Source organism: Enterococcus sp. CWB-B31, assembly GCF_020567645.1.
Lineage (GTDB): Bacteria > Bacillota > Bacilli > Lactobacillales > Enterococcaceae > Enterococcus_L.
On record NZ_JAJDJW010000010.1, the window covers coordinates 57672 to 115342 of the forward strand.

At 37.5% G+C, this 57671-nt stretch carries 54 protein-coding genes, 2 pseudogenes and 2 other annotated features (2 of these 58 cut by a window edge); of the genes and pseudogenes, 10 read left to right on the forward strand and 46 right to left on the reverse strand.

All coding sequences use genetic code 11. The annotated features are described in order from the left end of the window. Nucleotides 1-1156 carry the 3' portion of a glycoside hydrolase family 1 protein gene (locus tag LI954_RS10280; RefSeq protein WP_229444421.1) on the forward strand. The gene continues 251 nt to the left of window position 1, outside the view, so the window shows 1156 of its 1407 coding nt (coding positions 252-1407); its start codon lies off the left edge, out of view; its stop codon occupies nucleotides 1154-1156. A 513-nt stretch (nucleotides 1157-1669) separates the two neighbouring features. On the opposite strand, the gene iolB is transcribed toward LI954_RS10280, so the two are convergent. The 14 genes from iolB to LI954_RS10350 form a co-directional block, all read right to left on the reverse strand. Then, nucleotides 1670-2491 (reverse strand): 5-deoxy-glucuronate isomerase, encoded by an 822-nt coding sequence (iolB, locus tag LI954_RS10285; RefSeq protein WP_229444422.1) that lies wholly within the window; start codon nucleotides 2489-2491, stop codon nucleotides 1670-1672. 111 nt (nucleotides 2492-2602) lie between these two features. Next, entirely contained in the window at nucleotides 2603-3568 is a 966-nt protein-coding gene (locus tag LI954_RS10290; RefSeq protein WP_229444423.1) for a transketolase family protein, read from the reverse strand. Continuing rightward, complete coding sequence (locus tag LI954_RS10295; RefSeq protein WP_229444424.1) at nucleotides 3568-4416, reverse strand: transketolase; 849 nt, start codon at nucleotides 4414-4416, stop codon at nucleotides 3568-3570. The genes LI954_RS10290 and LI954_RS10295 overlap by 1 nt, the downstream gene beginning before the upstream one ends. A 23-nt stretch (nucleotides 4417-4439) precedes the next feature. Continuing rightward, nucleotides 4440-5543 carry an iron-containing alcohol dehydrogenase gene (locus LI954_RS10300; protein ID WP_229444425.1) on the reverse strand — a complete coding sequence of 368 codons (1104 nt, stop codon included), beginning with the start codon at nucleotides 5541-5543 and terminating at the stop codon, nucleotides 4440-4442. Between the two features lie 276 nt (nucleotides 5544-5819). Then, on the reverse strand, nucleotides 5820-6281 hold the full coding sequence (locus LI954_RS10305) for a PTS sugar transporter subunit IIA (protein ID WP_229442046.1): 462 nt from the start codon (nucleotides 6279-6281) through the stop codon (nucleotides 5820-5822). A gap of 15 nt (nucleotides 6282-6296) precedes the next feature. Beyond that, nucleotides 6297-8222 (reverse strand): BglG family transcription antiterminator, encoded by a 1926-nt coding sequence (locus tag LI954_RS10310; protein WP_202067944.1) that lies wholly within the window; start codon nucleotides 8220-8222, stop codon nucleotides 6297-6299. A gap of 37 nt (nucleotides 8223-8259) precedes the next feature. Then, entirely contained in the window at nucleotides 8260-9144 is an 885-nt protein-coding gene (locus LI954_RS10315) for a class II fructose-bisphosphate aldolase (protein ID WP_229444426.1), read from the reverse strand. A gap of 15 nt (nucleotides 9145-9159) precedes the next feature. Continuing rightward, complete coding sequence (locus LI954_RS10320) at nucleotides 9160-10272, reverse strand: PTS fructose transporter subunit IIC (protein WP_229444427.1); 1113 nt, start codon at nucleotides 10270-10272, stop codon at nucleotides 9160-9162. An 11-nt stretch (nucleotides 10273-10283) separates the two neighbouring features. Beyond that, the gene (locus LI954_RS10325) at nucleotides 10284-10595 is read right to left on the reverse strand and encodes a PTS fructose transporter subunit IIB (protein WP_229444428.1); all 312 of its coding nucleotides are present in this window, start codon (nucleotides 10593-10595) and stop codon (nucleotides 10284-10286) included. Between the two features lie 376 nt (nucleotides 10596-10971). Then, entirely contained in the window at nucleotides 10972-12045 is a 1074-nt protein-coding gene (locus tag LI954_RS10330) for an ABC transporter substrate-binding protein (protein ID WP_229444429.1), read from the reverse strand. After that, the gene (locus LI954_RS10335; protein ID WP_202067939.1) at nucleotides 12042-12878 is read right to left on the reverse strand and encodes an ABC transporter permease; all 837 of its coding nucleotides are present in this window, start codon (nucleotides 12876-12878) and stop codon (nucleotides 12042-12044) included. Before LI954_RS10335 ends, LI954_RS10330 begins: the two co-directional genes overlap by 4 nt. After that, entirely contained in the window at nucleotides 12875-13684 is an 810-nt protein-coding gene (locus LI954_RS10340) for an ABC transporter permease (RefSeq protein WP_229442048.1), read from the reverse strand. Before LI954_RS10340 ends, LI954_RS10335 begins: the two co-directional genes overlap by 4 nt. 12 nt (nucleotides 13685-13696) lie before the next feature. Next, nucleotides 13697-14782: an ABC transporter ATP-binding protein gene (locus LI954_RS10345; protein ID WP_229442049.1), complete on the reverse strand. Its 1086-nt coding sequence runs from the start codon at nucleotides 14780-14782 to the stop codon at nucleotides 13697-13699. Between the two features lie 17 nt (nucleotides 14783-14799). Then, nucleotides 14800-15342, reverse strand: a complete 543-nt coding sequence (locus LI954_RS10350; protein WP_202067936.1) for a helix-turn-helix domain-containing protein — start codon at nucleotides 15340-15342, stop codon at nucleotides 14800-14802. A 318-nt stretch (nucleotides 15343-15660) separates the two neighbouring features. Between LI954_RS10350 and LI954_RS10355 the strand changes: the two genes are divergently transcribed. The 4 genes from LI954_RS10355 to LI954_RS10370 all read left to right on the forward strand — a co-directional run bounded on the left by LI954_RS10355 (nucleotide 15661) and on the right by LI954_RS10370 (nucleotide 19083). Continuing rightward, nucleotides 15661-16653 carry a YhdH/YhfP family quinone oxidoreductase gene (locus LI954_RS10355; RefSeq protein WP_229444430.1) on the forward strand — a complete coding sequence of 331 codons (993 nt, stop codon included), beginning with the start codon at nucleotides 15661-15663 and terminating at the stop codon, nucleotides 16651-16653. Between the two features lie 11 nt (nucleotides 16654-16664). Then, complete coding sequence (gene coaB / locus LI954_RS10360; protein ID WP_229444431.1) at nucleotides 16665-17429, forward strand: phosphopantothenate--cysteine ligase; 765 nt, start codon at nucleotides 16665-16667, stop codon at nucleotides 17427-17429. Nucleotides 17430-17633: 204 nt separating this feature from the next. Then, nucleotides 17634-18182: a phosphopantothenoylcysteine decarboxylase gene (gene coaC / locus LI954_RS10365; protein ID WP_202067933.1), complete on the forward strand. Its 549-nt coding sequence runs from the start codon at nucleotides 17634-17636 to the stop codon at nucleotides 18180-18182. Nucleotides 18183-18438: 256 nt separating this feature from the next. Continuing rightward, a complete protein-coding gene (locus LI954_RS10370) occupies nucleotides 18439-19083 on the forward strand; it encodes an ECF transporter S component (protein WP_202067932.1) in 645 nt (214 codons plus the stop codon). A gap of 96 nt (nucleotides 19084-19179) precedes the next feature. Here LI954_RS10370 and LI954_RS10375 read toward each other — a convergent pair whose 3' ends face one another. The 11 genes and pseudogenes from LI954_RS10375 to LI954_RS10425 all read right to left on the reverse strand — a co-directional run bounded on the left by LI954_RS10375 (nucleotide 19180) and on the right by LI954_RS10425 (nucleotide 30809). Next, complete coding sequence (locus LI954_RS10375; RefSeq protein ID WP_229444432.1) at nucleotides 19180-20385, reverse strand: aminoacyltransferase; 1206 nt, start codon at nucleotides 20383-20385, stop codon at nucleotides 19180-19182. Between the two features lie 844 nt (nucleotides 20386-21229). Beyond that, nucleotides 21230-21802: a DUF6434 domain-containing protein gene (locus tag LI954_RS10380; RefSeq protein WP_229444433.1), complete on the reverse strand. Its 573-nt coding sequence runs from the start codon at nucleotides 21800-21802 to the stop codon at nucleotides 21230-21232. Between the two features lie 20 nt (nucleotides 21803-21822). Next, nucleotides 21823-22485 (reverse strand): annotated as a pseudogene (locus LI954_RS10385) (IS30 family transposase); the annotation flags it as partial. 451 nt (nucleotides 22486-22936) lie between these two features. Beyond that, on the reverse strand, nucleotides 22937-24016 hold the full coding sequence (locus LI954_RS10390) for a hypothetical protein (RefSeq protein WP_229442056.1): 1080 nt from the start codon (nucleotides 24014-24016) through the stop codon (nucleotides 22937-22939). Next, on the reverse strand, nucleotides 24009-24527 hold the full coding sequence (locus LI954_RS10395) for an RNA polymerase sigma factor (RefSeq protein ID WP_229442057.1): 519 nt from the start codon (nucleotides 24525-24527) through the stop codon (nucleotides 24009-24011). The genes LI954_RS10390 and LI954_RS10395 overlap by 8 nt, the downstream gene beginning before the upstream one ends. A 154-nt stretch (nucleotides 24528-24681) precedes the next feature. Beyond that, the gene (locus LI954_RS10400; RefSeq protein WP_229444434.1) at nucleotides 24682-25326 is read right to left on the reverse strand and encodes a hypothetical protein; all 645 of its coding nucleotides are present in this window, start codon (nucleotides 25324-25326) and stop codon (nucleotides 24682-24684) included. Nucleotides 25327-25926: 600 nt separating this feature from the next. Then, nucleotides 25927-26442, reverse strand: coding sequence for a QueT transporter family protein (locus tag LI954_RS10405; RefSeq protein ID WP_202067734.1), 516 nt, complete (start codon nucleotides 26440-26442; stop codon nucleotides 25927-25929). A gap of 604 nt (nucleotides 26443-27046) precedes the next feature. Next, nucleotides 27047-27988, reverse strand: coding sequence for a metal ABC transporter substrate-binding protein (locus tag LI954_RS10410; RefSeq protein WP_202067733.1), 942 nt, complete (start codon nucleotides 27986-27988; stop codon nucleotides 27047-27049). After that, a complete protein-coding gene (locus LI954_RS10415) occupies nucleotides 27978-28832 on the reverse strand; it encodes a metal ABC transporter permease (protein WP_202067732.1) in 855 nt (284 codons plus the stop codon). The genes LI954_RS10410 and LI954_RS10415 overlap by 11 nt, the downstream gene beginning before the upstream one ends. Further along, complete coding sequence (locus tag LI954_RS10420; protein ID WP_229442060.1) at nucleotides 28833-29573, reverse strand: metal ABC transporter ATP-binding protein; 741 nt, start codon at nucleotides 29571-29573, stop codon at nucleotides 28833-28835. 714 nt (nucleotides 29574-30287) lie between these two features. Continuing rightward, a complete protein-coding gene (locus LI954_RS10425; RefSeq protein WP_202067730.1) occupies nucleotides 30288-30809 on the reverse strand; it encodes a GNAT family N-acetyltransferase in 522 nt (173 codons plus the stop codon). A 268-nt stretch (nucleotides 30810-31077) separates the two neighbouring features. Here LI954_RS10425 and LI954_RS10430 point away from each other — a divergent pair, with 268 nt between their 5' ends. After that, a complete protein-coding gene (locus LI954_RS10430) occupies nucleotides 31078-31515 on the forward strand; it encodes a universal stress protein (RefSeq protein ID WP_202067729.1) in 438 nt (145 codons plus the stop codon). Nucleotides 31516-32157: 642 nt separating this feature from the next. Here the strand turns inward: LI954_RS10430 and LI954_RS10435 are convergent. The 7 genes from LI954_RS10435 to LI954_RS10465 all read right to left on the reverse strand — a co-directional run bounded on the left by LI954_RS10435 (nucleotide 32158) and on the right by LI954_RS10465 (nucleotide 41083). Further along, complete coding sequence (locus tag LI954_RS10435; protein WP_229444435.1) at nucleotides 32158-33351, reverse strand: amidohydrolase; 1194 nt, start codon at nucleotides 33349-33351, stop codon at nucleotides 32158-32160. Nucleotides 33352-33383: 32 nt separating this feature from the next. Then, entirely contained in the window at nucleotides 33384-34217 is an 834-nt protein-coding gene (locus LI954_RS10440) for a MetQ/NlpA family ABC transporter substrate-binding protein (protein WP_202067727.1), read from the reverse strand. 16 nt (nucleotides 34218-34233) lie between these two features. Further along, entirely contained in the window at nucleotides 34234-34914 is a 681-nt protein-coding gene (locus tag LI954_RS10445) for a methionine ABC transporter permease (RefSeq protein ID WP_202067726.1), read from the reverse strand. 11 nt (nucleotides 34915-34925) lie between these two features. Further along, nucleotides 34926-35996, reverse strand: coding sequence for a methionine ABC transporter ATP-binding protein (locus LI954_RS10450; RefSeq protein WP_229444436.1), 1071 nt, complete (start codon nucleotides 35994-35996; stop codon nucleotides 34926-34928). A gap of 127 nt (nucleotides 35997-36123) precedes the next feature. Beyond that, nucleotides 36124-36379, reverse strand: a binding site (T-box leader). Nucleotides 36380-36465: 86 nt separating this feature from the next. Next, nucleotides 36466-36712, reverse strand: a binding site (T-box leader). A 330-nt stretch (nucleotides 36713-37042) separates the two neighbouring features. Further along, a complete protein-coding gene (locus tag LI954_RS10455) occupies nucleotides 37043-37723 on the reverse strand; it encodes a fructose-6-phosphate aldolase (RefSeq protein ID WP_229444437.1) in 681 nt (226 codons plus the stop codon). A gap of 208 nt (nucleotides 37724-37931) precedes the next feature. Further along, entirely contained in the window at nucleotides 37932-38720 is a 789-nt protein-coding gene (locus LI954_RS10460; protein WP_202067723.1) for a glycyl-radical enzyme activating protein, read from the reverse strand. A 14-nt stretch (nucleotides 38721-38734) separates the two neighbouring features. After that, nucleotides 38735-41083: a formate C-acetyltransferase gene (locus LI954_RS10465; RefSeq protein ID WP_267491469.1), complete on the reverse strand. Its 2349-nt coding sequence runs from the start codon at nucleotides 41081-41083 to the stop codon at nucleotides 38735-38737. A gap of 191 nt (nucleotides 41084-41274) precedes the next feature. Between LI954_RS10465 and LI954_RS10470 the strand changes: the two genes are divergently transcribed. Beyond that, nucleotides 41275-42039, forward strand: coding sequence for a DeoR/GlpR family DNA-binding transcription regulator (locus LI954_RS10470; protein ID WP_229444438.1), 765 nt, complete (start codon nucleotides 41275-41277; stop codon nucleotides 42037-42039). A gap of 472 nt (nucleotides 42040-42511) precedes the next feature. Here the strand turns inward: LI954_RS10470 and LI954_RS10475 are convergent, their stop codons facing one another. The 9 genes from LI954_RS10475 to LI954_RS10515 form a co-directional block, all read right to left on the reverse strand. Beyond that, complete coding sequence (locus LI954_RS10475; protein WP_202067720.1) at nucleotides 42512-43615, reverse strand: PTS fructose transporter subunit EIIC; 1104 nt, start codon at nucleotides 43613-43615, stop codon at nucleotides 42512-42514. Nucleotides 43616-43633: 18 nt separating this feature from the next. Beyond that, nucleotides 43634-43942, reverse strand: a complete 309-nt coding sequence (locus LI954_RS10480; protein ID WP_202067719.1) for a PTS fructose-like transporter subunit IIB — start codon at nucleotides 43940-43942, stop codon at nucleotides 43634-43636. Between the two features lie 26 nt (nucleotides 43943-43968). Then, entirely contained in the window at nucleotides 43969-44433 is a 465-nt protein-coding gene (locus tag LI954_RS10485; protein WP_202067718.1) for a PTS sugar transporter subunit IIA, read from the reverse strand. A gap of 14 nt (nucleotides 44434-44447) precedes the next feature. Further along, nucleotides 44448-46379, reverse strand: coding sequence for a BglG family transcription antiterminator (locus LI954_RS10490; RefSeq protein WP_229442064.1), 1932 nt, complete (start codon nucleotides 46377-46379; stop codon nucleotides 44448-44450). Nucleotides 46380-46947: 568 nt separating this feature from the next. Continuing rightward, nucleotides 46948-47955: a sugar-binding transcriptional regulator gene (locus LI954_RS10495; RefSeq protein ID WP_324254753.1), complete on the reverse strand. Its 1008-nt coding sequence runs from the start codon at nucleotides 47953-47955 to the stop codon at nucleotides 46948-46950. A gap of 140 nt (nucleotides 47956-48095) precedes the next feature. Then, a complete protein-coding gene (locus LI954_RS10500; RefSeq protein ID WP_229444439.1) occupies nucleotides 48096-48683 on the reverse strand; it encodes a helix-turn-helix transcriptional regulator in 588 nt (195 codons plus the stop codon). 200 nt (nucleotides 48684-48883) lie between these two features. Beyond that, nucleotides 48884-49660 carry an ABC transporter permease gene (locus LI954_RS10505; RefSeq protein WP_229444440.1) on the reverse strand — a complete coding sequence of 259 codons (777 nt, stop codon included), beginning with the start codon at nucleotides 49658-49660 and terminating at the stop codon, nucleotides 48884-48886. Beyond that, nucleotides 49657-50565 (reverse strand): ABC transporter ATP-binding protein, encoded by a 909-nt coding sequence (locus LI954_RS10510; protein WP_229444441.1) that lies wholly within the window; start codon nucleotides 50563-50565, stop codon nucleotides 49657-49659. Before LI954_RS10510 ends, LI954_RS10505 begins: the two co-directional genes overlap by 4 nt. Beyond that, nucleotides 50565-50765, reverse strand: coding sequence for a PLDc N-terminal domain-containing protein (locus tag LI954_RS10515; protein ID WP_202067713.1), 201 nt, complete (start codon nucleotides 50763-50765; stop codon nucleotides 50565-50567). Before LI954_RS10515 ends, LI954_RS10510 begins: the two co-directional genes overlap by 1 nt. Nucleotides 50766-50953: 188 nt before the next feature. On the opposite strand from LI954_RS10515, the gene LI954_RS10520 reads away from it, so the two are divergent. Beyond that, entirely contained in the window at nucleotides 50954-51508 is a 555-nt protein-coding gene (locus LI954_RS10520; protein ID WP_324254755.1) for an AAA family ATPase, read from the forward strand. A 131-nt stretch (nucleotides 51509-51639) separates the two neighbouring features. On the opposite strand, the gene LI954_RS10525 is transcribed toward LI954_RS10520, so the two are convergent. Further along, nucleotides 51640-52128: a GNAT family N-acetyltransferase gene (locus LI954_RS10525; RefSeq protein WP_229444442.1), complete on the reverse strand. Its 489-nt coding sequence runs from the start codon at nucleotides 52126-52128 to the stop codon at nucleotides 51640-51642. A 102-nt stretch (nucleotides 52129-52230) separates the two neighbouring features. Here LI954_RS10525 and LI954_RS10530 point away from each other — a divergent pair, with 102 nt between their 5' ends. Further along, the gene (locus LI954_RS10530; RefSeq protein WP_229442478.1) at nucleotides 52231-53208 is read left to right on the forward strand and encodes a diacylglycerol/lipid kinase family protein; all 978 of its coding nucleotides are present in this window, start codon (nucleotides 52231-52233) and stop codon (nucleotides 53206-53208) included. Between the two features lie 101 nt (nucleotides 53209-53309). Here the strand turns inward: LI954_RS10530 and LI954_RS10535 are convergent, their stop codons facing one another. Beyond that, a complete protein-coding gene (locus LI954_RS10535) occupies nucleotides 53310-55919 on the reverse strand; it encodes an ATP-dependent RecD-like DNA helicase (RefSeq protein WP_229444443.1) in 2610 nt (869 codons plus the stop codon). A gap of 29 nt (nucleotides 55920-55948) precedes the next feature. Continuing rightward, complete coding sequence (locus LI954_RS10540; RefSeq protein WP_202067708.1) at nucleotides 55949-56575, reverse strand: histidine phosphatase family protein; 627 nt, start codon at nucleotides 56573-56575, stop codon at nucleotides 55949-55951. 204 nt (nucleotides 56576-56779) lie between these two features. Between LI954_RS10540 and LI954_RS10545 the strand changes: the two genes are divergently transcribed. After that, nucleotides 56780-57196, forward strand: a complete 417-nt coding sequence (locus tag LI954_RS10545) for a GNAT family N-acetyltransferase (protein ID WP_229444444.1) — start codon at nucleotides 56780-56782, stop codon at nucleotides 57194-57196. Nucleotides 57197-57318: 122 nt separating this feature from the next. Here the strand turns inward: LI954_RS10545 and LI954_RS10550 are convergent, their stop codons facing one another. Together LI954_RS10550 and LI954_RS10555 are read right to left on the reverse strand one after the other, a co-directional pair. Then, entirely contained in the window at nucleotides 57319-57510 is a 192-nt protein-coding gene (locus tag LI954_RS10550; RefSeq protein WP_229444445.1) for a hypothetical protein, read from the reverse strand. Further along, nucleotides 57503-57671 (reverse strand): annotated as a pseudogene (locus LI954_RS10555) (dihydrolipoyl dehydrogenase family protein); it runs 1019 nt beyond the window's last position. Before LI954_RS10555 ends, LI954_RS10550 begins: the two are co-directional and overlap by 8 nt.

Sequence of the window (57671 nt, forward strand, 5' to 3'; positions counted from 1 at the left end):
CAATACAAAAGGTCTAGCTTTCTATGACACTATCGTCAACGAATTGATTGAAAAGGGAATTACACCGGTTTGTACACTCTATGCTTATGATCTGCCTGTAAATCTTTTAGAAGAATACGGTGGATGGCTGGATCGGCAATGTATTCAAGACTATAACCACTATGCATCTACCATCTTTAAACATTTTAAGGGGCGAATTAAGTACTATGTTCCATTTAATGAACCTAATTTGTTTCACTTAGATAGCGAATACATTGCTGGAAATAAAGATTTAACAAAAAAACAACTATGGCAGGCTGAGCATCACCTCACAGTTGCCTATGCTGAAGCTTGTATTGCTTGTCACCGCATTGATCCTCAAGCAAAAATTGGACCAAATAGCGCATTTCAGATGCTATATCCTGCCACCTGCGCCCCAGCTGACTGTTTAGCAGCTGCCAAAAGCTATTATGAGACAAATATTGCCTATCTGGATATTTATTGTCGTGGCGAATATCCAAAGTATTTGCTTAATAAGCTAGATAAAATGGATGCTCTTCCAGTCATTACAAAGGATGATGAAAAAAAAATGAAAGAAGCGAAACCAGATTATATTTCATCTACTTATTATTTCTCAAGTTTAGTTCGGGCTGCTCCGCTTCCCAAAGAAGATATTGAGGCAAATTATCCTGAACCTAAACAATTTCAAGGGGCGCTGGTTCAATATCGCTCCGGTGAAGAACTAAATCCTTATACAGATCGTACCGAATGGAATTGGACGATTGATCCAGCTGGTTTATACATTCAATTAATGGAAATCTACCAAAGATATCAGCTTCCGATATTGATTTTAGAAAATGGTATTGCGCATACGGAGGAGTTAGATAGTGATAATAAAATTCACGATGATTATCGAATCAAGTATTTAGCAGATCATATCAAAAAAGTTAAAGAAGCGATTTATGATGGTGTTGAAATCATCGGCTATCTCACATGGTCAGCAATTGATCTTCACAGCACAAGAGAAGGCTTTGTAAAACGCTACGGCTTCATCTATATTGATCGAGAGGAGCATGATCTAAGAAGCTTAAATCGTTATCCAAAAAAATCATTTTATTGGTACAAACGAGTGATTGCTTCAAATGGTGATGACCTTAGCTTAGAAATCGACTATTAACCTCTGAACTTTCTCAGTTCTTTACATTATTATGGGAAGAAGCTGTAACACCCAAGGAAGAAAGAATCCAATCCTTCTTCTTATTAAAAATACAGAAAAACCGAGGGAAACGAAGAGAAATTATCGCAACAGTCCACTTAATAATTCGAATTATCTATAGGAGGTTAAAGGAAAAATATTACTATTTTAAAACGCGGAGAAGAGTATTTAAAAAGAAGTATTTCAATAAGTAATATCACTATGGTACAAGCCAAAAAAGAGCTTTTCTTTAAAGCACAAGAGAAGGTCTTTTTTGTTTTTTTAGGAGAATTTTTTTATAAAAAGCGTTCAGCCTTGAGAACCAAGCGGATGTCATACACGAACTGCTTCCGCGACTACTCGGACCACGAAAAGACTTAGTTTTTCTTTATACATGTGCAGCATTCCCTGATAATCATGTGCGAACAATTTTCTTTTTATTTTGGTATTTAGTTATGCTTTGTGTATAGATAGCTAAAAATGAGCCGCAACTTTTTATTCACGTTCATCAATCCAAGAATGGGCTGGATCTTTATAAAATGACCATGATTTGACGGGACCAGCCATAACATTCAAATAATAAGATTCGTAGCCATCTGGTACAGCTACTGGATGATAGCCTTCCGGACATAAAATGACATCGCCATTTTCCGCTCCAAATGCTGTATCAATTGTTCTATCGTCATTGTAAACACGCTGTAATACAAAGCCTTGCTGAGGATTGATTTCATGGTAATAGCTTTCTTCTAAGTATGTTTCTTCTGGATAATTATTAAATGAATGTCTATGCGGCGGATAGCTTGACGTATTCCCTGCTGCTGTATAAACCTCGGTCATCAGTAGACTGTCAGCAATTGATGATTCATCATCCAGCATCGTGTTTACAAGTCGCTTATTCAAATATTTCCCACGTTCAACAACACTGTTTTCTTCAGCTTTGATTAATTTAGTTGGTAACTGCTTAGAAGAAGGAGCATAGCCAATTGCAATAGCTGCCGGAGTCTCAGCAATAATTTTGTAAGTATGATCATTAGAAATGTAGACGCTGTCTGTAGGATTTTTATCAAAGACACAATTTCTTTTTCCAATGTGTGCAAAAACATTGTCTCCTTCTATAACTGTTACCTTTCCGGTCAGTATAAGCACACACGCTTCTTTATCCATTGTATCTTCTTCAAATTCTGCTCCTTTATCCATGTCGAGCTTTTTAAATCCTACATAAGCAAACGGTGAATTTTCAACAGTAATTTCATGCTGTAAAATTACACCATCAGAAATTTTTTTGTTCTTAGGTTTTCTTTGTAAATATGAATTCATTTTAAAGGCTCCTTTATGATTTTTCCTGCTTAAAAAGAAAATTTTTCATTTAGTACCTCATTAATTTGTTGATAGTCCGTTATTCCTTATATTCTCTCGTTTGCCGTTCATTTACTTTCGTTTAATTGTTTTTAATGCTTTTTCAACGATATTGTCAGCAGTAAGTCCATAAATCTCTTTTAAGTATTCAACACTTCCAACTTGTCCAAATTGATCTTCTACCCCAATACGTGCCATTGGTACTGGTCTATTTTCAGCTAAAACTTCTGCTACCGCACTCCCCAATCCGTTGATATAATTATGATTTTCAGCTGTAACAATTGCTCCAGTCTCGTTTGCTGCTGTGATAATAATCTCTTTGTCAATTGGTTTAATCGTATAAATATTGATGACTCGAGTTGATATCCCTAATTGTTCTAGTTTTTCAGCTGCCTTCATTGTCTCACTGACCATAATTCCACTGGCGATCAACGTCACATCCATCCCATCTTTCAACAGGGCACCTTTCCCAATTTCAAAAGTAGAGCCGTCTTCATAAATTCCTATAACATTTTTACGTGAGAGGCGTATATAATATACTCCAATCAATTTTTCAAGTTGGCGTATGACATCTGCCAGCATTACAGTATCTGTAGGTTCTATAATGGTTACGGTCGGGAATCCACGCATAATCCCTACATCTTCAAACGGCATATGTGTTGCTCCATTGAATGCTGCAGTAACTCCAGGATCACTCCCGATGATACGAATATTAGCTTGCGCGAAAGCTGCAGACACAAAAACCTGATCTGCAGTGCGACGTGCAGCAAAACAAGCAAAGGTGTGCACAAAAGGAATCAAGCCTACAGCGGAACTCCCTGAGGCCATACCAATCATATTAGCTTCTTGAATTCCACAATTGATCATACGTTCAGGAAATGTCTCGCCAAACTTCACCATTCCGACAGAATTCATCAAATCCGCATCAAAGCCTATGACTTTGTCATTCTTAGTTGCTAATTCGATTAGCGTATCACAATATACATCCCGCATGGCTCTTTTTTCAATCGTTAAATCTCTCAGCACTCCATATGACATTATTCGTTTTCACCTCCTGTTCGTTCATCCAGCTTCACTTGCAGCTCTTCAATTACTTGATCACACTGCTCTGATGTAAAGGTCATGTGATGATTATATTTTTGTCCTTCAGCAAAATAGACTCCTTTTCCTTTTAAAGTATTTAAAACAATCATTTTTGGTTTTCTTTTTTCTCTTTTCCCCAATTCAATTGCCGATTTTATTGCTATTGCATCATGGCCGTCTACTTCGATTGCATACCAACCAAAATCTTGAAATTTTTGTCGTAAATCACCCAAATTCAAGATGTCATCTGTATAGCCATCGAGTTGTTGTTTATTGTAATCGATAAATGCAATCAAATTCCCTAATTTGTGATGAGGTGCGAATAATGCTCCCTCCCAAATCTGACCTTCATCTGATTCTCCATCACCAATCAGCAAATAGGTATAATTCTGTTTGTTAAGAATCTTGTTACCTAAGGCAATTCCAATAGCTGTAGACATTCCTTGTCCCAAAGAGCCCGTACTATAGTCTATTCCAGGTGTCTTATTGCGATCACAATGACTAGGTAAGCGGGTCCCATTAGTATTGATTGTCATTAGTTCTTCTATCTTGAAAAAACCTTTTAGTGCAAGTGCAGCATATAACCCCGGTCCAGCATGCCCTTTAGACATAACAAAATAGTCTCGCTCGTTCCAATCTGGATTTTTCGGATCAACCTTCATTACCCCACCATACAAAACACCCAATAAATCAGCTGCCGACATAACACCGCCAATATGGCCAAAGCCTAATTTTCCGAAAGCTTTCATTGCTTCAATCCTAATTTTTGTCGCATAAAATTGATATTTTTTTTCATCATTCATTCTGTTCACTCTCTTCTTATTGCTTAAAGGCATTTTTGATACACATCGTAAATATCAGATTCTGTGAAAGGCACGGGATTGTTCACTAATAATCTTTGTTGATTTTTGAAAACCGATTCTGCCATTTTTTTTGCCTCTACCCTAGTAATTCCTAAAGAATGTAAAGGTTCTTTTGGAATAATTTGATCAATCAATTTTCTTAAATTTTCCCAAACAGCTTCCGGAGAACAGATAAGAATTTCACTAAGCAACTTTTCAAGCTCAATCAAATCTGCGTTCATCTCTCTATATTTTTCAAATACGGCATGGAAAACTAAGTAGTTAGATTTCCCGTGAGGAACATGATAATTTGCACCAATAGGATATGACAGCGCATGAACACTCGCACAACCGGCATTGCCAAAGGAGATGCCAGCTAACGTACTTGCTTCGAGAAAGACTTGGAGATTGTCCGGAAGCTCTAATTTATCCTTGCTAACAATATCTTGATACCCTTTAAGAATAATACGCATAGCTTTTTCACCTAGCGCTTTGGTAAACAAGCTGGCTTTTGGAGAAACATAGGATTCAATAGCATGTATAAACGCATCTACTGAACTTGTTGCAAAAACTTGGAAAGGAATCGTTTCTAACAATGACCCAATCAATATCGCCTCATCAGCATATAATTGATCTGCAGCTAAGCCAATTTTGGTTTTCTTTTCTCTGAACTCTGCAATTGAAATGTTGGTCACTTCACTTCCTGTGCCGCAAGTCGTTGGTATAATGACCAATTTTTTCTTTTTTGGAAGTGTTGCACCCTTTTCAAAAATTTCTTTGAGCGTATACTCTGTTCCAAAAACAAAAAGTTTGGAGATATCAATTACTGTCCCCCCGCCAATTGCAATAATTCGTTCATACTTCTTCCCTTTCATTTCTTGAAACATTGCACGAATCATTTCATCATTCGGTTCTCCTGTTCCAAACTGTTCTTGAAATAGAATATGACCTTTTAATTCTTGGCTATCCATTTGAGGCATGAAAATGAACTTATTAGTGATAATTAAATCTTTCTCATTAGCAGTTTCATTAAAAAAATCCCTTAAATTATTCTTAGAGCAAATAACTGGGTAGAGCTTGAATTCCATATTATTTCATCTCTCTTTCAAAAAGATCACAGTAGCTACATTTACAAACAGTATTCGATAATTTCCATAATTTTCTACTATTTTTTTATTTTACATACTTTTGGACAACACAAAAAGGAATCTCCCACATGTTATAATTCGATTATCTACTAGCCTCTATATGTAGAAGACTCCTACGGCATACATGTCAACGTTAAGAACGCCTATCTTCAATCAGCCTCTACTATTCTTTTAAACTTTCAAAAAATATCCCCATTTTCAAATTCAGAAATTTTTTTATGAACTTAGTAAAATATTTATGAAGGTATCTTCATTTCTTATTTCTTTCAATCTAGTTAAAATATCATCATCAGCCAATTTAGCTGCTACTTGGGATAGTAATCTTAGATGATCTTCTGCGCCTTCATTACCATCAGGTACGGCAAATAGAAAAAATAAGCGTACTGGTTTATCATCGTATGATTCCCAATCAATATAATTTTCTGTCCGGCCAATTGCTACACTGGGAATTCGTACACCTTCTGATTTCCCATGGGGAATTGCAACATTATTTCCTAGTCCGGTAATCCCTTCGCCTTCGCGCAAATAAACATCTTTTATGAATGTCTCTAAATCTGAAATTGTTCCCTTTTCAGACAGCATTTTCGCTAACGCTTCAATTACTTCATTTTTGTTAGTTGCTTTTAGTTCTAAATTAATGAGCTTTCTATCTAAAATATCTTTAATATCTACAGTCACAAGCCATCCTCCCAACTAATGAAACAAGAAGCCATAAGCCTTTATTCCATCTTCACATTTTTTAAACCTGTTCATTGAGTTTTTGTCTTCAGTTAGTGTGATTAGATCTGTATAGAACTGCTTGGTTTTATTGATATTAACCTTTGTATTCATCTTTGCAGCTAACAAAAATACGAACTGAATCTCTTCCTCCCCAAACCACAGAATGGGCTGTTCCAAGGTTGCGACTGCTATCTTAGGTTCATTTACTTCATTCATCGATCCATGAGGAATTGCAGTTTGAAATCCTACACAGGTAGAAGTTTCTTTTTCCCTTCCCCATACAGTCTCAAAAAAATCTGAGGTAACATAGCCCATTTTTTCTAAGTAATGACACATCATTTTTAATAGTTCCTCTTTGTTAGAAACCTTCATATTGCTAAAGAATAATTGAGGATCAAACAATGTTTGAATAGAATTTGAGAATTGAATTTTTTGGTGTTCAATTCCATTAAAATGATGGATAGTATTCTTTATTCTGCTAATTTCTTGATCAGTCGGTATTTTGGAAATTGATATTGTCCCTCTATCTTCAGGGAGACAATCAGAAATAGCTATTTCCTGATCGTAAACTCTATTTGAAGTCTCACTGTTTCTCACAATTTTTATACTCTCCACTTCAGGAATGTGGTGTTTTATCGTTTCAACTATAAAGCTGCTATGAGATCTTGTTTGATCGGTTATATAAAGTAAGTCAACTATATTTTTGATCCTCATTAAAGCAGCTTCAATGTACATCACAATATAGCAGATTTCATTTTCCGTAACCTGGATATCATAATATTCCTCAAATAATTGGCTGGTTGACCAAACACTGAGATAAACTTTACCGTACTCTTCTTTAAGTTGTTTGCTCAAGCTGGAAGTATTTGCTTTGCTGTACTTCATTCTGAAAATAGCAGATCTTAAATGTTCAGTTAAGTCTTTTTTTAAAATCAAATCGCCCCTTAAATCCACTTGTAAAATATCTGAAACAACTTCAATTAAATCATTCACGAAGTTTTCCAAATTGGTTGGTCGATTGTTCTGCATTCTATTCTCATTTTCAGTCGTCCAAACTAATTTACTTGAAATCAGAATCTCATGTGCCATGATCTTTTTATCAATTTCCGACAAGCTTCTTCCCAAATTGTATTGTTTCAAGTTTTTCTCTAACGTCTCAACGAAATTGTATTCACTATATTTCTCTACCCAATCTAAATTATTGAATCGCTTAAGATTGCTTGGTGTTTGTCTGTATAATGAAAGAGAAAGCATTACCCAAATTCTACTGAAAGAGTCACGGCTAAATTGGATTTGCCAGCTCTTTTCAGATGATCTTATTACCTTACTTACCAGTTCTATATCCAGACCTCTAACAAAAAATGCTAAGTTTTCTCTAATACTGTAAAGTCCGCTCTTCAATATCAAATTTCCTATTGCCCTCCAAATAGAAAGTTCTTCTCCTTTTATGCGCATTCCTTTTTTTTGTACAATTTCAAGCTCTAAATCTCTTTCTATTAACCAAGCTTTTATGTCCTCCAGCTGCTTTCTAAACGTAGGCAAACTAACATATATTTCATCTGAAAGTTCTGATTGTGTAACATATTCTTTATTTTTTAGGGACAAAAGCCGTCTAAGAATATGGAAAAATGCTTTTTCAGTAGAGACTTCCACTACTTTACTTTCTTTTAAATCATTTTTGTCTATACCAGAATTCAGAACTAGTTTAATCCCTTTACTAGGGATCTTATCAATATGCCCAATTTTTTCATTTTCAAGATAATCTTCTAAATAGTTAATTTGAATTCTAACTGTTTTTTCAGATATACCAATTTTTTTTGAGATTCTTTTCACAGAAATCAAAGGGGCATCAAGAAGTATTTTTAATATCTTTTTCTGATATATTTGATTCTTATCCATACTGCCGCCTCCTTGTCTATCTGATTCGAATCAATTTTTACTCATGAATAGTAATATTTTCTGTATTGAAGACATATCGGTTTGAAGAACCAATGATCTGAACATAATCTTTCACGAATTTTTTGACACTTTCTTCAGCAATTACACACAGCTCTAAATAATCGATGCTTGGATCTTGATCTAAAGCTTTAACCATCCCGTTTTTTGCTGCCGAGAAAGCATCAGTGGCAACATTGATTTTATTAATTCCATAAGCAACTGCTTTTCGTAAGTTTTCCTCGCCAGATCCTGACCCGCCATGCAGTACTAAAGGAATTTGAAGAATCTCTTTTAGTTCTTTCAGGCGATCAAAATCTAATTTGGGTGTTTTTCCTTTCGGATAATTTCCGTGAGCTGTTCCAATAGCTACGGCAAGTGCATCAACACCTGTATATTTAACAAAATCCTGTGCTATCTTAGGGTCTGTATATAAATTCTCATCGCTGTCATCCTCCTGGGCAGCTTGACCAACATGACCCAATTCAGCTTCAACTGAGCACCCTTTACTATGAGCAAGACTACAGATAATCTCGGTCTTCTTCATATTTTCATCATAAGGCAAACTGGATCCGTCAAACATGACATTTGTAAACCCCATATTGATACAGTCAGTGATTACATGAAAGTCCATTCCATGGTCCAAATTCAATGCAACTGGTACATGAACTCTCTCAGCCAATTCTTTTATTACAGGAAACATTTCTTCTTTATGTGCATGCTTTTTCATCTGTCCCGGACCAAATTGAATAATGATCGGAGAATTTTCTTCAGCTGCTGCTAAAATTCCGCCCCGTACCATTTCTATATTTATACTGTTCATCGCCATAACGCCATAATTATGTTTATTTGCATCATCAAGAATTGATTTCATTGTCACTAACATTTTTCCACCTCATTTTTATTCTACAGTTATATCAAAATCAATATCATCCAGATCTGCTTCATTTTCTTCTGATTCAGATTGCTGCTCATTTGATTTTTTAATTAATCCATACACAATACCAGTTGTAAATGAGCCGACAAATAAAGCAATTAGGAACCATATTGGTTTTTCCATCATCGGAACAACAAAAATACCTCCATGGCCAGCAACAGATTCAACCCCCATTCCAGTAGCGATTGCTCCTGCAATAGAAGAACCTAACATTGAACTAAAAATGAATCTAAACGGATCTGCCGCTGCAAATGGTAAACATCCTTCAGTAATAAAACATAAACCCAGCGGTAAAGCCGCTTTCCCAGTCTCTTTTTGCGCTTGAGAGAACTTATTTTTTGCAACCAAGGTTGCTATAAATGCTCCGATTGCTGGTGTCATACCACCAACTATCTTTGCTGCCATCGGTCCATAGATACCGTCAGCCCCCAATGCATTTGCTGCTAAAGAAGCAGTCTTATTGATTGGACCACCTAAATCAAAGCCCATACCTGCACCAATAACAGCACCAATAACTGATTTCGCTCCACCATTTAGAGAAATAATCCATAATTGGAATTTATCCATTATGTACGCTAAAGGAGGAGATAGTACAATTAAGAAGAGCATTCCACAAACAAATGAAGTTAATGTTGGTATAAGCAATACAGGCATCAATCCTTTCAACCATTCAGGAACTTTCCATTTCTTCATCCAATTAACAAACCAGCCAATAACAAATGCACTCAAAATTCCGCCGATGAAGCCAGCTTTCGTTTCTGTAGCAACAAACCCCAATACAAGCCCTGGAACTATTGCTGGTCTTCCTGCAATAGAATAGGAAGTCCCAGCCGTCATTACTGCTACGGCAAAGCTCATTGCATAAGAACTGATTTTATTCACTCCCCACCAGAAACCAACCCAAGTAAACGGATTCATATTTGTAAAGGGTGTTGCCCCGGGCTCAATTAGATCACCGATATCAAACCCACCAAATCCTTTAGCTAAAGCGCCTAAAATACCGCCAGCTACAATAATAGGGATCATATAGGAAATCCCTGTCATTACATGCTTCTTAATAGCAAATTTTCCCTTCATGGTTTTCACTCCTATCCTTTAACCAATTTTTCATGGATTTTTTTTATAACTCCCTCGGGTGACTTCATCACTAAACTAATAGGTATTTCAATTACTTTTTTCCCTTTAAACCGATCCCTGCTGACTGAAATGTCTGTGGCAATAACAACTACATCTGCTTGCTTTATTTCTTCCGAAGATAATTCATTTTCAACACCTATTGACCCTTGCGTTTCAATTTTCACATCGTCCCCTGCTCTGGTTGCTGCCTTTTCAAGTTTTTCTTTTGCGATATACGTATGAGCAATTCCAGCAGTACACGCGGTTACACCTACAATTTTCATAAGCTTCTCCTCCCTTTCTTTATAAATCTAGTATAGTTCTTTCAAATAGAGAATATTTTAAAGAAAGCGGTTACATATTTATGGTATTTTTTTCTTTTTTATATTTCAAAATTATTTTGATACTATAATTATACCAAATACATATTTTTCATAGTATTACAAAAAAATTTATAACTAGGTGGGGGCAGTGCTCTGAAGCTGGTTTGCAGATTAGCCCTTGTTGACTTTTGGCTATTGAATACTTTCCACTCATTAAGGTTTATAAAAAAAACGACTAAATAGTCGCTTTTTTTAAACTGTGAATCTGTCAATAAAAATAATAGGTAAAACTGTTTCAAAAATTTTGATGATGTTCATTTTTACCGAAGATTCCACCCTATTTACGATACATCTTAAATTCCAGAAACAGATCATTATAAATACCTAAATATTCCTGTCCCAAATCTTCATAAACTTCCAAACGAGAGATTGTTTCATCGCTTGGATAGAACTGTTCGTCTTCTGAGATTTCTTCGGGCAGAAGCGCTTTAGCTTTTTTATTCGGTGTTGAGTAGCCGATGTATTCAGCATTCTGTGCTGCATTTTCCGGCTTCAGCATGAAATTGATAAAATCATAGGCTCCCTGAACATTTTTAGCTGTTTTTGGAATAACGATATTATCAAACCACAAATTCGAGCCCTGTGAAGGAATAACATAATGAAGGTGCTCATTGCCATCCAGCATTTCAGCAGCTTCACCGGAAAATGAAACAGCCGCAGCACTTTCTTCATTAATCATGTACATCTTGATTTCATCTGCCACAATCGCTTTAACATTTGTTGTCAATGAATTTAATTTCTTCGAAGCCTCGAACAGTTCGCGATCATCTTTACTGTTTAGCGAGCAGCCCAGACTGTTCAACGATAGGCCGATCACTTCACGCGCCCCGTCAATCAGCATCAGATTGTCTTTCAATTCCGGACGCCACAGATCATCCCACTCCTGCATCTCTTCTTCATTGATAAACTTGTCATTATAAATAATCCCCAATGTTCCCCAGAAATAAGGAATAGAATACTGGTTACTCGGATCAAAATCCAGATTCAGAAAACGTTCATCAATATTTTCCAGCCCTTTAAGTTTGGAATGATCAATAGGCAGAAGCATCTCTTCCTTTATCATTTTCTGGATCATATACTCAGATGGTATGGTGATATCATATGCAGTTCCCCCCTGCTGTATCTTAGTGAACATTGCTTCATTTGAATCAAATGTCTCGTAGTTCACTTTGTAGCCAGTTTCTTTTTCAAACGCCTTAATCAGAGCCGGATCAATATAATCTCCCCAGTTGTAGATAGTCAGAGTATCCGCACCAGCCATCCCGCTTGCACGTTCCAACTGTCCAACACCGATAAACAACAGTAAAATAATCACAAGAATGCCGGCAAATAAAGAATTCAGCTTTTTCATGACAGTTTAGCCACCTCGCTTTGTTCGCGTCGAATTTTTTTTAATCGTTTAGAGGTATTGTCCTGACTGATAAAATAGTAGCCAATGACAAGAATCATTGAGAATAGAAAGACTAGAGCACTCAGCGCATTGATTTCCAGGCTAATCCCTTGTCTTGCCCGAGAATAAATTTCAACAGAAAGAGTCGTAAAACCATTCCCTGTCACAAAAAACGTTACAGCAAAATCATCCAAAGAATACGTGAACGCCATGAAATAACCGGCAATGATCCCAGGAGACAGATAAGGTAATACGATATTTTTTAATACTTGAAAATTACTTGCGCCCAAATCTCTGGCAGCATCCACCATGGAATCGTTCATTTCCTGGAGCTTTGGCAGAACCATTAGAACGACAATAGGGATACTGAAAGCAATGTGAGACAACAGAACACTGGTAAACCCTAAACTTATAAAGCCCACAGCAGTAAAGAAAATCAGAAAGCTGGCACCGATAATAACATCTGGTGATACCAACAGAATATTGTTAAAGCTCATCAAGGCTGTTCGGTTTCTGCGACTTCTCGTATAGTAAATAGCCATCGCTCCAAAAGTTCCAATAACAGTCGCAATCAACGCAGATAAAAAAGCAAGCAAAAATGTATTCAACACAATAATCAGGAGGCGTGTATCTTCAAACACAGCCCTGTAATTGTCAAAGGTGAAGCCGGTAAAATTATTCATTGTATCTCCATCATTAAATGAGTACAAGATCAGATAAAAAATTGGTGCGTACAGTAAAAGAAAAACCAGAACCAAATAGATATTTGACCACTTAAAACGCTTTTTAGTCATTTGATCCGCCCTCCTTTTCTCTTTTCACCTGTCAAGAGCATCACCGCTACCATTGCAACAATCAAAACGACACCAATGGTCGAGCCCATTCCCCAGTTTTGCGTAACCAGAAAATGCTGCTCAATCGCTGTTCCCAACGTAATGACACGATTTCCGCCAATCAAGCGAGTCAGCATGAATAACGAAAGTGACGGGATGAATACGGCCTGAACCCCGCTCTTTACACCATTTAATGACAATGGAAAAATTACCCTGCGAAACGTTTCAGTATTGTTCGCACCCAAATCCCGGCTGGCACTAATCAGCGAAGGATTCATTTCTTCCAATGCATTAAAAATCGGCATAATCATAAATGGCAGTTCAATATAGGCAGCCACAAACAGAAAGCTAAAGTCTGTAAAGAGAATCTGCTGCGACCCGATGCCAATGAAGCCTAAAAACTGATTGACTGTTCCATGTACACTGAAAATTCCGATAAACGCATAAGCCTTCAACAGCAAGTTTACCCATGTCGGCAAAATAACCAGCATCAGCCATAATTGCTTATGCTTCAGTTTTGTCAGAAAATAAGCTGTCGGATAGCTGATCAGCAACGTCACTGCAGTAATCAAAAAGGCATACCAGACAGAATTAAACGTCATTGCCAGATAAGTTCCAGAAGTAAAGTAAATCTGGTAGTTTTCCAGTGTAAACTGCCCGTTCATATCGAAAAAAGATTGATAGATAATTAATAAAACCGGTGCTATTACAAACAACAGCAGCCATAATGTATAAGGAATCGAATAAATTCGACGAACTGCTTTCATTTCCTGCCTCCTCTACTCTTCATAGCTTTCAAGACGTGCATCAAAGTCTTCTTCAGATTCATTAAATCGCATAACATGGATATCTTCCGGCTCAAAAAACAGCCCTACCTGAGAGCCTTCTTTTGCTTTCCTTGTGGAATGAACCATCCACTCATTTTTCTGTTCATCAAAACAAATAATTTCATAGTGAACTCCTCTAAACAGCTGGGTGTCAACAGTAACAACCAGTTTTCCTTTATCAGGAGTTGTAATGGACAGATCTTCCGGTCGGATAACGACTTCAACCGGTTCATTGGACCGCATACCGCCATCCACACATTCAAATTGTCTTCCAACAAACTCCACCAGATTATCTTCAATCATTGTCCCATCAACAATGTTGCTTTCTCCAACAAAATCAGCAACAAAGTGATTAATCGGCTCATCATAAATATCTACCGGCGTTCCGCTTTGAATAATTCTTCCTTTATTCATCACAAATATTTCATCACTCATCGCAAGTGCTTCCTCCTGATCATGAGTAACAAAAATAAACGTAATTCCCAACCGCTGCTGCAGCTCCCGCAGCTCATACTGCATAGCTGTCCGCAGCTTCAGATCAAGCGCAGACAACGGCTCGTCCAGCAAAAGAACTTTCGGCTCATTTACGATTGCACGGGCAATCGCAACACGCTGACGCTGTCCCCCGGACATTTCACTAATTTCCCGACCTTCATAGCCAGGCAGCTGAACCATTCTCAAGGCATCCTTGACCTTTTTTTCAATTTCCTGTTTAGGCATTTTTTTTATTTTAAGACCGAATGCCACATTATCAAAAACATTCATATGAGGGAATAAGGCATAATCCTGAAAAACAGTGTTGACCGGGCGTTTGTTTGCAGGAACAGCATTGATCTTTTTCCCTTCAAAGTAGACATCGCCCTCGCTGACATCTGTGAAGCCTGCTAGAATCCTCAATATCGTTGTTTTCCCACAACCTGAAGGACCAAGTAACGTATAAAACTTTCCTTCTTCAATCTCAAAGCTGACTTTCTTTAATACTGTTTCATCATCGTATTGTTTTGCTACAGAATCAAAAGAAATAATTGTTTTTCCCACTCGTTCATTCCCCCATTTTAAAGATAAGATTCAGTTGCTACAATCAGCACTCTGCTTTTCCCTTTGGATTTATTTTTTAACTGATGAGGTTCGGAGGCTTCATAATAGATTGCTTCTCCTTTTTTAGCTGCGTGTACGTTTTCTCCAAGGACTAAAGAAACAGCCCCCTCCAGAACATAAATAAAGGTTTCTGATAAGGATGGTTCAAAGGTCTTATACTCTCCATCTCGATCAAATGTCAGTAATACCGGCTCCATATCCATTTCATTCGATTCAGGAATCAGCCACTTCAGCATATACCCGTTTTCTTCATCAAGATAATAGGTGCAATCCTGTTCCCCATATACAACCTTCTGTTCCACACTATCTTCACTGAAAAATTCTTCAGGTGTCACTCCCAGAACTTCCAGTATATTAAAGAACGTCTCCATTGACGGTGAACTCAAATCCCTTTCCAACTGTGAAATGTAGCCTTTTGTCAGATCAGTCCGTTCTCCAAGCTCTTCCTGAGTTAAATTTTTCTGAACACGCAAATTCTTCAGCTTATCACCAATCTCCATATTCTCACCTCACTCAAATCATTTAGTCTTTCAAAAAAGTTTGGTAATACTAAACTAGTAGTTTAATTACACCTTTTCCAGTATACAAATTTTTCAAAAAATAGCAACTATTTTTTAAGGATTTTTAAGGAGAAATTTCTATAAAGAAAGAGGCTGCTCAGAAAACAATTTTCGTCACATTTTTTTCTAACTTAAAGACAGACAAACCCAAGCGGTATCAGTAAATCTTAAAGGCTCTATCTTATACACTTTCTCACAAAAAACAAATAATGTGATATGATGATAACAATAAATCAGCATAATAATGGAGGTAACATTGTGGAAAAATTTTTAGCGCTTGTGGTTGAAGAAATAAATGGTGAAATTGTCTTTGAAATTAAACAAATTTCAGAAAAAGAATTATCCGAAGGCGAAGTCCTAATCAAATCTGATTATTCTTCAATTAATTATAAGGACTCTTTGGCGGTACTCAAAAACGGCGGTGTCATCCGCAATTATCCTATGATTCCGGGAATTGATGTCAGTGGAGAAGTCGTCTCTTCCCAAAGTGATCAGTTTCAGCCAAAAGACAAAGTCATTGTCACCAGCTATGGATTAGGCGTTGCACATACTGGAGGATTTTCTGAATATGTACGTGTTCCTGCCTCTTGGGTTGTCTCTTTACCTAAACAGCTGTCGGTAAAGGATGCGATGATTATAGGAACAGCCGGCTTTACTGCCGCTTTATGTGTAGATGGTCTTGAAAAGCATGGACTATCTGAAAACAAAGAGGCACATATTTTAGTAACAGGGGCTTCAGGCGGTGTAGCCAGTCTTGGAATTGCCATGCTGAATAAGCTTGGTTACAAAAACATCACTGCATTAACAAGAAAAAAAGAATCTGCTGCCGTTTTAGAAAAGCTGGGAGCTTCCAATGTCCTTCTATTAGATGAGTTTATTCCTGAGAAAATCCGTCCACTTGGAAAACAGGAATATGATTTTGTTCTGGATACTGTGGGCGGTGAGACATTGTCTGCTGTATTGCCATTAATCAGCTACGGAGGAAGTGCTGCTATTTGCGGAAATGCCGGAGGAATTAATCTAAAAACAACTGTCCTGCCATTTATTTTGCGGGGAATTAATCTGTTGGGCATTGACTCTGTGAATACTGATATGAAGAAACGACTGACCATTTGGGATCGACTGGCAACTGACCTGAATATCACTGAGCAGGCATTAGTTGCTGAAATCTCACTGGGTCAGGCACCGGAAATATTCACCTCTCTTCAAAAAGGGCAGCACATCGGAAGAACCATTATCAAATTCGATTAAGGAGATCGTTAATGAAGGTATTAATTACAGCTGGAGGTACATCAGAAAAAATTGATAACGTCCGCTCCATTACCAACCATTCTACAGGGCGTTTAGGGCGAACAATTGCGGAAGTCTTTTTAGAAAAAGGGCATCAGGTGATTTATCTGACCACCCCTTATGCTGTTCGTCCTGCTGAAAATAAACAGCTGACTGTAATAGAAATAGAAACAACAGCTGAACTTCAGCAGCAGATGAAGATGCTATTATCCAATCACAATTTTGACAGTATTATTCATAGTATGGCAGTCAGCGACTTCTCCAGCGAAATCAGTATTCCTGAGGAAGAATTAATTCAGAATCTGACAAAAAAACTGCAAAAAGAAGAGTTGTCTACGGGACAAAAAATTAGTGAAATCATAAAATCTGTCCTAGATTCGCTTGGTCAGCAAAGTCAATCAGAAAAAAAGATTTCTTCCAATACAGATCGACTCTTGCTTTTCTTAAAGAAAAACCCTAAAATAATTGCTATGATTCGTGAACATCAGCCCGATACTGTTTTAGTAGGATTCAAACTGCTTGTAGGTGTTACAGACAATGAGCTGATCAACGTAGGAACAGCTGCACTTGAAAAAAATCACTGTGATTTCGTTCTGGCAAATGACTTAGAAAATATTCAAGGGAATAATCACCGTGGACTTTTAATCCATGCAGATCATCATGTAGAAACAGCTGATACAAAAATAGAAATTGCACAGCTGATTGTAAAAAATGTGGAAAAACTTAGTCGATTCTGATTCATTTGCAACAAATTTTTTAAGGTTTTCGATTATATTATTCAAATTAAAAGCAGAGGAATCATACTGGCAAAGCAATCAGGCAACACGCATAAACACACAAATACTGAAAAAATAATTGCTGTATCATCACTAAACAGCTGTTTTCTGTTAGAATAATACTAACATTTGGTTTCTTAACAAAAGAAAAGGTGGCAACCTATTATGAAAACAATTTTATTAGGTGTTTCAGGCAGTATATCCGCTTATAAAGCAGCTGATATCACCAGTCGACTGATGAAACTTGGCTATTCCGTCGAAGTTATCATGACTACGAACAGTACGAAATTCATTACACCGCTGACGTTGCAGGCTTTATCTAAACGACCCGTTCATACTGAAGTAATGGAAGAAATTTACCCTGAACAGATTAATCACATTGAGCTTGCCAAAAAAGCTGATCTCTTTCTTGTTGCTCCGGCATCTGCTAATATTATTGGCAAGCTGGCAAATGGGATTGCAGATGATATGCTGTCCACTATTGCCCTTGCTCTGAAAGAGGAAGTTCCTAAGGTTATTGCACCGGCGATGAATACGTATATGTATCAAAATCTGATCATGCAGCGCAATTTGAATACCTTGAAGGAAATCGGCTATCAGGAGCTTGAGCCGCGGGAAGCTTTACTTGCCTGTGGAGATTTTGGCAGAGGTGCACTGGCAGAGGTAGATGAGATCGTTGCTTATGTACACCAGATTCTGGATAATGTTCACTAGGACCAATCTGAAGACTATTGGGAAAATGAGTTTTTCAGCGATTTTGGTGGAGGTCCATGAAAAAGGGCAGCTTGTATAGTTCATAAGTGAGGATTTATGCCGATGATATCCATAAAACTACAAAAATACTTGCCACCAGCGTTTTCAGACAGATCTTAAACAATGCTGCTGTTATTTGCATAAGAATTGATATTAATGTATTCTTTCAAAATGATAGCAGCGGTCCAAATCATCTTCTCAGGAAAGGAGTCAATAAATGAAAAACACAAAAAATTTCACTTTAACAGCAATGTTTTTAGCGATCCTTATTTTACTCGCTGTCGTTCCATTTCTGGGGTTTATACCAATCGGCCCAATTAATGCAACAACTATGCATATTCCTGTTATCATTGCATCGATTATTTTAGGACCTAAGATTGGCGGATTTCTGGGAGGCGTCTTCGGCATCATCAGTATGATTCGGAGTACAATCATTATCTCTCCTCTTTCCTTTGTTTTTTCACCAGTAATTCCTGTTATTGGGACAGATCAGGGAAGCTGGAAAGCAGTTCTAATAGCCTTCATTCCAAGAATATTAATTGGGGTTGTTCCCTACTATGTTTACAAGCTGTTTAAAACAAAAGCGGAAAATAATAAGTCTTTGCAGACAGTCGGACTTTTTATAGCAGGTTTCTGCGGTTCAGCAACCAATACTATTTTAGTAATGGGCGGGATTTTCCTGTTGTTTAAAGATGCATATGCTCAGGCAATGGACATTGATATCGAAACAGTATTTTCTGTTATTCTGGGAATCATTTTTACGAGCGGAATTATCGAAGCTCTTGTGGCGGCCTTTGCCACAGTTGCGGTTGCAGCGGTCTTGCTTCGATTAACAAAAACAAATACCACACAAAAATTGTAGAAAAGTTTGCATCATAAGATAAAAAAATACCGCTCCAAAGTCAGATTTTCTGTCTGATTTTGGAGCGGTATTTAAATTTTTGGTTTACACTCTTTTTTATTTTCTGCCTTTTCTCAATTTATAGGCATACTGACTCGCTCTAAACAGTAGCTTGTTCACAGGCAAATCAAATTCTCCAATGAATTCATTGATTGTCGGATTGAAATTAGATTTGAATTTCAACAGACCATCATTCAATGACCCTTCTAATCCCCCCATATTACAGCTTTGGCAGCCGCGGTTAAAACATTCATTAATGGACTCATACCACGCTTTGTATGCAGGCATATAGCGTTTGTAACGATCATCCATTCCTGCGTATAGAATTTCACTGGTTGAACCAAAATTCAAAGCCAATGTTCCGGCCACAACAGCCTTATCTCCTGAGTCAGCAATATGCTCTTCCAGTTCAGCTAATTCTCTTGTCAAAGAAAATTCCAGCTCTTCTAAATTATGACGTTTCTTCACTTGATTCTCTTTCAAATTAGCCAGCTCTTCTTTATTTTTATCATGTCGAGCTTTTGTTTCTTCATAACGAGCTTTTAAATCTACCTCTGCAAGCATAATAAATGAATTTTCAGGATAGATAGTCATCAGCTTGGTAAAATAGTCTGCATTCCGCAAAGAGATGTGTTGACGCTCTGTCGTCAGCTGAACCATTTTCCCAAAATCAGAAACCAGCTCCTGATGCCCCATATGGACAACGACTCCCTTTTTTTCTGCCTGCTTCAGCATCTTCTTCGTACTCTTGGACAGCTGCTCTTCACTAAAGTTTTCTTTATAGATATTAGCCTGAAATCGAGGTTGGATGGTCGCATCCATTTCCATTGTATAGCCCTGATGCCTTGCCCCACTAGCTTCAATATTTTGAACAATTTCCTCAGCCTGAGAGTTCAGCGTTTCTTCACGAGTCAGTGAAATATTCTTATGGATTACTGTCGGGTCCATTTTAACAAAAAGTGCCCGTTTCTGCTTTCCAAATTTCCTCAGATTTGTCAGAAAAAAGTGAACAAGCTCCTTGTTAGTATAATCTAAAATTGGTCCTCTGGGGGTATACAGCATCGTAAACCCTGCCGGAAGAGACTGAATAAGTACCAAACTTGATGCAACCAGTTTTCCATCACTATATACGCCGACTATTTCTGAATCCCAATTATCTTTTACCTTAGCCCAGGAAGACGACTGCAGCAAATTACACAACGGATGTTCTTTTACAAACTGATCATGTTCTTCAGGATTAATGCCAATCTTAAATTCATACATTTCCATAACTCTCCTATTTATCATTAATCTATGACTCTGATAGCTTTAATATAACATCAGTAGATTGATCTGTTTTTTTTGTTCCCATATTCCCGTATTCTATCGCTTCCTTGCGCTTTTGTAAACTAAAAAAAGAAATATGACCTGTAAACTTTTATAATAAGTCATCAGTGCTGTATAAATGTAGTCAGTATATTCTGATTACTTACTTTTTCCAAAAAAATCAAAAAGGAAAGTCCGGGCACAGCGGGTGAAACAAACGCTTGATCTGAAACATCTTTTCCTTTATCCCTATTTTAAGCTTAATAAGCGTAGTCAACAAGGTCGCAATCACCTGTACATTAAGATCGTGCCGATTCGTAATGATCCGAAGAGGATTCTCATGTTTGAAGTCAACCGGTATAAGTTTCGGTGTATAAAAATATGACTTTCATGGGCGAACGTTTAATAAGTATCCAGCATCTTCTCTAAGAATTATAACCGATATCCCTATACTAAAAGTCATGTTTCCTTTCAGATAAATAAAACTTGGATTTTTAGTTACGCCGATAGTAAAAAAGACAAAAACATCTCATTCAAAGTATTTCTGTCTTTATATCATAAAAAATTTATTATTCAACTATTTTCTCCATTAAAGAACTGACCAATCTCTCCACAAATTTCATATCTGAATAAACTGTTCCATCCATATATTGCTTATAAACTTCATCTTGACCATCAACATTAATCAACACCACGCACCCTTTAGCCAACATTAAAACCCGAATAACTTTACGCTGTGTTCTCCCATTCCCTTTCGGTAATACATCATTAAGACCATACTAAAAATTCAAATTTGAATCTTTCAGTTTATCGCTATTAGATCTGATTTTTCGTATCGATTATGCCCTTGTAATTGCTTTTTATATTTCCAACACTTAATCGCTTTTTCTAAAGAACTTCCCCTATTATCTGCAAAAAAATCTCTAATATAGGTATTGTACTCAAATTGTTTGTCAATTTTCGTTTTTCCCATTTTCTTATCTTCAAGAATTTTATGATAGGCTATTATTGCCTCTTGATACGTTTTTCCTTCATTACTTTTTAACCATTTTTGAAATGTTACATTAAATGAAAAACCACTTCCTATATATTCCTTAAAAAATACTCTATGCTGTTCGGAGCATACAAAATTAGGTTCAATTTTTGTGTCTTTGCTAATATTGGATATTACTGTTGCTTTTTTCTTTTTAGGTGTTGCAGATAGCACTTTACCAGAATCAAGAAAATAGGCTATCCTATCTGTTATATCTATTTTCCCTCCCGAAACAGGCAAGCCATTTTCTCTACAAAAGTCTACCAACTCTTTTTTCAAATAATAGAAATCACGAAATATTTTGCTATCTAAGTTTTTGTCTAATGATGGTCTTTTAGTCATGCTTTTCTCCTTTTTATTTGTCAAATTAAGCTAGACAAATGATCTTCACTTATGTAACTCAAAAATACCTCTATTGGTATTTGATAATTTAATGATTTTCTTGGTATATGATTTCTTTTGGAGGCGACAGCTGAAACAAAGGCTTGGTCAACTTGATTAAAATCCATGCTCTTAGGTAGACCGTCTTTACGCAATAAGCCATTTGAATGCTCATTTAATCCCCGTTGTGACGGTGTTCCAGGATCTGCAAAATAGATCGAACTATCATTGTCATTACTCATATCTTTCCAATTTGAGAACTCTTTTCTACAATCAAAGATAATGAATTTAAATAAGTTCTTGGGAATATTTTGTAACCATTTAGTGGTTGCTTTTTCGATATCTACTGTTTTGCGACTGTCTGGTTTCAGCGTAATAATCACTTTTGACAGGCGCTCAACCAGCGTGATGACGCCACTTTTATGATGAACGCCGACAATTGTGTCGCCTTCCAAATGACCAAATTCCTGGTTAAATTCAGGATAGTCATTAATTCTTTCTGAAATAGTGCGTTTAAACGCTTGCTTTCTGCGACGCTCGTTATACCTGTTGGGCTTTCTTTTTCCCTTCATTGGGAATTTTATGCACTCAAATTGATTGGCTTTGAACTTACGATAGAGTGTCCTGACAGAGCATGAAATAGGAAATGCTTGACTTCACTCCTTATAAGTCTTTGGTCAGAACTATTTTGAGTGTAGCACAAATGACTTACTTTAGTTATCTAGCTTAATTTTACTATCGGCGATACAAAAAAATAGTCATATTATTTACTGAATCTGGTACTGTAAAATAGATGTTTAAGAAAAAAGAGCAGGCTTGTTTGGGTTTCACCCGTTATCATGTAGAGGGGATGGAGAAGGTTCGGAGAGAATCCGGGATTGTCATTTTAGCTTTAAGCATGATGAATTAGCTGCCAGAGCACGGGGAAAAGACAAAGAAAAACGGCAATCGAAAGCTTTCAACAAATTTTCGATTGCCATTTTTCTTTTTTAATTATTTTAGGACTGCTTTTGTCACAGTCCCGACCCATCCGATTCAAATTGACTAATCTGTAGTTTTCCTATAAAAAAGGTAAAAATTTGAAATATTAACATTTTAGTTATTTTTCAGATCAAAGTATCCTATTTCTTCAATCGGTTCACCAAAAGAATCTATCTTATTTAATTGGACCGTATAAACAGAATTTGTTTTATCCAATGCACTTAAGCTGAAAGTAACACTGATTTCGTCAATTTGTTGACTTCCCATATGTGTCACACCATCTAATTTAACACCATCTTTGTAAATTGTTACCGCTGTTCTGCTATCTTCATTGACTGGTGCCTTGAATTTCACCACGGTTTGTAATGCGTCACTCTTCACTTGAATGTCACTAATATTATTTATGTTACTGATTTCTGGGGCAGCTGTTTGCATCAATGGTTTGTACTCAATATCGAAAGACCAATCCCCCTCATATTCAATAGCATTCTCTATTGTAAACGTTGCCGTTGGGTCTGGATTCTCCATTGCTCTCGATATCTCAGCTGCTGCAGCTTCCTTATCTTGCCAAGCTAACCGAGTGATATGTAATGTCAATTTGGCATTTTCAGGAATAATTTCCTTATCAAAAGTTGAGAATACAGACCCGTAAAACATATCTCCCTCAACTCGACTGGTTGAACTACCTGATACTCCACCATAGATATCCTTCGTTCCCCCATTAACATAGAGCGAAACATCTATAAATTCAAATGTCTTAGCCCACGGATCTTCTGTTTTACTGTTCTTTTCCAATAATGTCTTTAATTCCTCATCCATTTTAAATTGATACTCAAATGCCATTTTTCTTTTTGTCGAAACAAATTTTGTTAACGTTATTTCCATGTCATTTGATTTGCTTACTAGATTCAAATTGTTTTCTATCCCTTTATCTTCTATTGCTGCAACACCCGAATCTTTGCTTATCCCCAAAGCATTCCTTATAGCCGAGTTAACTTGCGGATTAACAAAAAGAATCATTGCTACCGCTACTGCTAGAACTGCTAAAATCACTGTTTTTTTATGTTTCTTCGTATTTATTTTCTGCTCCACCTCGTGACTTAGTATTCTTTGTCGGTTTTTCTCTAAATCCTTCAACACTTCTTCTGGAATTTCTATTTCACTTCTAATAAAGTTCATGTTTTTATCAGCCATTTTGTTCTCCTTCCAATAAAATTTTTAACCTCTCTCTTCCACGTGCTAACCTAGTTTTCACTGTATTTTTAGGTAAATTCAGTTGGCTGGCAATTTCCTTAATATTGAAACCTGCGTAATAATGTAATATTATGGGAATTTTATATTTCTCAGGCAACAGATCAAATATTTGCCCTAGTTCAGATTCTCCATAATATTTTTCTTCAACAAACACATCATTTTCTTCAATCCGAACCATATCAATTCTTCGTTTTACAATAGCCTTTGCTACATTTATCATAATCCTAAAAATCCAAGTATTAAATGCAGCTGAGTTCTTAAGCATACTAATATTTTTCCACGCAATTATTTCAGTTTCTTGTAGACAATCCGAGACATCTTCGTTATTTTGAAGTAACTTGTACGCTGAGTTATACAAGACACTTTGATAACATCGACAAAGCTCTACAAACGCCTCAGCGTCACCTTTTTTGGCCTTCTCAACCAAACTCACTTGTAACTCATTTTTCATAAACTCTTTTGCCTCCTCCTCCCTATACTTATTAGAGAAAAAAATGTACTGAAAGGTTTCACTTAATAGTAATTTATTTTTTATATTTAAGAAATAAAAAAAAACAGAGAACAATTTTTAACTGCACTCTGATTTTACTAATATTAGAAATTTATTAATAGATATGATAACGACTATTTGTTACTGGATTCCAAGTAGCAAAATAACCGATAAATGGCGTACCTCTAAAATTTGAAACTGTATACGTAAAATTATTGCTAACTGGTACAACTACATCATGCATACCGTTGAAAAATTTGAATGAATCTAAGTGTGCTCTTATACCAAAATATGGGCTAAGCTTTACATTTCTCACTGTAAATCTCAATCCGCTGAAATGCCAACCACTACCAGAAAAAGGATTTGATTCATATGGTTTTACGAAATCATCCACAATTCTAGGTGTCCCAGTCGGTGGCGTTGTTCCTCGTGTTAATATTGGTGGGAACATATCGTCAACATTTGATTGCGGTGATTCCTCAGATTTAGTTTCTATAAAAGCTTCTATTTGTATTTCCTCTGGGATTTCTTCGCTATTTGAACCTTCCAATGCTTCTTCAATATATTGAACATACTCTAACGATTTCTCTTCATCCATAATCTCATTTGAGATTGGATTATACACCTGACCCTCACCAGCTTCAACATGTTCTTTCATATCTTCAAAAGAAGCAGCGTTGACATTAACCGTACCCAAAATTAACCCAGATAGACCAATAACACCTAAAAATAATATTTTAGAAGATAATTTGAATTTCATTTAAACCCCTCCAATATTTATATTTAGCAACTATAATGTCGCGCGCAAACCTATAACAACTACTTATAAAATAACATTAGAAATATCTTAACTTTAATCTTTCTGTATTTTTCATAATAATATAATAAAAAATATCTAGCAAATAGTTGACGAGCCGAAATACACTATCATATGCAATAAGTGATTTATTTGCAAGCGGGAAATAATCAGACGCAACACCAAATAGCCTTTCATATTTTATACTGAATGTCACTGTTGTTGCATTAAACTCTTCACCTATTCCATGACAAAAAAAATCCTTTACATTGGTCTTGGATAAGTCATGCAAGGTTCAGTATAAAGAACTTTTTTGGGGGATAAAAGGACCCAATCACTTTTGTGGAACAGCCACTGTTTCATGTAATACTAATTTACTGCAGATTTTGTTAAAATAACAGTGACTTGGAAAATTTTTTTAATTGCCTATTAAACTAAGGTAAAACTGACAGAAAAATATTTAAGACAGTCAGACAAAAAACAAAGGACAGAACAATCTGCTAATTGTCCTGTCCTTTGATTAAAAATTCAAAACCTATCCAAACTTTGACATCACACATCTGTTTAGATTCGTGATTCAAAATGGATCTTTTTATTTAAGAAATACATCAATGGTGCTGATAACGCCATAACGATAAATTCACTAAGAGCCAAAAACAAATAGGTTGTCCAGAATCCGCCGTTTTCTGCTCCGCCTGTATTTACCAGCATGACCGCAATAAATACCATTGATACTGTAAAAAATAAAGTATTTAAGACAAGTCGTATTTTCTCGCTTTTTACTTTATTATAGAGTAAAGCGGTCAAACCTAAAGAAACGAAAGTCTGTGCTCCGCCATATAAAGCGTCAATGACACCGTACCCAAAAATAATATTATAAAAAATAACGCCGCCTAAAACGCCCCACATCAACTTTCTGTTGAAAACGACCAAATGGTTCAGACTTTCTGAAATTCTGAATTGAATCGGACCGGAAGCAACAGGAGCAACAAACAATGTTAACGCCAAATACAGTGCCATAATAATTGCGTTCAGTGTGACTACTCGCAGTTTTTTACCTGATGAAACAGATGATTGCATAATTTCTCCTTCTTTCTCCTAGTTTTTTTACTGGGGATGGTTGATGAACCCAGGTTACAAGTAAGAAGCTGCTTCAAACAACTTGATATTTTGTAACGGCACTAATACTATCATCCTTATCTTTGATTGTCAATGATGAACAAACTGGTTTAATTTTTGGCTCAGCAGTGACTTAAAACAAAGAAAAACATTGATAAATTTCTTAAAGCTTTTTAGATAGCAATAATGGAACAATCGAAAAAATATTTTCTTCACTGCCGACTTTTACAATAATAGCTTTTTGCCAAACGATCAAAGCTCATGATTTTCCCTCCTAAATTTCTGTTTATCTGTTTCGACTGGCCATTCTAAAATACATATAAGGTTTTCCCTTCAAGGAAATAGAAAACTCTGTAACCTTTTCCAGCATTGTACAACCTGGAAAATCGCCATTACTAATCGCTTGAATCTCTGCACCGTCCTCCATTTTACCTTAGAACTGGTTCTAAGGGCATCTGGCAGGCAGTCGTTGAAAAACAATAATTAAGCAACAGATAAAAAAAATGATCTTAGTGATGAATGCCATCTTACTAAGATCATTTTTCAGTTGTTTCTACCCCTTCTTTTATTCCGACAGTCCTTCATGAATCTTCTCAAGATTCCATGCCATCATACTGTAATATGTATCACCATCCTTACCTTTATCCGCAAGGGAATCAGTAAATATTTTGCTGTGAATCGGCAATCCTGTTTCTTTGGACAGTCGTTCCATACTCCTCGCATCTACAGAGGTTTCAACGAACAGCACAGGAACATCTGATTTTTTAACTGTATCAATAATTGACTTCATCTGCTCCGGTGTTCCCTGACTTTCTGTATTAATTTCCCAAATATAAGCAGCCTTCAGTCCATATTCTTTCGAAAAGTACTTAAAAGCTCCTTCGCTGGTAACCAGCAGCTTTTTACTTTCAGGAATATCAGCAAATTCATTTTTTGCTTTCTCATTCAGTTCTTCCAGCTGCTCAATATAGTTTTCCGCATTTTCTCTATAAACAGAGGCATGTTCCGGGTCCTTTTCTTCAAAAATTCTTGCGATTTCTTTGACATAAGCGATCCCGTTTGTAATTGACAGCCAGGCATGCGGATCTTCCTGATCTGTATTACCTTCACTGGTCAAATATATTGGAGAAACTTCTTTGCTGACTGCAAAGTAATCCTGATTTTCTTCTTTACCAGATGTTTCCATTAACTTCTCAAACCAGCCGTTTCCTGTCTCCAGGTTTAGTCCATTATATAAAACGATTTCTGCTTCACTGGCCTTTTGAATATCTACAGGCAGAGGCTCATACTCATGAGGATCTGTTCCTACAGGGACAATACTGTGTATGGATACCAAATCCTTCCCGACTTCATCAGCCATATCCGCAATGATTGAATTTGTAGCAACTACCGTCAGTTTATTCTGATCTTCCGCCTGGCTACTACTCCCCTCTTTATTTCCACAAGCGGTTAAGAACATAACAGCTGCAAGTCCTGCCAATCCTGCTTTAATTAATTTATGCTTCATCCTGCTGCTCCTTTCTTAATTCGGAAATCATTCCTTTCGTTGGCGAAAATACAAATGCTAAAATGAAAAACACTGCTGCCGTCAAAACAATGGTTGCTCCTGATGGCAGATTATAACTGTAGCTGAAAAAAAGTCCGATGATAGAGCTTAACACTCCGAACAATACAGAAAGACCAATCATTTTCGGAAGACTGTTTGTTAATTGATACGCAGTTGCAGCCGGAGTAATCAGCATGGCAATAACCAGAATTGTACCTACTGTCTGCAGCGAAGTAACAGCCACAAGAGTCAAAAGAAACATCAGCAGATAATTAATAAAGCTCACATTTAATCCATAAGACTGAGCCATTATCGGATCAAATGAAGTAATTTTTAATTCTTTATAGAACAACAACACTACGACTATAACTACAAAACCGACACCTGCGGTTAAATACATATCTGAATCTCTGACTGCCAAAACATTTCCGAACAGAATATGATAAAGATCTGTGGCACTCCTTGCAAATGAAATCAGGACAATTCCCAAGGCAAAAAAAGAACTAAAGACAATACCAATCGCCGTATCTGTTTTCAATCTGCTGTGTTTTGTGACAAATCCGATCAAGGCAGCTGATCCAATTCCAAACAAGGTAGCGCCAATAATATAGCTTGTACCGAGCATGTACGACACAGCTACCCCAGGAAGGACAGCATGAGAAATCGCATCTCCCATCAAAGACATTCCCCGCAAAATAATGAATGATCCGATAACACCTGCAATGATTCCTACCATTACAGAAGTAAAGAGAGCATTTTTCAAAAACTGATAGTTCATCAGTCCGTCAATAAAATTGTTAATCATCTATTTCCCTCCCAGCCTCAGCATTTCAGCTATTTCTTCTCCATACGTTTTTTTCATATTATCAACTTCAAACACCTGATCGACAGAACCAAAAGCTATGACCTGCTTATTCAATAAAACCAGCTGATCGAAATAATCCCTGACCTTGTGAAGATCATGATGGACAATCACTATAGATTTTCCTTCATCTCTTAATTGCTTAAGCAAATCAATAATAATCTTTTCACTCGTAGCATCAATTCCAACAAAAGGTTCATCCAAAAAAATCCATTCTGCTTCCTGAGCCAATGCCCGGGCAATAAAGACCCGTTGTAGTTGTCCGCCTGACAACTCGCCAATCTGATTATGAGCAAAATCAGCCATACCCACTTTTTCCAGACAGCTCCACGCCAGTTCCTTTTCTTTTTTACCCGGTCTTTTAATTAAACCGATTTTCGGATAAGTGCCCAGTAGAACAACACCAAAAACATCTATCGGGAAGGATAAATCAATCTCCTGTCTTTGTTCCACATAAGCAAATTTATTTAATTGTCGGCTTACTGGCTGGTTTTTATAGACTACTTCTCCTCTGTTTATGGGAATCAATCCAAGCATTCCTTTTAACAACGTTGACTTTCCTGCACCATTGGGTCCGATAATACCAGTCAGCTGATTTTTGGTAATAATCAGATTTTCAATTTGAACAGCTATTTTTCTTTTATAGGAAATCGTTAGATGATTGATTAATAGATTATTATCCATTTAAGCATCGCCCTTTCTTTAATTTTAGGTACACCTAAAATTAATTAACATTATTATAATACAGCGTTTGATCTTTATCAAGAAAAAAGAAAAAAACCGGAAAAATATTTTCCGATTTTTCTTTTAGTACTCGTTAATCATTGATCTGATAGGTCTTATATCCTCCCTTAAAGAGACGTTTTCCTTCGAAACAGCACACTACCGCATATTGAAATCCTTACAACAACAAATACTCCAACAATTGTTGGAGCATTTGTTTATACTGTTGTTTCCATTCTTTATCTCTTTGAATTTACTCAAAATTTTTGAAATTAATACAGAAAAGCATTGAACTGACAGTATTGCGAAGCGTACTTCATTTGTTTAGAAAACAGCATCTACAACTACTGATATAATAGAGTTTTTAGTGAAAAATGGGTAAAGTCAAATTTATCTATACTATATAATAAGGGTAGAATAGAAAATCATTAGAAAATTCTTTTAAGTGATTCTCATCGTATTTCTCATTTTTTCAACTTTCGATGCAGAGTATTTAATTCTTAAAAATCTACTCTTCAGAAAAATTCATATTCAGAAAATCTGTACTCCTTTCAATTACGCTCTGTCTGCTTAGCTCGCTATTAATAAAAAGTTTACAATATAGATCATCATTCATTATTTCCTTACTTCGTTCCTGCTATTAATCATAGAAAGCAGACTGCTTTTCCCTTTGAACTAATTCAGTGAAATCTGATATGCGTATCTTTCTCCATCTGGAACTTCAAGTTCAATCTCCCCAGCAAACTCAAATCCTGCCCGTTGAATGACCTTCTGCATGATCTCATTTTTTGGGTGAGTATCAATACGAATATCTACAAAGCCTTTTAATACGGCAGCATTTATCAGAAAGCGAAGCATCATAACAGCCAGTCCCTTCCCCTGATGCTCACTGCTGACAGCTGCTCGATGAATGGATGCATAACCTGCTGCTTTCGTCTCCCATTGCCCATTTTTAATCTGTTCATACGCGGGATCTTTTTCCTCAGAAATTACACCAATACCAACAAGCTCGCTCTCCAGAATTAGGACATAGCAATTTTCTGAAAGAATATCTGCTTTCAACATTTCCTCATTTGGTCCGGTCCCAGCTTGCCACTGCGGTATTTTTCTGTTCGCCAACTCCACACGGGCAGTTTCGATAATTGTCATGATTTGTTGAAGCTCTTCAAGTGTTGCCTGTCTTAAATATAGTTTCATTCTACGGTCCTGCTCTTTCTGAAATTTATTTTTAATCGATAAGTACTATAATTATTTGGCTTATTATTCTTATTTTCCATTTTACTATATAAATAAACGTACGCAAAAACTGCTTCAAATTATTTTTTGTTAATAGAATGAGGCTGACCCAATCACCTGATCAGCAGCTCATGTATTTCTTCATTTTCATCTGGCATAAAGCAGCCTTCCATTTCTTTTTAAATTTTGTACATGTTATACTTAAATGAACAAGAAGGAGATGAGTACCATGCTGAAAAACTATGAAAGAATCCTAGTCGCCGTAGATGGTTCCAAAAACTCTGAACTCGCTTTGAAACATGCTGTTGAAATTGCTGCTCAAAATGGTGCTGCACTATATGTCCTGGCGATCATTGATAAAAATGCCATCAGCCACAGCTCTTTTGCCTTTTCAAAAGTTCTGGAAGAAGAAAAAGAGCTGGTTGAAAGCGAAATGGCAAAACACCTTGCTTATGCTTCTGAACATAATTTATTTGATGTCACCCCTATTGTTGAAATCGGCAACCCGAAACACTACATCGCAACAACGGTTCCAACTGAGGAAAAAATTGACTTAATCGTTATAGGGGCTACAGGGAAAGGACGGCTGACTGAAACAACTGTCGGATCAACAACGAACTATGTTGTCCAGAATGCACCTTGTACTGTGCTTGTTGTAAAAGAATAATTGAATATTTTATGCCGATGCTGTAGAAGTCATCGGCATATTTGTTTAGACAGACCTATGCCCTTATCAATAATTTTTCATTTTTTTCGATACTTTTCTCTTTAAATTATGCAGTTTTATAAATTATTGTTCAATATTTTGCTTATTTTTTAGGTAGGAAGTTCGTTTCTAATAGTCGTATTTCTCAAAAATTATTTCCATAAAAAAATCAACAAGCCTCTCCTCATTCGAGAAAAGTCTTGCTGATTTTTCTATTTACTGAACTGCTCCGAGGAATTAGGACTTGTTTGAAAACTCTATTTCAAAGAGGTAACTACGGGAGGCGTCAACTCCGTTTAAAAAAGGAATGCTGTTCCTATACAGCTATCTCTTTGTATATGGAATAAATTTTGACAAATTTATCCCCATCAGAGCATTATATACCATCCTGCTAATGCTCCTAGATGAGCGAGCCTCTATTCAAGGAATACTTATTGAAGCGAGCTCAGTTAAATATTGTACGACTTTACAGCTAGTTTGACTCTAGTTAGGGATGAACTCAGCGTTTTCTGCCGAGTTGCTCCCACACTGGCTGCACGTTTCTTGAATTAGAAGCATAGCTTAGTTTTAATTCGGCCAATACTCTAGTCAGGAGAACAACTTTTACTCTGCTAAATAACTTAGTGCGTACGTCACATGATACTCTGTCGCATACGCCAGTCCATCTTCATCAATATCAAATTTTTCATGGTGATGGCCGTACTGAGTATCTGGATTTTCTAAATTACGAGTCCCCACCCGTCCATAGACGCCGGGAGCTTTACTCAGGAAATCTGCAAAATCATCTGCTCCAAGACTTTTTTGATTATCAGTTATTACATTTTCGATTCCAACAATTTCGGCTGCAACCTTTTGAGCCAGCTGGGTTGACTCCTCTTCATTGATCAGCGGTCCTGCTGCGTCATAGATAGAAAATCCCGAGATTTTTGTACGATGGGCTGCTGCGATTTGCTCTGCAATTTCTTTCACTCGTTTTAAAACAAACGCCCTCGTTTCATGGCTGAATGTTCGAACAGTTCCTTCAATTTCTGCATGATTGGCAACAATATTGTACCGTGTTCCGGCGTTCAGTACACCAATTCCGACAACAACAGTATCCAGAGGGGAAACTTCTCTTGCTGCAATTTTCTGCAGTTCAACCACAATGCTGGCAGCTGCCAATACAGCATCTCTGCCGACATCAGGCTGTGCCACATGGCTGCTGAAGCCCTCCACTTCAATTTTAAAAATATCGCAGGAGGCATTCGTCGGTCCCTTTGTTGCCACTAACTTACCAACTTCAACACTAGAATCCAGATGGATACCAAACACACGATCTACCTCGTCTACAAAACCGCCATCCACAAACTGGCAGGCTCCTGCCCCGATCTCCTCTGCCGGCTGAAAAGCCAACAGAATTTTTCCTGTAAAATCATTTTCACGATTTTTTAAGATTTTGGCAGCTCCAAGTAAAGCCGCAGCATGTCCATCATGTCCGCAGGCATGATTTAATCCCAGATTTTTAGACTGATACTCTTTCCCGGTTTTATCTTCCAATTCCAATGCATCAATATCTGCACGCAGTAAAATCGTTTTACCAGCTCCTTTTTTACCTTCTATCGTTCCAAGCACTCCTGTTTCTCCTACTTCAACATAAGAGATTCCGAGTTTTGTTAACTCTTCTTTGATTTTTTTAATCGTCTGAAATTCCTTTAAGCTGGCTTCTGGATACTGATGAAAATATCTTCGTAAAGAGATTACTTCCTCTTTTCCTGCCAGAACTTCATCTCGTATATTTTGTTTCACTGCTGTACTCATAGTTCCTTCCTCCATTTTCCTCAATCATTAGTTTACTTGCGTCCAAAAGTTTCCCACGCAGCAATACTTGAGCCTTTCGTACTTTCATCAATCACCGTTTTTGTCTCATCCTGTTGATAAGCATCGACGATTTTTTGATACAGCTCATTGTCTTCATCTTCTTTTCTCGCCACAATGATATTCACATAGGGTTTTGACGTATCATCCACCGGCTCTAGATAGATTGCATCTTCGGTAGGAATAAAACCTGCATCAACAGCCATTCCGCTGTTAATAACTGACGCATCCACATCCTGAAGGACACGAGCAGTTTGAGCGGCATCCAGTTCAGTAATTTTCAGATTTCGCTTATTTTCCGTAATATCATTAACTGTCGGAGTCTGCTGTGCTCCTGGATCAACTTTTATTAATCCTGCACTTTGCAGTAATAACAAAGCTCTCCCGCCATTTGTTGTATCATTTGGGATGGCAATTTCTCCGCCGTTTTCTATGTCTTCAATATCTTTTAACTTCTCAGAATAAACACCCAAAGGAGCGTTGACTGTATTTCCAATTGAAACAAGATCCGTTTTATGTTCGGTATTGTAGTTATCCAAAAATATCTGATGCTGGAATGAATTTAAGTCAATTTCTTTTTCTGCCAAAGCAGCATTTGGTTGCGTATAATCCGAAAACTCAATAATTTCCAACTCAATATTTTCTTCCTTCAACCGGTCTTTTACCGATTCCCAGACCTCATTGTTGGCACCAACCACACCCAATTTGACTACCTCATTTTTGTCTATCTTGGCACTTCCTGATGAACATCCGGCCAATACGATTCCTGCTAAAGCAATTGCTGCTAAAAATTTAACTGTTCTTTTCATTTTTATGTCCCCATTTCTAATGTGATGTTTTTTTTATTAATAAATTACTGATAAACTGACTCAGAAAAACCAAAATCAGTATGATCACCGTTGCTGCAATAGTCACGTCTGTTTGAAATCGATTATAGCCTCTGGTAATTGCCAGATTTCCCAATCCTCCGGCACCTATAGCACCAGCCATTGCCGTTAAGCCGATTAAATTGATCACTGTTACTGCTGACACCCGAATAATACTGGGCAGACCCTCAATCAAATAAACTCGAACAATGATGCCAAAAGGACTGGTGCCCATCGCTTCAGCTGCTTCTATGATCCCCTGATCCACTTCCAGCAGCGCATTTTCAATTTGTCTGGCAAAAAATGGCGTTACTCCCACAATTAATGGAACCAGAGCTGCCGTGGTTCCGATTGTCGTTCCTGTCAGCATACGAGTAATCGGCTGAATCAGTGCCAGCATAATAATAAAGGGAATGGAACGACAAACATTTATGAATTTCTCCAAAATATTGTAAACAAGCTGATTTGAAAAAATTCCTTTTGGAGCTGTTGTCACTAAAATGACCCCTAAGATAATTCCTAAAATTCCAGCTCCCAAAGCTGTCCAAAATACCATGTACAGCGTCTCAATTGTACTATTGATAAACTCCTGCTTAAGCTGAATGACATTTGGAAAATAGTTTTGTAAAAATTGCTGCATCTCGTCTCCTCCTATATAACCTGTAATTTCCGTTTTTCTTTATTCTGATTTATCTCTTCAAGTACGCTGACCTTCACCTGCTGCTCTGCCAAAAACTCTCTGGCCTTCACACGTTGATTTTCTTCGCCGCATAAAACGACAATCAGGCGTCCAATCGGCACCTGCTGAACAATTTCTACATTGCCATATAATATGTTCGTAATCACATGATATTTACTAAACAGCTGGGCAATCAGCGGCTCACTCGTCTGCTCTCCAACGTAAGACAATTCTACAAGTTCTTCATTAACAGCCAAATTAGTTAATGTTGGGTGTTCAATGATGGTTTGCAGTGCCTGATCAATATGTGCTGCAGTTCGAATAAAATCCTTCGTCAACTCTTCTTTGGGATCACTGAAGACTGTTACAATATCATTTTCCTCAATCACCTTTCCATCTTCCATTACCGCAACACGGTTGCATACTTCTTTGACAACCTGCATTTCATGAGTGATTAAAACGATGGTAAGACCCAGCTCCTGATTAAGTTTTTTCAGCAATTCAAGTATTTGAATCGTTGTTTTAGGATCAAGAGCGCTTGTTGCTTCATCACAGAGCAGGATTTCCGGATCATTTGCCAATGCTCTTGCAATCGCTACCCGTTGTTTTTGTCCTCCTGACAGCTGGCTGGGATAGGCTTCCTGTTTTTCCTCCAGCCCAACCAGCTGCAGCAGTTCGTTTATTTTTCTCTTTCTCTCCTGTTTATTTAACCCTGAATACTTCAGAGAAAAATCAATATTGTCAAACACAGACCGTTCATTCATCAAATTGAAGTGCTGAAAAATCATCCCAATTTTTTTCCTCTGTTCTCTCAGCCTCCTTGGTGAAAAGCTCAGAAGATTTTCCAGATTGATAATCACTTCCCCGATATTTGGGCGCTGAAGCAAATTGATAACACGAACCAGAGTACTTTTTCCGGCACCTGAATACCCCACAATACCAAACACGTCACCCTTATCAATTTTCAAAGAGACTTCCTTTACCGCTTCTATTTTTTTCTTTTTTTCCTGAAATGTCACACTCACATTTTTCAACTCAATCATAGATTTCACCTCACGTATTTTTTACAAGACTGATGAAGCTTATTTTCAGCTCCACCGTTCAATTCTTTTTTCAGCTGCTCTTCTTCAACGAAAAAAGGCATCCTCAAATGTACAAATTCCTTATACACTTGAGGACGCCTTCTGCGTGCTACCACCTCTTTTCGACACTGCTTCACAGCAGTCTCCTCTGCAGGTACGGTGATTTTCATCACTTATACCTCTGCACTATATCGGGTGCTGCCGTCACCGCCTTATGAAGAAAGTCTCCACTCGGGATGCTGCTCAATGGCCATTTTCCACATGTCTTTTATCACCTGTTTTCAGCTGCCCAGGCTCTCTGTCTGATAAAAATCCATCTGTACTTTCCATCTCAATGCATTCATTATTTATTTGATAAAACTCTTTTCCTCTTTTTCCACTCCTCTATTCCATTTTAAAAAAAGAAAAAGCCCTTCTACTGCAAATACAGTAAAAGGGCGAATAATCCGCGGTACCACCTTCATTGAAACAAACGTGACTTAAATCCGTCTGTCTCTTCTCTAATACAAGTCAGTTTCTAACTTGCTGCATTGATATCGGGTGCCGCCCGAAGTTGCTTACTTATCAACAACTTATCCTCTGAGACCATCTTCAGTTATCCTGTCTTATCTCCTTTCACCAAATGGAGACTCTCTTGAAAGACCGCTCAAACTTACTCTTCTCTTCATCGAATTTAATTATTAAGTGTTGATTAATATCTTATAGGATTTTTTTTATACTGTCAAATGTTTTTTATCATTTTTTTCAGAATAATAATTTACCAGTACATTTCCTTAGCTTACAAATGTATCAAAAGTACTATTAGCCTAGATTAAACTGCGGGCAGTTAAACAGAAAAAGCCTTCTCAGAAGAGTTTGGGACAGAATCAAAGTTCCAAACTCTCGTCATATCTAACCCCGAATAAACAGCGGTACAAAAGCAAAAATTCTTTTTGCGACGAGTAACTGCAGGAGCAACTCCTTCGAGAAGGCTTTGGCCTTTTATTTACTCAGTTTTTAGCTGTTCATTATAAATCAGCGATTGTTATCCCTTTTCCAAAAATTTGCTCCCAGTCAGCAATAAAATCGTCTACAGCCTTTTGAATAGAAGGCATGCCAAATGCCTGTTTGAAAATATCTGTTCCCATTGTAGCGGCCTGCGCTCCGCATTCTAAAGCATTATTTACCTGACCAACATTTTTAAAACTGGCTGCCAGTATTTTCGTAGAACTGCGGGTCCTTTCAATTTCTTTAGCCATCTCAGCAATACTTTTGCACGGATCAATATTCAAATTTTCCATTCGGTTAAAATATGGGGCAATATAATCTGCTCCTGCGGCAATTGCCAAGTACGCCTGAAATTTAGTATAGATAGCAGTGGCAGTTACATTAATTTTTTTCTCCTTCAACGCTTTGATTACTTTCAAACCTTCTTCATTCACTGGCACTTTAATATAAACATTTTTATCAATATTTTTCAAAATCGCATCAGCATCTGCCAGCATTCCTTCAAAATCCTGAGAGACCACTTGAACATGCAGAGAATTTTCAGAACCAATAATTGTACGAATTTTTTTCATGTGTTCAAAGAATACTATTTTTCCTTCATTTTTAACAATGGAAGGGTTAGAGGTAACACCTGCCAGCGGAACAATCTCCTTATATTTCTTTATATCTTCTAAATTCGCTGTATCAAGCATAAATTCCAATTGACGTCACTCCTTTTCTTTTTTACACCCTCAGTTTATCAGCTCTAACTCTCTGAAGCCTTATCCTCACAACGAAAGTTTGCGAAAATCAGTAAAATCAGAGGTTATCCTCAGCAGCTTATCAAAACGTGCACATTTGTGCACTAAATGGATTCGAGCTCTTTTGTTCTATTCAAGGAGACATCAACAGAAAATTTCCAAATACCTTTTATTCCAGTCCATCAACATTTGGATGAATACCATTATTCTCAAACAGTTCTCTAATTTCAGTTATTGTTTTTTTAGAAAGAGGCTCACTGTCTTTCATTTCATAATTCCAACCCAGATATTCATATTTACTGCTGCCATATTGGTGAAAAGGAAGCAAGTGCACTTCTTTTATATCTAAGCGATTTAAATAGTCAATTATCTCCAACAAGTTATTTTGGACAGCTGTATAACCGGGAATTAAAGGAACACGAGGTATCAGATCAATTTCATCACGGTATGCCGCTGCCAGTTCAAAATTTTCTTTTATAGTATTTACATCCAGACCAATTACCCGCTTCGCATCTGCGGCATTCATTAATTTCAAGTCAAATAACACCTGATCCAAATAAGGCAAAAGCTTTGCCAGACGATCAACTGGAAAACATCCTGTTGTTTCAATAGCTGTATGAATCCCCAAATCATGAAGCTCTGCCAGCAGTTCTGCAGCAAAATCTGCCTGCATCAATACCTCACCGCCTGAAAGAGTAACGCCTCCTCCTGAAGTTCGATAGAAAATTTCATCTTTCAACACCTCATTAACTACTGTTTCAACATCATACCATTTTCCCACGGTTTCCTTTTTGCCGTTTTTTACCCAACTAGTTGGTTGAACAGCCAACCTTGACTCAGGATTTGAACACCATGGACAGGCTAAAGGACAGCCTTTCAGAAATACGATTGTCCGGATACCTCCTCCATCATGAATCGAGTAGCGCTGAATATTAAATAGTAAGCCTTTATTCTTCATGAATATCCCTCTTTTTATAGTTCATGCTCTACACGAGCGATAATATCGTCTTGGATTTTCTTATTTAAATCAACAAAGAAAGCACTATAACCAGCCACACGTACCAATAACCCCGAGTACTTCTCTGGTTCTTTTTGTGCGGCAAGCAGTGTTTCTCTAGATTGAACATTGAACTGAACATGCTGAATTTTCAATTTTGTATAAGCCATTAGAAAATCAGCAAATTTATTCAGTCCCTGTCTTCCTTTAAGTGTATTCGGCTGAAATTTCAAGTTCAGCAGGCTGCCGTTAACAGTCAGATAATTATCCAGCTTACTGACTGATTTCAAGACTGCTGTAGGTCCCAGTCGATCACGTCCGACCATTGGCGACAGACCGCCGTCAGCCAACTGCTCCTGGGCCTTTCTTCCGTCCGGTGTTGCCCCGACTGCTTCTCCTAAAGGAATATGTGCAGAAACTGTATAAGCTCCGGGAATAAACTGCCCTCCACGGACATTCGTATATTTTTCCAGCTCCTTCGCATAGTGACGAAACAGTTTAGCAGCAATTTCATCAATCTCATCATTATCATTTCCATATTTATCAAAGTCCTGAATCACATGGTTTTGAAGGATTGCATAATCTCCTTCAAAATTAGCTTCCATTCCGCTCAACAACTCTGAAAAAGTCATTTCCTTGTTTTCAAAAATCATTTTCTTGATTACATACATGGAATCACTGAGATTTGCTTCTCCAATTCCCTGTACACCGGAAAAATTATACCGTGCACCGCCTTCTGTTACATCTTTCCCGTTAATTAAACAATCCTGAATTAATACTGATAAAAATGGAGTAGGCGCGTAATGGCGATGACCCAAATCCACAATATCTGAGCCCTTTGCTACTAATTCAACATAATAAGAAATACTGGATTTAATATCTTCCGTCAATTCATCATAAGTTAAATCAGTCTTGTTTCTCAATTTATACATACTAAGCTCCATAATTCTCAACAAATTAAACAGTGCAATATCATGAAGCCCGTATGTTCGTCCCGGAATACTCGTTTCTACACAACCAACCGTTGCATAATCTCTCGCATCATCCAGTGAAACCCCTTTGCTCAAAAATCCCGGTATACACACTTCATCATTAAAAAGTTGGGGAATGCCCGTACCCAAACGAATAGTTTCACAAGTCTTTAATAAAAATTTCCTTGGAATAAGCTCATTCATTCTTACAGATAAATTTGGCTGCGGCAGCAAAATTTCATGATACAGCTCAAGCATGATATAGGATAATGGATTAACAGAAGCCTGTCCCAGCTCATTTAATCCTCCCAATACAACCGTATATCCAGTGGGAAATCCTGCAAAGCACTTGGCACTGCTCTCACTCCTCAGCAAAACAACATCATTGGTTTTAATGTAAAAATCTCCCAGTACTTCATATAAAAATTCTTCCGAAATACCAGCTTTTTGAGATTTCACATAGAATGGATACATGTATTGATCCATTCTCCCGAGTGAAAGCGAAGATGCATTTGATTCATATTGACCAACAATACTTGTCATCCATAATAATTGGAGTGCTTCATAAAAGGAGTCCGGTTTTTCTGTACTTAGCTTAAGACACATATTTGCGATCGTTTGTAATTCTTTTCTTCGTGTATCATCCGTTTCATTCTGGACCATTCTTTTTGCAAGAGCACTGTATCTCAAAAAGTGATCTTTCATGGCATTAAAGAGAATATGTCCGGCTTTAAAAAAATCATTTTCAGGCTGCTCAGCCATTTTTTCTTCTAAAAGTTGAATATAATGCTGTATACCGTAAGTCAGAATAGACGGAAAATCCATAATTATATGACCCTGTCCTTTATCCGTCTGATTCAGTTTGAAAACTTCCTTTTTCAGTGCATCATTGATTTCATCTGTAATCTGACTGGTGATAAAATCCTTCATCGATCTGCCTTCCCAATAAGGATACAGTTGTTCGCGATAGATTCTTTTATCTTCTTCAGTAAATTCAAACTGATCTTGCGGGCGGATGTCAATCGTATCAATTTCTTTCACAATCCAGTATGGGTCCATTTCAGGAGAAAGAATTCCAGAGCGAGGACGAACAGTTCGATTTCCAACGAGAAGTTCTCCTTCACGAATACTGATTTTTACGTGATTCATAACATGTTCCACAGCTTTTGCACGCCGTATAATAACAGGCTGTCCTTCTGTTTGTTTATAGCTTTCGGTATAGAAAAGCGCGCGTTCCAATGATATCCGTCTTTTTTCTTTAAACAGATTATCTTTCATTCGCTGAATCCGCTCATTTCCATTCATTACTACATTTACAATATTTTTTTCTTTCTCGATAACTCCGTTTGACATTATTAATCCTCCTTCCTTTTTCTCATTTCCAGTATAAAATATACAAAGGCTTAATTCCATGTTTTTGTTGGATTTAAAAACGAATTCCATCAAAATATTTACAAAAACCAATTTTTAAACATTTTTTTCTTGGATCAATGTATTATTTTAGTGTAAAATAAATGAATAATTGATAATTGGAGGAATTTAATTTGAAAGCTTCTGAAATCACTGCTCGCAGAAATCGAATCTCTGAGCTGCTGTATCAAAATCAGACGATGAAAGTAACTGAGTTAGTTGCTATTTTTAATGTTTCAGATGAAACCATTCGAAAAGATCTGAGCTATTTGGAAGATGAAGGGATCTTAATAAAAAAATATGGACGAGCTGAACTGGTACAACAGGAAGAGCTGACACCAGTAATCAACCGTACCCCCATTCATCTAGATAAAAAGCGACAGATTGCTGAAAAAGCAGCAGAACAAATTCCCAAGCATTCCTGCAGCATCGGATTAGATCAGGGCAGCACGGTGGCTTTACTTGCAGCAAAAATCCAGAAGCTTTCTGAAAAACAAATTTTTACAGGCTCCTTGGCAGCAATTTTAGAACTGGTGAACAGCCAGCATCAGATTTACTGTTTTGGAGGACGTTATGCCTTTAATGATATGGCTTTTCACAACGACACCTCTATAGAGCTTTATCCTGATATTCAGTTGGATCTATGCTTTTTTGGCTCAAGCGGCGTTCAAAATAGAGAAGGCTTTTGTACGTCTTCTTTGGTTGATGCAGAAATAAAGAGAAAGCTTCTAAAAAAATCTGCAAAGAAAATTGTTTTACTGGACAATACAAAATTTGAGTCAACCTCTTTGGTACAGGTTGCTTCATGGAAAGAAATTGATCTGGTCATTACCAATCATTTTATTTCTCAGAAAGATCGAGAACGAATCAGTGCACAAACAGAGTTGATCACTGTTTAGAAACGATTAGATCCTTCAGCTGATTCTTCACTACCTGCAAAGTAATGTGTTTGAAATAAATTTAAAAGAGAGAGCGGGACAGAAATAAAGCCCCAAACTCTCTTCGTATCTATCCCCGAATAAACGGAAGTACAAAAGCAAAAATTCTTTTTGCGACGAGTAACCGCAGGAGCAGCTCCTCCGAATTAAGCCGAACGATCCTGAAAATATGAGGAGCTCCAGTTCCTTCACCGAATAGGTAACAGGACTTCATCTACTCTGCTAAAGCAATCCTAGTGAAGCCTGCCAACTCTCGCATGTTTCATACATAGAAATTGATGGGATCGAAGCACAGCGGAGTATAGTGTATCAATTCTCAGCTATTCATTCTATAAATAGTGTTCCTTGACAACTTTCGGATATTCCTTCTTAATTCTCGGAGCTGATTGCTTTTGTCACAACCTCCCCTTATTTTATTTACACGTTTATCAAACTACATAATTGTAATATCTAAATCAAACTCTTTATCCAGCCCTGTATGTGTCTCCATTTCCTCCGCTTTTATCTCTTTTTTCAGCACCACAACGATCACTGCAGTAACCACAGCACCTAGAAGTGTTGCTGCCGCATACATCAGCGGATTGGAAACAACTGGTAAAACAATCCATCCGCCCCATGGTGCGGGATTTCCTGCACCTAAAGTCATTGCTGCAGCAGAACCAATTGCTCCGCCAATAATATTGGCAGGTATTACCCGAAATGGATCAGCTGCTGCAAAAGGAATTGCTCCTTCAGAAATTCCAACCATCCCCATAACAAGAGCTGCTTTACCGGAATTTTTCTCTTCAACAGTAAACTTTTTAGGAGCAATCAGTGTAGCAAGTCCCATAGCCAGCGGGGGAACACAAATCGCCACTCCGATACCGGCCATAATCAGCAATGCCGTATCACTTGGCACACCTGTTACAGGGTCCAGAGTTCCGACCATAGCAGAGCCAAATCCAAAAGCCACTTTATTAATAGGCCCACCCATATCCGAAGCAATCATTGCACCAAGAATTAAACCAAGTACAACCAGATTTCCCGTTCCCATTGCTTCCAGCCAAGCAGTCATTGCTTCCATCGCTGCAGCAATCGGCTGCCCGATCACCCAATACATCAGTCCGCCGACAATTATTGTTCCAAGTAAAGGAATAATAAAAATTGGCATCAGTGAACGCAAGTTGGCAGAAAGTTTAATTTTTTTCAAGTAAGAAACGGTTATTCCTGCCAAAATCCCAGATAAAATTCCGCCGATAAAGCCTGCTCCAATATTGCTTGCGATCATCCCTCCGATAATTCCTGGCGCCAAACCAGGACGATCCGTCATTGAAAATGCAATATACCCGGAAAGCATAGGGACCATTAAGCCCAGACCAGTAATCCCTATATTAGCAATATCTGCAAGAACTCCTTCACTTGGGACAGCCGCATTTCCAGAGAGGAGCACACTGACAGCCAGCATAATTCCTCCTGCCACCACAAAAGGAATCATGTAAGAAACGCCGGTCATCATATGCTTTCTGGCATCTTTCAATAAAGAAATAAGTTCATTCATATTCTCTCCTCCTAGTTTTTATCCTAATTTTTCCTGAATCTTTTTGATTATCAACTCTGCTTTGTTTATACAATCCCCCGCACTCACTCGAACAACCGGCTTTCCTTTGAATCGTTCTTCATTCTTTATTCCAATATTATTGGTTAAAATAACAGCTGAGGCTGCCGCAACCTGTTCAGCTGAAATTTCATTTTCAATTCCTATTGACCCTTGTGTTTCTACACAAATTTCCACACCATTTTTCTTTGCTGCAACCTCCAGACTTTCTGCTGCCAAATACGTATGGGCTACTCCTGATGGACATGCTGTCACTGCGACTAATTTCATCTTCTTCCACTCCTTCTTACTATTTTCTAAACTGTTATGCTTGTCAGACTATCATTGATCAATTCAACAATTTCCTGCTTGTCTTCTGCTGTTTCCAATTTATTTCTAAATTCATCATGAATTAATTTTCGGGATAAACCGGCAATCATTCGCAAATGCTGATCTCCTTTGCATTCTTCTGGAACAGCTAAAAGGAAAACAATTGTCACATTTTTTCCATCCAAGCTGTTCCAGTCCACTTCATTCTTTAGACGGCCGAATGCAACGGTGGTTGCTTTAACATGCGAGCACTTTCCATGTGGAATTGCAATACCAAAACCGATACCTGTTGAGGTTAATTCTTCCCTCTCAATCACACTGTCAAAGTATCCTTCAAAATTATTTATGCGATCATCCAAATCTATTTTATTTGCCAAATGTCGGATAATTTCATTTCTTGAAAGTCCCTCAACCGATAAATCCACTAACTCTGTATTAATCACTTCTGCCATATGTCTTCCTTCTTTCAATTGGATAATTTATTTACAAAATCAAAAACCTTCTCTCTGCTCATAACAATCTGATATATTTCCGAGAGTATTCCTTTAATATATTTTCGGTCTTTTTCCGAAATACAAATCAGGATAATAACCTTCACTTTATATGCATCCCAGCTTATTTCACCATTTAAAACAAGAACACAAATTTTTGAATGCACAACATTCTTGGGGGAAGCATGTGGAATCGCCACACCTGTTTCCAAAGATGTTGCCCCTAATTTTTCTCTTTCAAATACATCAGTTCGAAAGGCTGCTGTCACATCACCTGATTTTTCCAACTTATTGATGATAAAATCCAGACAAGCTTCTTTATCTCGAATATCTTCTTTAAAAAATATATAGTCAGAATCCAGCAAATCAGCCATATACGTAAAATCTTCTGTAAACATCTCATTGTCTGCAGATTCTTCCAAAAATACTTCTGAATACAGTCGGGAGATATTCTTTAAATCTGTTTGACTGATTAGCGGCGAAACCTGAACAACCGGTTTTCCTACTGCCCCAATTGCTACCGAAGAAATGATGAAATCTATTTTTGAAAGATCGTTCCTTTTCAGCTGACTAAGCGTTGTTACCTCCAAAGAATCTTTCTGCGGCAGCATTTTTCTGACTTTATTAATAATCAGTTCTGAGGTTCCAATACCCGTAGGACAAACGATCAGTATTCTTTTTCCAAAATCCATTTTTTCCAGTGCTACCTGAAAATAAACAGTCAGGAAGGAAACCTCATCATCATTAAAAGTCAATTGAAGTTGTGTCTCAATATCTGTCAGTGCAAAACGAACAGAGTTAAACGTCAAAGTGTACTGGTTTTTTATTTCTTCCATAAGAGGATTATTAATAGTGATACCGGACTGCACACGGTAAATCATTGGTATAAAATGAAAAATTAGTCTCTCCTTCAGTTCATTGTCGGAAGCAAATGTCAGTTCGAAAATCTCACTCATATTTCTGATTAGCTTATCTACGCTTTCATTGATTACTCTGTTTGTCTTACTCGCTTTTTCCTTTAACTTAATGCCTTGTGAAATAAGTAAATGATTTAATCCTTCAATTTCCGTTTTTGCATACTTAATTGGATGGATTAACGAAACTTCTGCAAGTATTGAATTGGAAAGATAGTATGTCTCTATTGATTTGATCTGTTCGAAAAGGAAGTTGCTTTCCCGTTCCAGCAAGTACCCATGTATAGTTCTATACAAGTAGATCAGTACATGAAGTGTTGCAGATTTTAAATAATGCCCTGGAAAATAAAATTCATCTCCATCATATAATTCAGCCATTTTCCTGAAGACATACCTCGTAAGTTCTTTATCAAACAACTCTCCGAATATTTCTGGTCCGATACGTTCAAATTCTTCCATTGATTCAAGCTTATGATTCTTCATTAGCTGTTCAGCAAGTAAAAACAAACTCTTTCTAATCTCCTCTTCTTCTGCAAGGATACTCGTTCCGCGTTTCGTACTGGATAACTTTATACAGTATTGAGCTTGGATTTTCTCCAAATCATTTTTAATTGACGTCGAACTGACAAAATATTTATCCATCAATCGCTGATAGGTAATTGTCTCATTATCAATGAGCATAGCTGAAGCAATCATAAACTGTCTATTTTCAGGACTTTCTCTGTCAATTCCATCACTGTTTTTTTCTCTGCAAAAGCTTCTATTTCTAATTGCCTCTACAGAGCCGGTCAATCGAATACCCAAACATCTTTTTTTCTCAAGCTTTACAGGCAGCTCATTGCTTTTGATCCATTCATTGATTGCATTCAAGTCATCATAGGTTGTACGCACTGAACGATTCATTTTTTCAGCAAGTGCAGTTACAGATATGAACTCTGCATCCCAAGCCAGAATATTTATCATTTTCTGCTGCCTCTCAATTAACTCTTTCATTATTCCTCCTCCCTGTAAACGTTTTAGCTTAAACAAAATATAGCACAGATTTTTTCTGTCCTATAACACATCCTGTTGCACATTCATTTCTGCAAAAAAAGATATTGCAATCTTTTTCACAATAAAATCTGCAATGGTTCTTCTTGCTTCATCCATCTCTTCTTCTGCTTAAAGCTTCTGTGTTTACACCCTTTATTCAGTATTCTTACACGCCAGCTGTCCTTCTGTTTCTTAAAATGATCTATTGTTGATTAATAATAATCACCAGAAGAAAGCGCTTCAAGTATTTGCAAAGTAGAAATGATACCTTTAGAATGAGAAGACTTCTAAATCAGACCGGAATTTATATCCACAAAAAATATTTATTTAAATCAGCACATTTGTGCATATAACATTTAGAAATAACATTTTCGCTTAAAGACTGCAGCTGGTAAAACCAGCAAAAAAAGAGCGGAACAAATGATTCATTTTTGTCCCGACTCTTATTTACCTTATATAAATTGTTGCTCTGGCTAATTCTTCATTTCCATTTCAGTATTCGTTCTTAGACTGCTCAAACACACTTCATTTAATCGCTCAAAAATGCTGTATCTTTATCAAAACGCAAAACTTCGAGTATGGTTTCCTGATCTGTCACCAAAGAGTGAATATATCCTCTCTTTAGCATCGCCAAAATAGCCCTTGCCTTGGCTTTCCCTCTGGCAATTCCTATTGCATTTGGAACTTTTGCAAGCTCTGTTAGATCCAAACCAATCGTGCGTTCATAAAGACTTCCGGTCAGAATTTTCCCATCTCGATCAAAAAAGCGGCAGCAGCAATCTCCAATCGCCTCTCTAAGTTTCAACTCTTCAATATCCTCTTCTGTCAGTAAATCCCTCCACTGACTTTTTTTTAAGCTAAGCGGTCCGCCGATGCCGACAATAGCCGTGTCCAAGCGCTGCCAATAGGCTTTCAACTCTTCAAAATATTTTGACTCAAAAATTCCATTTTTCAGTTTTTTTGTTTCCTGAACAACTGTAGCATTTACAAAAACACTTTTACCGTTAAATTTTCTAGCCAGCTCATAGACAAGTGTATTGACATGAAACTGCGAATTGATATGGCTTGGTCCTCCGACAATCGGAACAACTGTGGTATTTTCAATACGTCTGTTCTCAATACAGCTGATTGCATTCCCCAATGTGGCTCCCCAGGAAACACCAATTATCGTGTTCGCTTCGATATTCCTCTTAATAAAATAGCCTGCTGCCTGAGACAACCGTCTATCCTTTTCTTCGTTTGTATCTCCTTGCTCCATTGGAACCAGCTCAAGCTGCTTTAATTGATATTTTCGTTTCACATACTGTTCCAAAGAAAAAATCTCTGAATTTATCCCTTCGATTTGTATCTTTACAATTCCTTCTGTCTGAGCCAGCTTTAACATTCGGCTAATCGTTGTTCGATAGATGTTCAGTTCCTTTGAAATTTCATTCTGTGTCTTTTCTTCTACATAATAAAGATACGCAATCTTTGCTAATAATTTTTTCTTTTCTTCCTGCATTGCTGTCACCCGCCTGCTCATCTCTTTAGATGCCATTAATATACCACAAAACAAACGGCAGAAAATACTTTTTTATCAACAGAAAAAAACAGCTAAATTTTTCTCATCCATTATTTTTTGATTTCGAGTAAAAAAAAGATTTATCCAGTCAATTTCTGTGGATAAACCTTTTTTATTTATTGTCCCGGCAGAAAGCTTCTGTCAGACCAGCTGGAAATAACCGCCCACATGATCGCAGCAAAAATTACTGCATACAAAAACAGCCCTATTGGATTTCTAGGATTAAGCGCCCAGCCGACACCCAAACTTTTTGGTACAACCAGAGGTGAATGCCAGCCGCTGTTTAAACTGTCCTTCGGAATCACAATAAAATATCTTGCTGTTGTCAGAACATAAAGCACCCCAATAAGAATAACCGGAATCCACGCAGCAGAAAAATGAAGCTGATCCAGAATACCCAGAAATACGAGCAGCAGAATTATTCCGATCAACACCGTATCCAATCGCTTCTTTGTTTTTAATCTCTGTAATGCTGCAGCATCTTCATTCATTTTTTTCATCAAGTACTCATCTCCTTTAAGTAGTACATCCAAAGAAAGTTCGTAATAGTCGCTGATTTGAATGATTGTAGGAATATCCGGATAATTCCTGCCAACCTCCCAATTAGAAATCGTCTGTCTTGATACATGAAGCTGATCAGCAACTTCCTGTTGAGTCAACCCCAGCTGCTCACGATGACTTTTTAATTGTTTTCCCAGTGACATTTCTTAGTTCCCCTCTCAATTCAAACTTAAAGAATAAACAGATAAATAACAAGCTAATCTTACTTGCAATTCTTAAAATTAGCAAGCTCGAATCTCAAGCATGCTGATAAATAAGGCTTTATAAAGGAAAAGACAGTTGATTTTTTTCAACTGTCCGTTTATAAAATGATGTGCTATAAAAGTATTTCATACATACTATTTTAGTAGATTGGAATCTGTTTAAAGCGAAATAACGCTGCTGTTGTTACAAGAATGCAAATAGCCAATGTGACTAAAAGCGCCCCCTGTACCTGACTGAATTGGATACCTGCATTTATACCTTCTGCACTGACATCCATCAGTCGCATGGGGTTAATTTTTGTCAGCTCTGAAGAAATGTTCATAACAAATAATAGAATCAGCGCAAGAAATCCTGAAAGTAAGCCGCCTAATGTTTTTGGCAATAAAACCTGACCTAAATTACTGATCAAAATAAACAGCAGACCAAACAGCCATAGCTGGAACAAATAGAACAGCAGCTTTGACATCGGTTGATTTTCTCCCGGGAACAGCACAATATTATAGACATAATTAACCATAAAGGATACTGCCAGTCCAAGAAACCAAAGACAGGCTTGGTATATTACCTTTGCCAGCATCGCAGCATTCCTGCTGATTCCTTTTGTTACCAAAAAAATCAAAGTACCGTTAGTCAGTTCCTTACCTAAAGAATTTCCAAAGGTAATAACAAAAATAATTAACGTCATCTGGCTGTGATTCTTAAAAAACTGCAGCCAGCTGTCCGCCACGGTTGGTGTTGGCAGTTCAATAACCAGCGCTGTGTCTCCTGCTCCCAATGATTTAATCAATTCAGGAAGCAGTTTGGCGAGTGCCGGGCTTAACAATCCAAAAAGAAGAAAAATGATACCCATAATGAAAAACCGATACGTACGGAAAGCATCGACAGCTTCTTTCTTTATTAAAATTAGGCAGCTCATCTTTTAGTCACCTCCATAAAAATTGCTTCCAGCGAAGGTTCCAGCTGCTGAAAGAGTTTGGGAATGATGGCATTAGCTGCAAAATAATCCATAAATATTCTGCCGGCTTCGGAGATATTTTCCGTGTACACAGTTAAAACCTCTTCTCCCTCTATTCTAAAATGGTCAATAAACGATTCATAAAACTGTTTTTTGTTGCTGCTGTTCTCAAAATCAATAATAAAACCATTGATATGATAGCTCTTCTTAATCTCTTCCAAACTTCCTGAACACTGAATTTCGCCTTTATGAAGAATGGCAATCTGATCACTAACTTTTTCCACATCTTCAAGAATATGACTGGAAAACAATATGGTTGTTTCTTTTTTTAGAGATACCATTAGATCTAAAACCTCTTTTCTGCCCAACGGGTCCAGAGCTGAAGTGGGTTCATCACAAATAATCAGTTTTGGACGATTCAGCAAGGCCTGTGCCAAACCAAGCCGTTGTTTCATTCCTCGAGAAAAATTGCTGATTCTTCGTTTTCCGCTGTTCAAATTTACCAGATTTAAAAGCTCCTCTACTCGATTGTCCAGCTCCTCTTTTTTTATTCCTGTCAATTGACCTACCAGCTTTAAATACTCTGTTGCAGAATAGAAAGAGTAAAAGGCTGGGACATCCGGTAAATAACCAATTTCTCTATTAGTTGCCTGATTGTTATAAACAACTTTCTGCCCACAAACAACCACTTCTCCCGATGTTGCAGGAAGTAAACCTAAAATAATATTCATTGTTGTAGTTTTCCCAGCCCCATTCTCTCCCACAAAGCCATAGATTTCGTGCTCAGGAACTTGAATGCTGACATCTTTCAACACCTGATCTTTACCAAAATCCTTTTGAATACTTTTTACTTCCAGAATATTCATCACTCTTCTCCTTTTCCAATCAGAAAGTATGCAATCGGACCGATAATTTGGAAAAATAATACCAGAATACTCCAGATCCAGACATTCCCAAACCGATAATTCCGATGCTTGATAACATGTATCAGAGCAACAATACTCAGCGTTAAGGAAACAACCAGATAAGGTGCCAAATAAGGTAAATAGTTCATTAGTTCATCCATTGTTACTCGCTCCTTTATACTGCTTGTATTATACACTATAATGCAAACGATATAAAGGAGCCATAGAAAGTTAGGCTGAAAAAAGTTCTGTTTAAACATAGGATTTTCGGTTAATGATATACCATCATCAAGCACTATAGGTAAAGTGGTATACTTTTTGTGATGGCTTTGTCATCACAAACTCAACAATCAGACAAAGAAAGGAAAAACACATGATTATTTGGATAAACGGTGCCTTCGGTTCCGGAAAAACAACGATTGCAGAACTGCTTAACAAAGCAATCAAAAAATCTTGCATTTACGATCCGGAAAACATCGGTATTTTCTTTATGAAAAATCTTCCACGAGAAATTCAGCTGGATGATTTTCAGGATTATCCCGAGTGGCGGCAGTGGAATCTTCATCTGCTCCTTAAGCTGGCGACAGAATATGATGGTGATATTATTGTCCCCATGACATTGTACAGAGAAGATTATTTTAGTGAAGTTATTGGCGGGTTGAAAAAATCCGGAATCAGAGTGGAACATTTTCAACTGGATGTCTCAAAAAAAGAGCTCATTCGTCGACTTGAAGTTCGGGAAAAAGATAATCCAGCAAATTTAGAATGGGGAAAATTAGCTGTTGATAAAATTCTGGAGGCTTTCTGCCAGACCGATATCTCTGAAAAAATTATCAATGAACACAGAAATCCAGATGAAATTGTAAAGGAGATATTGGAGAAAACAGCTGATACAACAAACTGATTTTATAACTATGTGCTCACAAAAAAGAGGAGAGAATTCAGCTGATAGTTCACCTGCAACTACATGCTCTTCCCATACTGCATTACGAATATTGATGTCTTCTTCTTCCTTTTATTTGCTATTCCTATCACTCATTTAATTATCTTATCTAATATCTCCGTATTCAGACCGTCCATCATCCCAAGAAAAACAGATTGAAAGCCGTTGTTTGTCAATAGTTTTCTTGAGGCATGGTTGTCGGGAGCAATCATGGCAGTCAGTTCTTTTAACGGAGAAGCCTCTACCAAAGCCAGCAGCTGCTTCACTGCCTCCCTCCCATATCCCTGTCCCCAGTATTGAGGTAAAAACATATAACCAATTTCTGCTTTTTCTGTATTTCCTTCCTCACAAGTGACATGGACCCAACCTAAAAAGTCCTTCGTTTCACTATGAACTACTTTAAAAGAACCTAAATTTACCAGCCTTGAATTTCGGCTAAGTACTTTTTGGAAGTTCTCCATTGCTTCAATTTTTGGAATAGCCCGCTCAGTAATTTGAGCCATTACTTTTTCATCCGAAACCAGTCGATAATAGTCTGAGAAATCATTTTCTGAGATTTTCATTAATTGTATATCAGGCACTTCTTCTCCTCCTTTCAGCTTTTCCCAGTATAACATTGAGCAACTTCTGCTTTCAATCTTTCACTAGTCTGCTATAATAAACTTTTGGGGAAGGAGGCAATTATGGAAAAGCATTTATATCTGATTATCAACACACATGCAGGCAGCGGAAACGGCCAAAAAGCTGCAGCAAAATTAAAAAAACAACTAAAACTATTTAATATAAAGCACAGCCTTTATTATACTGAATATGCAGGTCATGAAAAAATAATTGTACAGGAATTAGCCGAAAAGATTCTGATCCCATGGGAAGAGTCAATGAAAGAAAGTGGTGATAAACCTTTTCCCCTGTTGGTTGTAATGGGCGGAGATGGAACACTTCACTGTACTGTAAACGCATTGTATGAGATCAATCCTGCCATCCCTATCGCCTATCTGCCTTGCGGTTCAGGCAATGATTTTGCCAGAGGGGCAGGAATTAACCGACAAATAGAAAAGGCACTCTCTCAATTATTACGGGCTGATCAGCCGCAAAAAATTCAGGTCATGAAATATTCAGAAAAAGTTCAAGATGAAAAAGGACTTGCAGTAAATAATATCGGAGTAGGTCTTGATGCGGCAATCGTTCAGGCAGCCAATGATTCTGCAACAAAACAAACATTGAATAAATTTAACATGGGATCTTTTTCCTATCTTTTTTCAATTCTAAAAGTTTTATTTACTCAAAAAGGCTTTCCGATTCTTATCGATATTAACGGCCAAACTCTGGAATACAGTAAAGCCTTTTTATGTACAGTAACTAACCATCCCTATTTTGGCGGAGGAGTGGCCATTGCACCAACTGCAGATCCCAAAAAACCAGTTCTTGATTTGGTATTAGTAGAACGAATTAACATTTTTAAAATCTTTTGGCTGATTTTTTTACTGATTCGTCAAAAGCATATGAATTCCAAGCACCTTCATCACTATCAGTCCAGCAAATTCAGAATTATTTCCACTGTACCGGAATATGTACATGCAGATGGCGAAATTTTAGGAAAACGAAACTTGGACATCACCTACTCTTTGGAAGAATTCCAATTTTGGTTTACAGATAACTGAAAAAGCTTCAGAGCAGTAGATAACCTCGCTGATCTGAAGCTTTTTTATTTTTGCTTTTATTATCTATATATTTCTCGGCATTCCATACTGGAAATTCCTTATTATTCAGTCAAAAAATCACTTGGTGTTACGCCATTCATTCCAATCATCGGATCAATAGTCTGGGCTGAAGCAAGATGAGGGGTCAGCAGCCACTCAATTTCTGTTTCTATTTTTTCGACTATTTCCTTCTCCAGTTCTGCAACATCAAACAACGAAATTGACTGGTCAGATTTTGGTTCTTCTCTCTTTTTACCAGTTTCTACAGTATATATTGCCGACTCTTCTTCAATTAAAACTGGCGCTTTTGAAGGAACAGCTTCTCTCTCAGAGCTTTCCTCAACTTCTGTAAACGGCGATTCTTTCATTAGACCTTCTTCATATGCTTCCAGTTGGGTTCTTAACGTTAGGGTCATTCCGCCCGCATCCAGAATACGTTGTTTCAGTGTCGTCATCCGACTTGCTGATTCTCGATTTACACACTCCTGAAAAGCATTGATTTCTCCTAAAAGAATCAAAATATCCTTACTTCGTGTAACCGCTGTATACAGAAGATTTCTCTGAAGCATTCGATTGTATTGGCGAACGATCGGCAAAATAACCATTTTAAACTCACTGCCCTGAGATTTATGAATGGAGCAGCAATAGGACAATGTAATCTTATTCCATTCATTTCGCTTATAGCTGACCTCTGTATTATCAAATTGGAGAACCAGCTCATCCACTTTATCATCAGACTCTTTTGCCGGAATAATTCCAACAACTTCTCCCATATCACCATTAAATACGTTTACTTCAGGTGAATTGACCAGATGCAAAACCTTATCACCGATTCGATAAACAGTGTCATTCCATGAGACTTCTTTTTTTGTTCCATCGTTTGGATTAAATATTTCCTGCATCATTTTATTCAATGCATCAATACCGGCAACCCCTCTATACATAGGTGCCAGCAGTTGAATATCCTGAGCAGTAAAACCTTTTAACTTCGCTTTGGTCACAATCTGCTTTACATACGTTTCAATGTGGTACGCATCACTGGCGAAAAACGAGCGATCCTTCTGGTTGATCGTGAAATCTGAAGGCAGTTTTCCCTGACGAATCTCGTGAGCAAGAGGAACAATACTTGACCCATCTCCCTGTCGATAAATTTCAGTCAGCTCAATGCTGGGTATTTCTTCGATCTGAAGCAGATCATGCAGCACTTGTCCCGGTCCTACAGAAGGGAGCTGGTCCTTATCACCGACTAAAATAACCTGCATATTTGTTGGGATTGCTTTGAACAGAGTGTTGGCAAGCCAGGTATCAACCATCGACATTTCATCGATGATCAGCAATCCTCCTTCCAATTCTTTGGCACTCATCGTTGGATTTTTTTCTCGCCCGGTCAATCCCAAAAGCCGATGAATCGTACTGGCATTCAAGCCGGTTGTTTCATTCATTCGCTTTGCAGCACGACCCGTAGGCGCTGCCAAATGGATAGGAAACATTTCCTGTGTATAGTCCTTTAAATCTAAAGAAATTCCATTTAGTTCCGCAAACAAAGATACAATCCCATTTATAACAGTCGTTTTCCCTGTTCCTGGTCCCCCGGTTAAAATAAACAGAGGGGATTTGATGGCTTCTTCAATTGCATTTTGCTGTGACTCGCCATAAAGGATTCCCTGCTGCTTTTCAATGATTCGTATATCTTTCTCTACTTCCTCCGGATCATAAAGGATCTCTTTTTTTCGTGACAGAAGACGCTGGATAGAAGTCCCAATCCCCCACTCAGAAAAATACAGACTGTTTTCAAACAGCTTCGTACCCTCCTGTTGAATCTTTCCTTCCTCCACCAGATGAATAATCTGATTTGCTGCCTGATCTGGAGAAATCTCTACTGGACGGCTGCCTTCCAACAATTGAATACTATTATTCAATAACACTTCCGCCTCAACATATGTATCACCTGTACGAACAGAATGCTGAAAAACTTCATGAGTGATTGCGGCTCTAACCCGCTGATCTGAATCAGCTCGGATTCCAAGCTGCTCTGCCATATTATCCGCACGCTTAAACCCTATTCCCTCAATATCTTCTACCAGCTGATATGGATTTTCCTGAATGATAGAAAGTGTATCCTCTTTGTACGTCTGATAAATAGTAAAAGCCAGCTGACTCCCAAAACCATAACGGCTTAACCCGACAATCACCTGCTCCATTCCATGATTTAAACGGATGGTATCCAAAATTAATGCCCGCTTTTTTTCATTAAGCTGGGGAATTTCCTGAAGCAGATCAGGTTCCTCAATAATCCGGTCAATTGCTTCTTCTCCCAGCGTTTCAACAATTTTTTCGGCAGTTCTTTTTCCGATGCCCGGAAATTTATCACTGGACAGATAGGCCACTACCCCATTCACAGAGGTCGGACGTTCCTGTCGATAACTATCTACTTGAAACTGACGACCATATCGGGGATGATCTGTAAAATGACCAAAGAAGCGGTATGGTTCTTCCTCCTGAATATCACCAAAACTTCCAGTTACAACAATTTCCTTTTCCAAAAAATCTGTATTTGTATCTGCAATGGAAACTAAAAGAACTTTATAAAAATTACTTGGATTTTGAAAAAAGATTGCTTCAATTTTCCCGGCAATAAATTGTTTTTCTGCTTCATCTGGAATAAGCTCCATCTGATTCACCACCTGTCTGTCTTGTTTTTTTATAAAAAGGAATCATCATTCCATAATGCAAGCTTAAATGGCCCCTGATGATGAGGCTCAGTTGTTTTTAGAATGGTCAGGCTGTTGTTATTTAACCCCCCCATATTTCTCAGTTCACTCATGTCTTTCCCGGCAAGATGTTGAATGCCGGCAGTCAGAGAAGCACCATGACCGACAAATAAATAGGGCCCTTCACCTGCTGCTATCGCCTGCTGTACCACTCCTGAAATACGTAAAATTGCTGATTCTATCGGTTCGCCTCCAAATATTTCCGGTTCATAGCGATCCAAATGATAACGCATATTGTCCATTTGATTAGCATATAACTTGCGCATTTCATGAATTGACTGTCCTTCCAGCTTGCCTAGTCCTAATTCCTTCAACTCATCTGTATAAATAATTTCTGCGGGTTTTAAGAGCTCGGAATTCAAACCTTCTGCAGTCTTCCGAGCTCTCAAAGAAGTACTTGAATATATTTTTTTAAAAGCTACTTTCTTTAAATGATTTCCTAATTTGCCAATTTCTTCATAACTCGATGGAAGTAGCGGCGAATCCCCTGTCATCCCCTGAAATCTCAATTCCTTATTCCATTCTGTTTTCCCATGACGGGTAAAATACAAATCCATAGCCTGTCTTCCTCCACATTCAATCATTTGCCCTTTTTAATCTTTTTCCAGTTTATCATTTTCACTGAAAAATATCTATGGAGGGTTATTTCATCTCAATTTTTAATCAGAAATTACTGCTGCAATAAAAATGTTATTCCCACGGCTTTCTTATTTATTTTAAACTCTTTATACTGTTGTATTGGATTAAAAGGAGACAATATCATGGTTGAATTTAAAGAAATAGATTTCAAAGAGAATGAAAGGAATATCATCGCTTTTTTGGATGCTCATCAAACTGAAGCAACAGGAGTTGAGCAAGCAATCCCAACTCATTTCTCTATAGGAGCCTATGATGGTACAAAATACATTGGTGGTATCACAGCGAATAATTGGATGAATACTACACATATTTCTCTTTTAGCAGTCGATACGGAATATAGAAAGGATGGTTTGGGCTCTAACCTGCTTATTCAAGCCGAAAACTACGCAAAAAGTCAAAATGCTGAAATTATCACTATTCATACTCAGGATTATCAAGCCAAGACATTCTATGAAAAACACAGCTATCATGTTTTGGGTAAACTGCCCAACTCACCGTTCAAGGGAACCACAAAATACTATCTGGCGAAACAACTCTAGGAAGCTTCATTTGCTTTTGCTGCACTAAAACAAACAGTCGGAAAAAGCGGTACTGATTATCAATAGTTAAATTGCTGATCGAACTACTTATGTCAATACGACTTTTTTTTCCCGACTATTAATTAATATAAGTAGTTGATATCACTGGCGACTGTGGGATAAAGCATCATTTGCTTACTGATATCTGCTGCCGAAATTTTCTGATTAATGAGCAGTGTCATTAAGCTGACCAGCTGATCTGCTTCATTACTGAGGATTGAAGCTCCAACCAATAATCCTGTTTTTTTGTTTACAACAATCCTTGCTTCAGCCAACAGTTCGTTCCTTATGCTTATAAGTAAACCAGCCGGATAAATCCAAATTTTGAGCCTTAAACTCTTCCTTCTCCTGCTCTTCCACTTCAGTTTTGCCAACCTGTGCCAGCTTAGGCGAAGTAAACAAAATAGTAGGAATTTGGGGATAATTAATTTTCTGC

What these genes read in the sequence shown, in the direction of transcription:
- iolB (WP_229444422.1), bottom strand. Translation starts at nt 2,491, where the DNA reads ATGAATTCATATTTACAAAGAAAACCTAAGAACAAAAAAATTTCTGAT.
- LI954_RS10290 (WP_229444423.1), bottom strand. Translation starts at nt 3,568, where the DNA reads ATGTCATATGGAGTGCTGAGAGATTTAACGATTGAAAAAAGAGCCATG.
- LI954_RS10295 (WP_229444424.1), bottom strand. Translation starts at nt 4,416, where the DNA reads ATGAATGATGAAAAAAAATATCAATTTTATGCGACAAAAATTAGGATT.
- LI954_RS10300 (WP_229444425.1), bottom strand. Translation starts at nt 5,543, where the DNA reads ATGGAATTCAAGCTCTACCCAGTTATTTGCTCTAAGAATAATTTAAGG.
- LI954_RS10310 (WP_202067944.1), bottom strand. Translation starts at nt 8,222, where the DNA reads ATGGATAAGAATCAAATATATCAGAAAAAGATATTAAAAATACTTCTT.
- LI954_RS10315 (WP_229444426.1), bottom strand. Translation starts at nt 9,144, where the DNA reads ATGTTAGTGACAATGAAATCAATTCTTGATGATGCAAATAAACATAAT.
- LI954_RS10320 (WP_229444427.1), bottom strand. Translation starts at nt 10,272, where the DNA reads ATGAAGGGAAAATTTGCTATTAAGAAGCATGTAATGACAGGGATTTCC.
- LI954_RS10325 (WP_229444428.1), bottom strand. Translation starts at nt 10,595, where the DNA reads ATGAAAATTGTAGGTGTAACCGCGTGTACTGCTGGAATTGCTCATACG.
- LI954_RS10330 (WP_229444429.1), bottom strand. Translation starts at nt 12,045, where the DNA reads ATGAAAAAGCTGAATTCTTTATTTGCCGGCATTCTTGTGATTATTTTA.
- LI954_RS10335 (WP_202067939.1), bottom strand. Translation starts at nt 12,878, where the DNA reads ATGACTAAAAAGCGTTTTAAGTGGTCAAATATCTATTTGGTTCTGGTT.
- LI954_RS10340 (WP_229442048.1), bottom strand. Translation starts at nt 13,684, where the DNA reads ATGAAAGCAGTTCGTCGAATTTATTCGATTCCTTATACATTATGGCTG.
- LI954_RS10350 (WP_202067936.1), bottom strand. Translation starts at nt 15,342, where the DNA reads ATGGAGATTGGTGATAAGCTGAAGAATTTGCGTGTTCAGAAAAATTTA.
- coaB (WP_229444431.1), top strand. Translation starts at nt 16,665, where the DNA reads ATGAAGGTATTAATTACAGCTGGAGGTACATCAGAAAAAATTGATAAC.
- coaC (WP_202067933.1), top strand. Translation starts at nt 17,634, where the DNA reads ATGAAAACAATTTTATTAGGTGTTTCAGGCAGTATATCCGCTTATAAA.
- LI954_RS10370 (WP_202067932.1), top strand. Translation starts at nt 18,439, where the DNA reads ATGAAAAACACAAAAAATTTCACTTTAACAGCAATGTTTTTAGCGATC.
- LI954_RS10375 (WP_229444432.1), bottom strand. Translation starts at nt 20,385, where the DNA reads ATGTATGAATTTAAGATTGGCATTAATCCTGAAGAACATGATCAGTTT.
- LI954_RS10380 (WP_229444433.1), bottom strand. Translation starts at nt 21,802, where the DNA reads ATGACTAAAAGACCATCATTAGACAAAAACTTAGATAGCAAAATATTT.
- LI954_RS10390 (WP_229442056.1), bottom strand. Translation starts at nt 24,016, where the DNA reads ATGGCTGATAAAAACATGAACTTTATTAGAAGTGAAATAGAAATTCCA.
- LI954_RS10395 (WP_229442057.1), bottom strand. Translation starts at nt 24,527, where the DNA reads ATGAAAAATGAGTTACAAGTGAGTTTGGTTGAGAAGGCCAAAAAAGGT.
- LI954_RS10400 (WP_229444434.1), bottom strand. Translation starts at nt 25,326, where the DNA reads ATGAAATTCAAATTATCTTCTAAAATATTATTTTTAGGTGTTATTGGT.
- LI954_RS10405 (WP_202067734.1), bottom strand. Translation starts at nt 26,442, where the DNA reads ATGCAATCATCTGTTTCATCAGGTAAAAAACTGCGAGTAGTCACACTG.
- LI954_RS10410 (WP_202067733.1), bottom strand. Translation starts at nt 27,988, where the DNA reads ATGAAGCATAAATTAATTAAAGCAGGATTGGCAGGACTTGCAGCTGTT.
- LI954_RS10415 (WP_202067732.1), bottom strand. Translation starts at nt 28,832, where the DNA reads ATGATTAACAATTTTATTGACGGACTGATGAACTATCAGTTTTTGAAA.
- LI954_RS10420 (WP_229442060.1), bottom strand. Translation starts at nt 29,573, where the DNA reads ATGGATAATAATCTATTAATCAATCATCTAACGATTTCCTATAAAAGA.
- LI954_RS10425 (WP_202067730.1), bottom strand. Translation starts at nt 30,809, where the DNA reads ATGAAACTATATTTAAGACAGGCAACACTTGAAGAGCTTCAACAAATC.
- LI954_RS10430 (WP_202067729.1), top strand. Translation starts at nt 31,078, where the DNA reads ATGCTGAAAAACTATGAAAGAATCCTAGTCGCCGTAGATGGTTCCAAA.
- LI954_RS10435 (WP_229444435.1), bottom strand. Translation starts at nt 33,351, where the DNA reads ATGAGTACAGCAGTGAAACAAAATATACGAGATGAAGTTCTGGCAGGA.
- LI954_RS10440 (WP_202067727.1), bottom strand. Translation starts at nt 34,217, where the DNA reads ATGAAAAGAACAGTTAAATTTTTAGCAGCAATTGCTTTAGCAGGAATC.
- LI954_RS10445 (WP_202067726.1), bottom strand. Translation starts at nt 34,914, where the DNA reads ATGCAGCAATTTTTACAAAACTATTTTCCAAATGTCATTCAGCTTAAG.
- LI954_RS10450 (WP_229444436.1), bottom strand. Translation starts at nt 35,996, where the DNA reads ATGATTGAGTTGAAAAATGTGAGTGTGACATTTCAGGAAAAAAAGAAA.
- LI954_RS10460 (WP_202067723.1), bottom strand. Translation starts at nt 38,720, where the DNA reads ATGAAGAATAAAGGCTTACTATTTAATATTCAGCGCTACTCGATTCAT.
- LI954_RS10465 (WP_267491469.1), bottom strand. Translation starts at nt 41,083, where the DNA reads ATGTCAAACGGAGTTATCGAGAAAGAAAAAAATATTGTAAATGTAGTA.
- LI954_RS10475 (WP_202067720.1), bottom strand. Translation starts at nt 43,615, where the DNA reads ATGAATGAACTTATTTCTTTATTGAAAGATGCCAGAAAGCATATGATG.
- LI954_RS10480 (WP_202067719.1), bottom strand. Translation starts at nt 43,942, where the DNA reads ATGAAATTAGTCGCAGTGACAGCATGTCCATCAGGAGTAGCCCATACG.
- LI954_RS10485 (WP_202067718.1), bottom strand. Translation starts at nt 44,433, where the DNA reads ATGGCAGAAGTGATTAATACAGAGTTAGTGGATTTATCGGTTGAGGGA.
- LI954_RS10490 (WP_229442064.1), bottom strand. Translation starts at nt 46,379, where the DNA reads ATGAAAGAGTTAATTGAGAGGCAGCAGAAAATGATAAATATTCTGGCT.
- LI954_RS10495 (WP_324254753.1), bottom strand. Translation starts at nt 47,955, where the DNA reads ATGGCATCTAAAGAGATGAGCAGGCGGGTGACAGCAATGCAGGAAGAA.
- LI954_RS10500 (WP_229444439.1), bottom strand. Translation starts at nt 48,683, where the DNA reads ATGTCACTGGGAAAACAATTAAAAAGTCATCGTGAGCAGCTGGGGTTG.
- LI954_RS10505 (WP_229444440.1), bottom strand. Translation starts at nt 49,660, where the DNA reads ATGAGCTGCCTAATTTTAATAAAGAAAGAAGCTGTCGATGCTTTCCGT.
- LI954_RS10510 (WP_229444441.1), bottom strand. Translation starts at nt 50,565, where the DNA reads ATGAATATTCTGGAAGTAAAAAGTATTCAAAAGGATTTTGGTAAAGAT.
- LI954_RS10515 (WP_202067713.1), bottom strand. Translation starts at nt 50,765, where the DNA reads ATGGATGAACTAATGAACTATTTACCTTATTTGGCACCTTATCTGGTT.
- LI954_RS10530 (WP_229442478.1), top strand. Translation starts at nt 52,231, where the DNA reads ATGGAAAAGCATTTATATCTGATTATCAACACACATGCAGGCAGCGGA.
- LI954_RS10535 (WP_229444443.1), bottom strand. Translation starts at nt 55,919, where the DNA reads ATGGAGCTTATTCCAGATGAAGCAGAAAAACAATTTATTGCCGGGAAA.
- LI954_RS10540 (WP_202067708.1), bottom strand. Translation starts at nt 56,575, where the DNA reads ATGGATTTGTATTTTACCCGTCATGGGAAAACAGAATGGAATAAGGAA.
- LI954_RS10545 (WP_229444444.1), top strand. Translation starts at nt 56,780, where the DNA reads ATGGTTGAATTTAAAGAAATAGATTTCAAAGAGAATGAAAGGAATATC.